A 55,553-nucleotide genomic window follows, 5' to 3' on the forward strand; every position below is an offset into this window, starting at 1 on the left:
AGGCCTCTATGATGTTGGCGAAGATGCCGAGCTGGAAATAGTTCGGGATGAAGATGGAGAACACCACCAGCACGAACAGCAGCATGAACCATACGAGGTTGTCGAGAACGAACTCCAGGGCGTGGCGGGTGCGGGGGTCCATGGGCTGATCCGGTTGGCGCATGACCCTCGAAAATCATCGATCTTCGGGGAAGGTCATCCGCTAAGTGGAATTGCTGAAAGATTACCCCGGGCCACGGCGGCCCGGAGCATTTCACGCGACGAGCCTACTCGACGGACTTGATGGTGTCCGTCGGCGGCTTCTGGTTGCCCCAGAAGGCCGGGTTGTCGACATTTTCCTTGGTGATCGCGGCACCCGGGATTTTGATATTCGGGCCCCAGGCTTCCTTGGTTACGGTCGATTTCAGGCCCAGAACGTCATATTCGCCGGGCTTGATCTCGTCCTTCTTGACGATCTTGTCCATGAACATGGCGACCGCCGCCGCCTGCGCGTAGAGCGGCTGCTCGACTTCGACGTTGAGCCATCCCTTGCGGATCAGGTCGAGGCCGACCGGAGCGCCGTTCGAACTCATCAACATGACGTCTCCCGGCTTCTTTCCGGCGGCCTCGAGCGAGGCAACGGCGGCGACCGAGAGGTGAGCGGCATGGCTGAAGATCAGGTCGATGTCGGGATTGGCCAGCATCTGGTCGGAGACGATCGTGCCGGCATTGCTCGCTTCCCACTGCATGGCGGGCAGAGAGATGATCTTGACGTCCGGGAAGTCCTTCATCTTCTCCTCGAAGCCCTTCTGGATATCGAGCGTGTACGGATCGCCGGGATCGCCCAGCACCTGCAGGACTTTGCCCTTGACCGAGCCGTTCTTGGCCTTGAGCAGCTTTTCGGCCTGCTCGGCGGCAACGTGGCCGATTTCGACCGTTCCGGCGACGGAGGTGAAGTCGGACGGGGTCGACGTGATCTGGCGGTCGAATTCGACCACCGGGATGCCGGCGGCGCGCGCTGCCTCGATCGACGGCTTTAAAGCGTTGAAGTCGACGGCGGCCAGGATGATGGCTGCTGGCTTCAGCGCGATGACGTCGTTCATCTGTGATTGCTGCGCGTCGGTCTTGTTGTCGGCGTTCAGCGTCTTCACCTCGTAACCGACCTGCTTCAGGAACAGCTCCAGCGCGCTCACCGAGCCGGTCTGGAATTCGTCGAGCAGTGTCGGCACCATGTAGTAGACGATACCCTTGGACTGCGCGAATGCCGGCGTGAGCGTGGCAAAGGCCAGTGCCAGGATACCGAAGACAGCAAGAAGTATTCGCTTCATGTCGTTCGCTCCTGTTAAAGCCGGACCCCTCTTTTGTCCCTCAGCCCGCCGGTCCGGCACCGGCAAGCGTCTCGCCGGTGATCATGTTGATCACCGCGTCGGGACTTGTTTTGTTGCGCGCAACATCGCCCGCCACGACGCCTTGCCGGATCACCACGATCCGGTCGGCAACCTGAAAAGCCTGTTGCATGATATGGGTGATGATGACCACGCCGATGCCCTGGTTGGCAACTTGGCGGATCATGTCTAGTCCGCGCCGCGTCTGCTCGACCCCGAGCGCGGCGAATGGCTCGTCGAGCAGAACGAGTTTGCCGCCCCAATGCACGAAGCGGTTGAGTTCGATGGCTTGCCGCTGGCCGCCCGAAAGGTGCTCGACATTGGCGCGCAGCGATGGGATGCGCGTGCCGGCGCTGGCCAGCGCCTTTTCAACGACAGTTTCCATGGCGCGCTCGTCGAGCACCGGGATGCCAAGAACTTTCCGGGTGATTTCGCGGCCCATGAAAAAATTGGCGACCACGTCGACATTCGTGCACAGCGACAGGTCCTGGTAAACGGTTTCAATGCCGGCCGCCTTGGCCTCGGCGGGCGATTTGGCGAGAAATTCCTTACCCTCGAACAGCATCCGGCCCGAGGTCGGCTCCAGTCCGCCGGCGATGATCTTCACCAGCGTCGACTTGCCGGCGCCATTGTCGCCTAGTAGTGCCACGACCTCGCCGCGGCTGATCGAAAAGCTGATCCCCTTCAGGGCTTCGATCGCGCCATAGTTCTTGGTCACGTTGTCGAGAACCAGCAGCGGTTCGCTCATGCCGCTATCTCCCTTGCCGCTAGAAGATCGCGCCCGCGTTCGCGCTCGGCGGCGAACATTTGACCGAAGCGGGGCGACAGCACTCCGGAAACCGCAAGGGCGGCGGCGCCGCGCAACACCGAATGCCGCCCGCCACGCGCGACCATGACGCGCGGCGTCGCCCGATCCTTGCGCGCCGAGACGGAATTGTGGAGGCCCTTGGCGGAACCGGCAAGCCGTTCGAGCAGGTCCGTCGAGGCCAGACCGCCGAGGATGATCGTTTCAGGGTCGAACAGATTCTCGATGATGGCGACCGCATTATGGAAAATCGGGCTGACTTGCTCGACCCAATCGGACTCGCTGCCGTTCCAGCGCCGCAATGCCTCAAGGGAGAGATATCTTTCGAGGCAGCCCCTGTTGCCGCAGGGGCACGGCTCTCCGTCGGGGACGACGGGTATGTGCCCGACTTCGCCGGCGTTGCCCCACGCTCCGCGCAAGACGCCGCCGTCATGAACCATGACGCCGCCAAGTCCCACGCCGAAATAGAGATAATAGTATTCCGGGAACTGGGCTCCCAACCCGTAGAGCCGTTCGCCCATGGCGGCCGCAGCCATGTCTGTCTCGAAAAACGCCGGCAGTCCGGTGGCCTCCGCCAGCCGCTCACGCAGCGCCACGTCTTTCCATCCGGTCATGGTGGTCGGGCCGACAAAACTCATCGACTCGACGCCGAACGGTCCGGGCAGGGCGAGGCCGACCCCGAGCACCCGCCCTCCGGCCCGCAATCCGGTGAGTTCCATCACCATCGCCCGGATGAGTTCGAAGGCGTGGTCCGGGGTTGCGCTTGGCGCCTCGCGGTATGTGCTCTCGATCACGTCGCCGCTGAGATTGATCAAGGCTGCGTTGATGCCAAGCGGGGTGATGTGCACGCCGACGGCATAGCCGCCGTCCGGATTGATCCGTAATGTAGCGGGCGGCAGGCCGCGCCCCTTGGGCTCTTCGCGCACGGACAGTATGTAGCCCTGCTCTTCCAGTTCGCGCACGATAGTCGAGACGGTCTGGACGGTGAGGCCGACACGGGCGGCGATCTCGCCCCGGGCAATCGGCCCATGCAGGCGGATGGACTCAAGCACGATGCGCCGGTTGTACGGCCGTCCGAACTCCTGATTTGTCCCCCGCAATGCCATGCTTTGCGCCCCTTGGAGCCACAGCTTTGCATTGCTCATTTATTCAGTCAAATGGAATTCAAAAATATCACCAGCGTGTTCACAGCGCGGCGTTGTTGCCGGGAGATCCGGTTAGGACCTGTTCACTTGCGCTCCTTGGCCGATTGCCGCGATGTTGAAAGCGAGGCAATGGGAGACGAGGCCGTGACGGCATCGAACAAAGCATGGAGCGAAAATGATCGAATTGCCGTTTGCCCGCGAAGAATATCAGCAACGGCTTCGAAAGATCCGGGCAGAGATGGCGAGACGCGGCCTCGAATTGCTGGTCGTCAATGACGTTGCCAACCAGCATTACATCACCGGTTACGATGGCTGGTCGTTCTACACGCCACAGGTCGTGCTGGTTCCGGTGGAAGATGTCGAACCGGTTTGGATAGGGCGCGCGATGGACGCCGCCGGCGGTCTTCTGACGGTCTGGATGAAGGCGGAGAACGTGGTTGGCTTCCCGGAAGATCATGTTCAGCGTGACGATCGCCATCCCATGGATTGGATCGCGAACTGGATCGTTGCCAAGGGCTTGGGCAGCCGCCACATCGGCATCGAGCTCGAAGCCTATTATTTCTCTCCCAAGGCGCATGCCCGGCTCACCGCCGGGCTACCCAATGCCAAATGGCATGATGCCGACCTGCTGGTGAACTGGATCCGCGCGGTCAAGTCGGCGCCCGAGATTGCCTATCTGCGCAAGGCGTCGACGCTGGCGGAAGCGGCTGTCGCGCGGGCCTTCGAGATTATCGCGCCCGGCGTGCGCGAATGCGATGCGATTGCCGCCATCCAGGCGGCGCAGATCGCCGGCAGCCCTGACTTCGCGGGAGACATCACGGCACTTCCGCCGACCATCCTCGGCGGCGAGAACGCCTCGGCCCCGCACATCATGTGGAGCGACAGGCGCTTCGGTGACAATGAGACCATTGCCCTTGAACTTGCCGGTGTCTGCCGCCGTTACGCGGCGGGGCTGGCAAGAACGATGCAGGTCGGCAGGACGCCGGCGCGTGTGTCGGACACGGCAAAGGCGGTTATCGAGGGCATGGATGCGGTGCTCGACGCGGTCAAGCCGGGAACGACCGCGGAAGCGGTCGAGGCCGCATGGCGCAAGGTGATCCAGCGTTACGGGCTTAAGAAGGAATCGCGCATCGGCTATTCCATCGGCGTTGCCTATCCGCCGGATTGGGGCGAACACACGATTAGCCTGCGCCAGGGCGACAAGACGGTGCTGAGGCCCGGCAACGTCCTTCACTCGATCCTGGGAATGTGGATGGACGGTTGGGGCATAGAGGTGAGCGAGACTATCCTGGTCACTGAAACCGGCAACGAAACCCTGACCAGGTTTCCGCGAGAGATCCATGTCAAAGGGTGAGGATCCGGCCGCGGCCGGCCATGTTGCGGCCCCTGATATCGATGCCGGGATTCTTGATGGGATGATCGAAATCCGCCGGCACCTGCATCGCAATCCCGAGCTGTCGAACAAGGAAGCCAACACGCAGGCATATCTCAGGCAGATGCTGGCTTCACAAGGCATTGCCGATATTCGCGACGTTGCCGGCTTTGGTCTGGCCGTCGACATCATCGGCACCGGCGGGCCCTCAAACCGCAAGGTGGCCATTCGGGCCGACATCGATGCCTTGCCGATCGACGAGGCGTCCGGTGTCGACTTCTCCTCGATCAATCCAGGCGTCATGCATGCGTGCGGTCACGACGCGCATGCCGCAATGGCCTTCGCGGTGGCCGCCCATCTTCATCGCTCGAGAGCCGATTTCGGCGGCACGGTGCGCCTCATCTTCCAGCCCGCCGAGGAAGACGAGCCGTCGGGCGGACGGCGGGTGGTGGAAGAGGGATTGCTCGACGATGTCGACGCGGCCATCTGTCTCCATGTCGATCCCTACACGCCGTCCGGTAAGATCGCCGTCGGTGCCGGATCTTACACCCTGGCATGCGATACGTTCGATGCGGTGGTGACGGGGTCGCCAGCACACGCGGCAAAGCCGTATGAAGGCGTCGATGCCATCACCGTGGCCTGCTCCATGGTGAGCGAGCTGCAGAAGATCGTCTCCCGCGAAACCGACCCTTACGATCCCCTGGTCATATCCGTCACCGGCATCAATGGCGGCGGCGCCTATAATGTGGTCGCCGGCAAGGTCGCCTTGAAGGGCACCATCCGCAGCGGCAGCGATGCCACCCGTGAGCGGGCCTGGCGGCGTGTCCGCGAAATTCTGGCGGGAGTAGCCACGACCCATGGCGCCACAGTCCAAGTCGACATCCATAAGGGCGAACCGGGAGTCGTCAACGATGGCGAGATGGCCGGCCTGATTGTTGCCGCTGCCGGCGGCTGTATCGGCGCCGACAACGTGCTCAACACGCCTGGGTGGACGATCGCCGACGACTTTGGCTATTACAGCGAGAAACGCCCATCGGTCTATTTTCGGCTGGGAATCCGCAACGAGGACGCCGGATCGGTGTTCCCGCTGCACCATCCTCGCTTTCGCGTCGACGAGGCCGCCTTGAAGATCGGCGCGGCGACACTGGTTTCCGCCGCGACCTTATTCTTGTCCATGCGATCGGACAGCACGGATTAGGATCAGCGAAGAACGCGCCTAAAGGTACTGCTCGACCTTCTTGCCGATCGTTAGGAAGCGCAGGGGATCGATCGCCTCGCCATTGTGGCGCACTTCGTAGTGGAGATGCGGACCGGTCGACCGGCCGCTGCTGCCGGTCTTCCCGACGACAGCCCCGGCGTCGAGCTTCTCGCCGACCGTCACGTCGATCTCGCTGAGATGCCCGTAACGCGTCGAGAAACCGTTGCCATGGTCGACTTCGACCATCCGGCCGTAGCCGCCGTTCCAGCCGGCCTTCGTGACGACGCCGGGCGCCGTCACCTTGGCGGCCATGCCGATCGGTGCCCGGAAGTCCATGCCCGAATGAAGCGCGGCGCTGCCGAGGATCGGGTCGGTGCGCACGCCGAACGGGCTGGTGACGGTGTGGCCAGGGGCGGGGTTGGCCAGCGGCAACCGGCGCGCCTCCTTCTTCAGATGGTCGAGCGCGTCGAGCGCCTCGTCCAGTTCCTTGACCTTGCTGTCGAAGATCATCGAACTGTCGAGCGGGATCAGCGGTCCGCCGACATCGCTGTTGTCCTTGCCGAAATTGCTGTCGACCGGCAGTCCGGCCGCCTCGAGAGCCTGGGTGATCGCGTCGGCGCTCTTATAGGCATTGTCTGCCAGGGTCGTGATGCGGGTCAGCTGCTCGTTCTCGATGGATTTCAGAGACTTGTTGATCGACACGAACAATTTGTCGGCACGATCGGCGGCAGAATCATTGGGCAGGGAATCGGACCGTGTCGACCACAATGAAAACGGCCTTGTGTCGCCGGTGCCGATGCTTGCGACCTGGTAAGCCTGCCCGGCCGGATTGGCATTGCCGATCAGCTCGGCACGTTTGTCCGCTGCGCCGGCCGCGGCAGGGTCCGCCGCCGGCGGCGCTTCGTTCTCGGCGCGTTCCAAGAGCGGCCCGAGGCGGCCATGGCGCTGGCTCAGCTGGCTCTGTCGTTGCAGCAATTCGCTGACCTTGGACTCCATAAGCTGCTGGTCGAGCAACTGGCGGCTGGTGATGCGATCGACCTGTGACCGAAGCGCCGAGATGCGGTCTTCGTAAGCCTGCTGCATGCGCGCCTGGCGCGACGTCGTCGCGCCGATAAGGTCGTCGCGCAGAACCAGATAAGAGGTCGCCAGGAGATAGCCGACGGCGATCGCGGCCAACGCTGAGCCGAGGAATGCCGCAACCCAAGGCCGGATTGTGAAATGCCGGATTTCGTTGCCCCGGGCGATGATGACCGTATGGGGCTCCCTGCGTCTGCCGAAGACTGCCGACTGACCGTTTGCGTTCACGGGACCAAGCTTTCGTTTACGATACCACGACAGCTCGATTACATATTATTAGGGTTAACAAAGCTTTGCGCCGCGGGCGGCGACTTTGCCGGCCCCGAATCTCACAGGCTGCGGGTGGCCTCCAGCACATCTTCGGCATGGCCCTTCACCCGAACCTTGCGCCAGATTCTTGCGATCCGTCCGTCGCGACCGATCAGAAAGGTCGCACGCTCGACACCCATGTACTTGCGGCCATACATCGATTTCTCAACCCACAGATGGTAGGCGTCGATGGCCTTGCGCTCTTCGTCCGCAGCGAGGTTGATGGTGAGATCATATTTCGATTTGAACTTGTCGTGCTTCCTGACGTTGTCGGGAGACAGGCCGATCACCACGGCGCCAGCCCGTTCGAATTCCGGTTTCAGTCGCGAAAAATCGATAGCTTCCTGGGTGCAGCTCGTTGTGTCGTCCTGGGGGTAGAAATAAAGCACTATGGGTTTGCCGGCGAACGCGGCAAGGCTCAGCAATCCGCCACCGTCCCGAGGAAGCTCGAACTGCGGCGCAAGGTCGCCCACGACGAGGTCAGTCATACCGATGCCCTTGTTTGAGGTTACGCGCGAAGTAACACCGATATAGTGTGGGACGGGCGCGGATTCGTCCACGACCGAGTTTGTACAACGGAAAATTGCGTGGATCAGGAGCAACCGCCGCACGAAAAGATCCGGTTCAGGCGTGACGAGATCACCGACCTGGGGAGTTTTCCGTCCGCGTGTCGTGTGCCTCCGCTCGGTCAGGCGTCGATCGGACGCGGGTTCCGCATCCTGGCAAGGCTGTTCGCAGGGTTCGCCAGCGTCGTCCTGTTGGCGGCGATGACCGTCTATCTGATCGGCGTGTCCGGCATTGGGTCGGAGCGGCTCAGGGCGGAAGCGGAAGCAGCGATCGAGAAATTCGCCGGCGTCGACGTCGATGTTTCGGTGGGTCCGGCGCGAATCACGCTCGACGGATCCAGCTTCGTTGCCTTGCAGGTCAGCGACGTCAGCCTGAAAACATCCGATGGCAAGCCGATGGTCGACGCGGGCCGCGTGCGCTTCGGTGTGCGCCTGATCCCGCTGCTGTGGGGCGACGTGCGCCTGACAAGCGCGAGGGTATCCGACGCGCGTATCGTCGTGGCTGCGATGCCGTCCGGCGGTGACTGGACCGCCACCTTGCGCAATCGCGACGGCCTTGTCGACCCCGATAAACTGACCGAAGCCGTGTTCGCAAGCATCCACCATGTGCTTGATGCCGTGCGTGAAGATTCGATGCGCCGGATCGATCTACGCAATGTCGAGTTCGCGCTGCCCGACACCGCGACGATCAAACTGGTCAAGATCGCCGATGCCACGGTCGCGCAGTCGGGGTCGGGCGGTATGACCTTGTCTTCCCGAGTGGATATCGACGGCAGGACGCTCGCCATTGCCGCTTCCGCGACCCGGGATGTCGCGGCACACCGTGTCACGGCTTTCGATGCGAGCGTCGATCTGGCGGATGCCGCCGACGCCAGGGATGTCGCAGGCAAGTTGGGCGCGGTTTCGCTGAAGCTTGCGGGATCGGAAGGGTCCGATACCACAGCGTCGCGGCTCACAGTCGCCCTGTCGTCGACGGGATCGGTGCTCGATCTCCAAACGCGCGGGCTGCTGCCGGCCGATGTCGATCTCAATGCGGCGCTGGTCGCCGGCAGCAACAAGATCGAGATCGACAAGCTGCTGTTGAAGACCGGGCGGTCAACATTCGATTTTGCTGGTTCGATCGGGCCAAGGCCGGCGAGCGGGGCGGCGGACGAGGAGCCGTCCTACCGGTATGACCTGACCACCGACGGGTCGTCGTTGGCGCCGTCGGACTCGCCGGAACCGGCGCTGCGTTTTCTCGCCCGGATAGCGGGTACATACGGCACGGTGAGCCACAAGCTGGAAGCCGAACAGATCGCGATCCGCTCCGGTGCCAGCGGAGAGGTGCTCGGCACAGCCGCTGTCAAGTTCGTCGAGGGCCAGGCGCCAGGGATCACCGTCGCCTTCAACGTCCATGACATGCCGGTGTCGCACATCAAGCAGCTCTGGCCCTGGTTTTCGGCCCGTAGCGCGCGGGTCTGGGTGCTCAACAATCTGTTTGGCGGCCGCGTCGTCGACGCCAATATTCAATTCCAGGTCGTGCCGGGCCGCCTCGGCAATGGCGTCCCGATCGCCGGCAATGAGGTCTTCGGCCGCTTCCAGGTCGAAGGGTCGCGTTTCGACACAGCCGGCCGCATTCCCCCGATACGCGACGCTGTCGGGGTCGTCGGATTCCACGGCAACGATGTCGACATATCGCTGTCGTCCGGCACGGTCTTCATGCCCAGCGGCCGCACCGTGGCGGCCAGCAATGGAACCCTGACGATCAAGGCGGCCAACCATCCGCCCGTCATCGGCGCTCTCGATATCGATGTTGACGGCGAAGCGCCGGCAATTGCCGAACTCGCTTCCTATGAGCCGATCAATGCCATGCGCCATGTCGGCTTCCTGCCGGAGGACGTGTCCGGCAGCGTCACGGGCCACGTGAGAGCCGAGATCCCATTGCAATCGGGCATCGACACCTCGAAGCTAGATTGGCTGGTGTCGCTCGACTACAGCGGTCTGTCATTGGCCAAGCCGTTCGAGGGCCAGACCGTCACCGACGCCGACGGCTCGATCACCGTTGATCCTGAAAAGGCAGTGATCTCCGCCAAGGCGGCGCTCAATGGTATTCCGGCGGAACTCGACCTGATCGAACCGCTGAAGGATTCCGGCCCGGCACGCAGCCGCAAGGTGGCTCTTGTGCTCGACGACAAGATCCGGGCCGCTGCGATGCCCGGCTTGACGCCGCTGCTTGCAGGGACCGTGAAAGTCGCGATCGACAAGAGCGGCAGCGGCGACCAGAACGTGTCCGCCGACCTGACCAATGCCAGGCTCGACCTTCCGTGGGCGGGCTGGAGCAAGGGCGCAGGGGTGCCCGCCACCGCCACCTTTGTCATGACCAGGTCCGGCGACGCTACCACCCTGTCCGATTTCGAACTGGACGGTAAGACGTTCTCCGTCGACGGCAACATCGTGCTGGTCAACGGCGCCTTGTCGTCGGCCCGGTTCAGCAAGGTGACCTTGAACAGGGGCGACGATGTCGCCGTCTCCGTGAAGCGATCGGGCAAGGGCTATGCGGTCGACGTATCTGGCAGCGCGCTGGACGCGCGTTCTCTCATCAAGCAGTTCACCTCTGATGTCGACACCGCGACCAAGACAACCGGCTCAAACTCAATTTCCGTCAGCGCCGATATCGCTCGACTGAACGGATTCCATGACGAGCAATTGTCCAATCTGAAGCTCGACTATAGCGCGACCGGCTCCAGGGTAAACGGGCTGAGGGTCAGCGCCACGGCCAGTTCGGGCGCGGCGATAACCATCAGCAACACGACAGGGGGAGGCCAGCGTTCGCTGAACGTGCAGTCCGCCGACGCCGGCGCCATACTGCGCTTTCTCAACGTCTATGAACATATGGAAGGCGGCTCGATCACCTTGGCGCTGTCGGGTTCGAGCGAGGGGCCGATGACCGGCAAGGTGGATACGACGAACTTCTTCGTCGTCAACGAACCGAAACTCGCCTCCATCGTGTCGACGACACCGGCCGGCGACAACCGCAGCCTCAACCAGGCGGTCAAGGGCAACCTCGACACCTCGCGCGTGAAGTTCGAACGGGGCTATGCCGAGATCAACAAGGGCAGCGGGTATCTGAGGTTGGCCAATGGGGTGCTGCGCGGTCCCCGCATCGGCACAACCTTCCAGGGCACGCTCTATGACCAGAACAACAACATGGACATGACCGGCACGTTCATGCCGGTCTATGGCCTCAACCGCATCTTCGGGGAACTGCCGCTGGTAGGCGTGCTTCTCGGCAATGGCCGGGACCGTGGCCTGATCGGCGTCACCTATCGGCTCAAGGGAAACGCCAACAAGCCGCTTCTCGACATCAATCCGCTATCGGTTATTGCGCCCGGAATATTCAGGTCGATCTTCGAGTTTCGGTGAGCGGCCTCAGACCGGCCGCACCAGAATGTGCTTTTTCCTGCCGAGCGACAGTTTCACGACGTTTTCCGGACCGAGATCAGCAAACGTCACCACGCGACGATCATCGGACACGGGCTGGTCGTTCAAGCGCACGGCGCCGCCCTGGACATGCCTCCGTGCCTCGCCGTTGGAGCCCGCGAGCCCGGCGGCGACGAACAGCGACAGGATACCGATGCCGGCTTCCAGATCGGATCTGGAGATTTCCACGGTTGGCAGCGTTTCAGCGGTGACACCCTCCTCGAATGTCTTGCGCGCGGTCTCGCTGGCCTTTTCCGCCGTTTCCCGGCCGTGCAGCATGGCGGTGATCTCCGTTGCCAGGACCTTCTTGGCGTCGTTGATCTCGGAACCGGCGAGGGCCCCCAGGCGCGCGACCTCGTCGAGGGGCAGCGTGGTGTAGAGTTTGAGGAAGCGGCCGACATCGGCGTCCTCGGTGTTGCGCCAATACTGCCAGAATTCGTAGGGGCTCAGCATCTCCGCGTCGAGCCAGACCGCGCCGGAGGCGGACTTGCCCATCTTGGCGCCCGAAGAGGTGGTGAGCAGCGGCGTGGTCAGCGCGTAAAGCTGCGCATTTTCCATGCGGTGGCCGAGATCGATGCCGTTGACGATGTTGCCCCATTGGTCGGAGCCGCCCATCTGCAGGCGACAGCCCAGGCGCTTGTAAAGCTCGACGAAGTCATAGGCTTGCAGGATCATGTAGTTGAATTCCAGGAACGACAGCGATTGCTCACGGTCGAGCCTGAGCTTGACAGAATCGAACGCAAGCATGCGGTTGACCGAAAAGTGCCGACCGACGTCGCGCAGGAAGTTGACGTAGTTGATCCCCATCAGCCAGTCGGCATTGTTGACCATGACCGCGTCGTTCGGGCCGCTACCGAATTTCAGATAGGGCATGAAGTTGCGGCGGATTCCTGCAAGGTTCTCTTCAATGTCCTGCGGGGTCAGCATCTTGCGCGCCTCGTCCTTGAAGGACGGGTCGCCGATCATCGAGGTGCCGCCGCCCATTAGCGCGATCGGCCGATGGCCGGTCTGCTGCAGCCAGTGCAGCATCATGATCTGGATCAGCGAGCCGGCATGCAGGCTTCTGGCCGTCGCGTCGAAGCCGATATAGGCCGTCACCGTTTCCCTGGCGAAGAGAGCGTCGAGGCCGGCATCATCCGAAGTCTGGTGGATGAAACCACGCTCGCTCATGGTGCGCAGGAAATCAGATTTGAAGGCAGGCATCTTGTTCTTTCCCGGAAGCGTCCGGCCGGTTTGGCGGGCATATGTGAACGCGCGCGTTTAGCATCCAAGCGCGATCAGCAAAAGTGGAATCCGGTCTTGCGTCCGATCGCACTTCAACCGGCAAGTCGCGATCAGCAAAAGTGGAATTCGGTTTTGCGCCTATCGCATGCCGCAGCGGCTATCGGCCATGCTTGCTTCATCGTTTAGGCTGGCGTAATGAGGCGCCGCGCCAACGGGTTCTTGCAGCCTTCGATCCGCTGGAACGGCACCGCACGGCACTCAGATGCCTTATCCTGTGACAGAGCCCGACGCGACATATGCCGGACGCATTGATATCCATCGTCATTCCTTGCCGCAACGAAGCGGCGAACCTGCCGCTGCTGATCGACGAGATCGAGGCGGCCATGGCCGGCCGCGACTTTGAACTGATCATCGTCAATGACGGCTCGACGGACGAGACCACCGCCGTGCTTGCCGAACAGGCGGCGCGTCGGCCGTTTCCGGTGCGGGAACTGCGCCACCTTAAATCGGCGGGTCAAAGCCTTTCGGTGCGCTCGGGCGCCTGGGCGGCGCGCGGCCGCATCGTCGCCACAATCGATGGCGATGGCCAGAACGATCCACAATACATTCCGGTGCTGATCGACGCGCTTGTGGAGGCAGGCCCTGATTTCGGCGCCGCCCAAGGGCAACGCCTCAAGCGCCGGGACAGCAAGGTCAAGCAATTGGCGTCCCGTTTCGCCAACTGGCTGCGAGGGGCCATTCTCCACGACGAGACACGCGATACCGGCTGCGGCCTTAAGGCGATCCACACGGATATACTGCGCAAGCTGCCCTTCTTCGACGGCACCCATCGCTTCGTACCGGCGCTGGTCATCCAGGAAGGGTATCGCGTCGTGCATTGCGACGTCGTCGACCGTTCCCGCCGGCACGGCAAGTCGAATTACGGCATCTTCGATCGCGGCCTGCAGGGCGCGCTCGATCTTGGCGGGGTCTGGTGGCTGCGCCGCCGCCGCCGCAGAATGCCAAAGGTAGAGGAAATCAGGCATGGGTAACGTGGCTCAGGAACTGATGACCTGGCTCCACCAGGTTTTCATCAAGCAGTTCGACGCCTGGATCCTGCTCGGCTTCATTGCCCAGTTCTTCTTCACCATGCGCTTCGTCGTACAGTGGGTCGCCTCGGAAAAGGCCAAGCGTAGCGTCGTCCCGGTCGCGTTCTGGTTTTTTTCCCTGTTCGGCGGCGGACTACTCCTGGTTTACGCCATCCAGCGCCAGGATCCGGTTTTCATAGCCGGCCAGGCCATGGGCATGTTCATCTACATCAGGAATCTCTGGCTGATCGCCAACGAGCGCAAGGCCGCGGCGATGACCAAGGTCGATTGAGCGCCTTGGTCCGCAGGAAAAACACAGTCGAAGAGGCCACGGCATGGCACTGAACAGGAACTACGTCCTTCTTTTCCTGTTCAGCCTGGTGATGACGGCATCGGGCCTTGCGTCCTTGCCCCCCATCGACCGCGACGAGCCACGCTTCGTCCAGGCCACCAAGCAGATGGTCGAGAGCGGCGACTATGTGGACATCCGCTTTCAGGACGCCTCCCGCTATCAGAAGCCGATCGGCATTTACTGGCTGCAATCGGCGGCCGTGACGCTGAGCGGTGAGGGCGCCGACGCACCGATCTGGATCTACCGAACGGTTTCCGCACTTGGCATTGCCATTGCGGTCCTGGCAATTGCCTGGACAGGGACCAATCTTTTCGGCGCCAGTGCCGGCATCGCCGCCGGCCTCGTCATGGCCGCGATCTTCGCCACGGCTTTCGAGGGCCGCGATGCCAAGACCGATGCGATGCTGCTGGCCTGCTGCGTGGCGGCGCAGGGCGCGCTGGCGCAGATCTACATGGCGTCGCGCCGCGACCAACCGGCCGCCGGCCATCTCTGGTGGATCTTCTGGATAGCCCAAGGTGCAGCGATCTTGATCAAGGGGCCGATCGGGCCGCTGCTGTCGGCGCTTACCATCGCGACTCTGTTTGCGTTCGAACGTGACGGGCGCTGGCTGTCGCGGCTCAAGGTCGGACGCGGCCTGGCGCTGGTCGTGCTGATCGCGCTGCCCTGGCTTGCCCTCATCACCTGGAAGAGCCATGGCGCGTTCCTGCAGCAAGCCGTCGGCAAGGATATGCTCGGCAAGGTCGCGTCGGGCGAGGAATCGCACGGTCAGCCGCCCGGCTTCTACATGCTGACCTATTCGCTGTTCATGTGGCCCTTCGGCCTGATCGCGGTCGGCGCGGGCCTCCAGGCGCTCAACCGCATGCGCGACGATGTCAGGCTGCGCTTCTGCCTCGCCTGGTACATTCCGTTCTGGCTGGTGTTCGAGCTGATCCCCACCAAATTGCCGCACTATGTCCTGCCTGCCTATCCCGGCATGGCGCTTTTGATCGGCTGGCTGCTGACACTGCAGCCGCAGGATGCCGGCGCCCCGCTGAAGCGCTGGCAGCAATGGTTGTGGTGGTCGACCGCGTTCGGGTTGGTGGTTGTCAGCCTCGGTCTGGCAGTGGTCTGCGTCGCCGCGCCGATCTACCTCACGCACACCTTCTCCTGGTGGAGCATCCCTGCTGCCGCGGCCGCGCTCGGCGCGGGCTACCTTGCCTTTTCGCGGCAACTGCAAGTCCCGTTGCCTCGCATCGGCGCTACCGCTGCCTGTGCGGGCATCACCTACGCCTTGCTTTTCGGCGTGATAGCACCGTCCTTGAAGCCGATCTGGCTGAGCCCGGCGATCAAGCAGGCGGTGCTTGCCAACAAGCCTTGCGACACGACGGTGCTGGCCTCATCGCAATATCATGAACCGAGCCTCGTATTCCTGGTCGGCACGAAAACGGTGCTGACCAGTATCGGCGGCGTGGCGGAACATCTGCTTGCCGATCCGGCCTGCGCCTTGGGGCTGGCGCCGATCGGAGACGAGCAGAAACTGAACGGCATGCTCTCGGTACGAGGCAGATCGGCGGCCCGCATCGCAGAAGTCGACGGTCTCAACTTTTCGTCGGGAGACAAACTGTCGCTCGGGCTCTATCGTCTTGCTCCATGACGGCTCGTCTATGACAGGGTCGAGGGCCCCCATGCTGGTGAAGTCACGCCCTTCCATTGCAGACCGGCTCCTTGGTACAGGACGCCGATCCGTGGACAATCTTCACGATACGATGCGGATCATCCGGGGGCGCTTTGCCGCTCGCCCGGCCATCTATCAGAATATAGCGTGGCCAATATGGGGGCTGGCCTGGATCTTGCTGATATCGGCCGCCTTCGTGAGTCTCGACAGGCCGGTGGGCATGGTTCACGGCCAGTGGTCGGGAGCTGGCCTTGCGGAATTCCTGACCCAGTTCGGTCTCGGCGGCTGGTACCTGATCCCGTCAGCGCTTTTGCTCGTCGCGGCCAATCTGATCGACTGGAGAAGCCTTTCCCGGCGATCGCTGATACTTGTCTACAATTGGACCTGCCTGGCTTTCCTGATGCTGTGCTCAGTCGGCCTGTCGGGCGTGCTGGTCAACCTCCTGAAATATGCGATCGGCCGGGCCCGGCCGCTCTACTTCAACGACTTTGGCGTCCTGGCCTTCCATCCCTTTGCCTTCGATGCGCGCTTCGCCGGCTTTCCGTCCGGGCATGCCACGACGATGGGCGCTGTGTTCGGCGTGCTCCTGCTTCTCTTTCCGCGGCGCTGGTACGTTGCCTTGGCAGTCACCGCGTGCGTCGCGTCGACCCGCATCTTTGTGGGTGCGCACTATCCGAGCGACACCGTTGCCGGCTTCGGCCTCGGCTGCGCTTTCGCGCTGGCCTGCGGAGTGGTCTTTGCGCGGCTTGGCTTTATTTTTCGCCCGGCACGACCTGGCCTGCCCGTTCGCAAAGCGTCCTTCCGGCTCGTTTTTCCAAGAAATGGTCGCCGCTAGCTAATTGCCGTCGAGGCCGCCATAGGACCTGACCAGGCTGGCCATGTCGGAGGATGCAGCCGTCTCGCTTTCGAGCCCTCGTGCGACGCCCGCTCGATCGGCAACCGGCCGGTTCTGGCTAACCTTCCATTTGCCGTGAATTGCGCTGATCTCGATTTCCAGCCCAACGATGCCCTTGATCTGCGATTGAACAAAAGGCGTCGGCGCGTCGGTCACCGCCCATGGGGCGGCACGAACGCCTTCTTGTGACGCCGTCAGATCGGCGATCTGCCGCGCCAACCATTCAGGATCGTCCATCACTTTGACGGTGCCGCGCACCTGCACGATTGCATAGTTCCAGGTCGGCACTACCTTGCCGGTTTCGCGCTTGGTCTCATACCAGGACGGCGTCACATAGGCGTCACTGCCCTGGAAGACGATCAGCACCGGCGATGCCGGATTGGCCGCCAAAACCTGCCATTGCTGGTTGGCCTTTGCCAGATGAGCGCGCAGCCTGCCGTTCGGGGGCACGTCGGCGTCCAGGAGGAACGGGATCGGGTTGGCGACCGGACCCTCCGCTCCATTGCAGATCAGCAACCCGAGTGGATGCGCACGGATCAGGCCATGCAGGACTTCCGTGCGCGTTTCCCTGAAATGGGGAGGCTCGTACATCGCGCCCTCGCCCTTGCCGCTATCTCAGACGCTTCGGACGCGGATCGGACAATTCGCCGGCAAGGCGGCGGTCGAGGTAGTCGGAGCATTCCTCGATCAGAAGGTCAGCGTCATTGGCGAAGAAATGGTTGGCTCCGGGCAGGGTCTTCTGTGTGATGGTGATGCCCTTTTGCGTGTGCAGCTTGTCGACCAGGCCCTGCACGTCCTTCGGCGGCGCCACCTTGTCGGCATCGCCGTGGATGATCAGGCCCGAGGACGGGCAGGGCGCCAGGAACGAGAAATCATAGGTGTTGGGCTGCGGCGCGATCGAGATGAAGCCTTCAATCTCCGGCCGGCGCATCAGCAGCTGCATGCCGATCCACGATCCGAACGAATAGCCGGCAACCCAGCAGCTCTTGGAATCCGGATGCAGGGACTGCACCCAGTCGAGCGCCGCCGCCGCGTCGGACAACTCGCCCGTACCGTGGTCGAACTCGCCCTGGCTGCGGCCGATGCCGCGGAAGTTGAAGCGCAGCGTGGTGAAATCCCGCTTCTGGAACATGTAAAAGAGGTCGTAGACGATCTTGTTGTTCATCGTGCCGCCAAATTGCGGATGCGGGTGCAGAACGATGGCAATCGGCGCGCTCTTTTCCCGGGAGGGCTGGTAACGTCCCTCAAGGCGACCGGCCGGACCGGTGAAAATGACCTCAGGCATGAAATACTCCACTTGATATACGAATGCGCGGCGCCCGGAACGAGTCTTCCTCTGGCCTTGACGCAGGGCGAGCGTCTTCTTAGAAGCTAGTTTAGAATTGTTCAAAACTGAGTGGCCAGACAATGAGCCTGTCAACCCGCGCCGCAAGCCGGGTAAATAGGACGGCTCGCCTTGGAATTTCAAGGAAATAACGCCATACCTCAGCGGAATGGCTGCTGACAGGACCGAACGGACGGAAATGGCCGGAATGCGCGCCTATCTCGACTACAATGCCAGTGCTCCGCTGCTTGCAGCGGCGCGCGAGGCGATGGTCGGCGCGCTGGACGTGGCCGCCAATCCATCGTCGGTTCATGCAGAAGGGCGCGCCGCAAGACGCCTGATCGAAACCGCAAGGCGCGATGTGGCCGCACTCGTCAACGCCAAGGCCGAGCATGTCGTGTTCACCTCCGGCGCAACGGAGGCTGCCTCGACGCTGCTCTCCCCCGATTGGCGGATGGGCCGCGGCGATGTGCGCATGGGCCGGCTTTACGTGTCCGAGGCCGATCATCCCTGCCTCCTGAATGGGGGCCATTTTCAGCCGCCGCAGGTGACGCGGATCGGCGTCAATGCCAATGGTACAGCCGACCTCGACGCCCTGGCGGCGGCGCTCGGAAAGCATGACAAGGCCGAAGGCTTGGCGCTGGTGGCGATCCATGCCGCCAACAATGAGACCGGTGTCCTTCAGCCGATCGACAGGATTGCCTCGATCGTCAAGGCGGCGGGCGGCATTCTCGTCGTCGACGCGGTCCAGGCAGTAGGCCGAATTTCGATTGATATGTCAGCAGGTTATGCCGACTACCTGATTCTTTCTTCACACAAGATCGGCGGCCCCAAGGGCGTGGGCGCCATCGTGGCGGCCTCGGATCTGATGATGCCGAAACCGCTGGTCAATGGCGGCGGCCAGGAAAAGGGCCATCGCGGCGGCACGGAAAACCTCGCTGCCATTGCGGGCTTCGGCGCCGCGGCGCGCGAAGCATTGGCTGGATTGGACACGATTGGCGCGATCCGCCATCGCCGCGACGAGATCGAGGCGATCGTGAAAGCGCTGGCATCCGACGCCGAAATTTTTGCAGCCGGCGCGCCAAGGCTTGCCAACACGACATTCTTCGCTATTCCCGGCATCAAGGCGGAAACTGCGCAGATCGCTTTCGATCTGGCCGGGGTGGCGCTATCGGCCGGCTCCGCCTGTTCGTCGGGCAAGGTGGGGCCGAGCCACGTGCTGAAGGCCATGGGTTATGGCGACCGCCTGGGCGCGTTGCGTGTATCGATCGGCGCGGCAACTGGCGGCGGGGACATCGATTTGTTTCGCACCGCGTTGGCTGGGATAGCCTCCCGCAGAGCCGAGCGGGAAAAGGCCGCCTAGCGGTCGAACAATTTGGGCCTTTAGGCCTGGTAGAGCCGTGCGTTTCATGTTGGCCGGGTGAATTTCCGGCTGAAGCGCACTATATGGAACTTACGCTGCCGCGAATGCCCAGAGCGTTCATCGGCGGTGCCATAGTTTGAAAACTGTCGGGCCTTGAACCCGGCGTGGATGGAGAACGCTGATGCCTGCTGTGCAGGACACGATCGATCAGGTCCGAAAGATCGACGTCGACCAGTATAAATATGGATTCCAGACCGAAATCGCGATGGACAAGGCCCCCAAGGGCCTGAGCGAAGACATCATCCGTTTCATTTCGGCCAAGAAGGATGAGCCGTCCTGGATGTTGGAATGGCGTCTGGAAGCCTATCGGCGCTGGCTGACGCTTGACGAGCCGACCTGGGCGCGCGTCCATTATCCGAAGATCGATTTCCAGGACATCTACTTCTACGCGGCGCCCAAGAGCACGCCGGGCCCGACCTCGCTCGGTGAGGTCGATCCGGAACTCCTGAAGGTTTACGAGAAGCTCGGCATTCCGCTGCGTGAACAGGAAATCCTTGCCGGCGTGCAGAAGACCGACGCCTCGGAACTCGAGGAAGCAAGCGACAATGTCTATAAATCGGGCCGCGTCGCTGTCGACGCCGTGTTCGATTCCGTCTCGGTCGTCACCACCTTCAAGAAGGAGCTGGCACAGGCCGGCGTCATCTTCTGCTCGATCTCGGAGGCCATCCGCGAGCATCCCGAACTGGTAAAGAAATATCTCGGTTCGGTCGTGCCGACGTCGGACAACTACTACGCCACGCTCAATTCGGCTGTGTTCACAGACGGCTCCTTTGTCTTCGTGCCCAAGGGCGTACGCTGCCCGATGGAGCTGTCGACCTATTTCCGCATGAACGAGAAGAACACCGGCCAGTTCGAGCGCACGCTGATCATCGCCGAGGAGGGGGCTTACGTCTCCTATCTCGAAGGCTGCACGGCGCCCCAGCGCGACGAGAACCAGCTTCATGCCGCGGTCGTCGAACTGGTGGCGCTCGACGACGCCGAGATCAAATATTCGACGGTGCAGAACTGGTACCCAGGCGACGCCGAGGGCAAGGGCGGCATCTACAATTTCGTCACCAAGCGCGGCGACTGCCGCGGCCACCGCTCGAAGATCTCCTGGACGCAGGTCGAGACCGGGTCGGCGATCACCTGGAAGTACCCGAGCTGCATCCTGCGCGGCGACGAGTCCCAGGGCGAGTTCTATTCGATCGCCGTCTCGAACGGCTACCAGCAAGTCGACTCCGGCACCAAGATGATCCATCTCGGCAAGAACACGTCGAGCCGCATCATCTCCAAGGGCATCGCCGCGGGCTTCTCGCAGAACACCTATCGCGGCCAGGTGTCGGCGCATCGCAAGGCGACCAACGCCCGCAACTTCACCAACTGTGACTCGCTTTTGATCGGCGACCAGTGCGGCGCGCATACGGTGCCCTACATGGAAGCCAAGAACTCGACGGCGCAGTTCGAGCACGAGGCGACGACGTCGAAGATTTCCGAGGACCAGAAATTCTACGTCATGCAGCGCGGCATCCCCGAGGAAGAGGCGATCGCGCTGATCGTCAACGGCTTCGTCAAGGACGTCATCCAGCAGCTGCCGATGGAATTTGCCGTCGAGGCGCAGAAGCTGATCGGCATCTCGCTGGAAGGCAGCGTCGGATGAGCATCTTCGGCCGCAGATCGACGGCGCCGCAAAGCTTGGAAGAGGCTCAGCAGGACGCTGAATCTCCGATGGCGTCGTGGTTTTCGTCTCTGGCCGGAAGACCTGCCTCGGATTTCGGAGGCCGGGAGCGGATTTTTATAGAGATCTGGCGTCAATTCTGCGCTTTCCGGTCAGGCATGGACGCGTCCGAGCTAAGCTATTTTCACAGCACCTCATGGTGGGGGGAATGGTGGGAATGGCCCGACTACGTGAGCGACACATTGGGTAGTTTGCCTGGCGTGGCTGCCAAATCTGGCACGTGGCGGGAAGATGGATTTGACGTGGATAGGTTGCACCTGGTCAGCAACTATCTTCCTGCGAAGGGAACATGCCTTACCTGGTACCATAAATTGAAGTCGCTAGGTTTCGACTATGATCACGGACAAGCCTCGGAGCGGTTTGGCGGTGATTACACCGGCAAATTCAGGATGACGTTCTTCTACTTTGTCGGCGATTCAATCTTTCTAAATGGCCGTAGGCTTCCTACCCAAGTCGATCCCGTAGAGGCGAGCAAATCGGCGGACGTAAAGGTTCGTCTAAGCTATGTGGGCGAAGTGATCGATTTGGCCGTGGGGTCCGGTGAATGGATCCACTTGGACAATCAGGGGAAGTTCGCCCTCACCCCCTGGCGCCTTAACTAGAGAAAAGAAAAATGCTTGAAATCAGAAACCTCCACGCCCGCATCGTCGATGACGGCACCGAAATCATCCGCGGCCTGAATCTCACGGTGAAAGCCGGCGAGGTCGCCGCGATCATGGGCCCGAACGGCTCGGGCAAGTCGACCCTGTCCTACATCCTCGCCGGCCGCGAGGACTATGAGGTCACCGAGGGCGACATCCTCTACAATGGCCAGTCTATCCTTGAGATGGATCCGGCCGAGCGCGCCACGTCGGGCATTTTCCTGGCCTTCCAGTATCCGATGGAGATACCAGGCGTGGCGACCATGGAATTCCTGAAAGTGGCGATGAACGAGCAGCGCAAGGCGCGCGGCGAGGAGCCGCTGAAGATCCCGGAATTCCTGAAGCGGGTGAAAGAGGCCGCCGCCTCGCTCAGCATGGATATGAACATGCTGAAGCGGCCCCTCAATGTCGGCTTTTCCGGCGGCGAGAAGAAGCGCGCGGAAATCCTGCAAATGAAGCTCCTGGAGCCGAAGCTCTGCGTGCTCGACGAGACCGATTCCGGCCTCGACATCGACGCGCTGAAGATCGTCTCCGACGGAGTTAACGCGTTGCGCGCGCCCGATCGCGCGTTCCTGGTCATCACCCATTACCAGCGCCTGCTCGAACACATCGTGCCCGATAGCGTGCACGTGCTCTACAAGGGCCAAGTCATCAAATCCGGCGACAAGTCGCTGGCGCTCGAGCTCGAGTCCAACGGCTATGCCGGCGTTATCGGGCAAGCCGCGTGAGATGCCAGAAGGCAAGGTCAGACTGATGAACATCCATACACAACCCCTGCGGACAACGGCCGAGACGGCGTTGATCGATGCATTCGGTGACCGGCTGTCGCTGCTGCCGGGCGACGGCGCGGTGATGCTGAAGCGCGACGATGCCATAGAGTCGATCAAGCACGGCCTGCCGACGCGGCGCGTCGAATCCTGGCACTACACCGATTTGCGCCGGCTGTTGAACGCGATCCCGGACTTCGATCCGGCCGCGGCCGCGAATGCCATCGCGCCCATCGTCGAGGGGGCCGCCGTGTTTGCCGTGCAGAACGGCGTCTCGAGCATGAAGGTGCCGACTGTTGAAGGCATCACGGTCCAGCGCCTGACGGACAAGCTGATCGACGGCAGCATCGCACCCGGCCTCGACCCCTATGGCAGCGATGATGCCATCGGCGCCCTGAACACTGCCTTTGTCGCCGACGGGTATTTTGTGGATATCGCCGACGGGACCCAGCTGGAGAGGCCGATCGAACTGCAGAACCTGCAGGCCGGCGGCCAGACCCATGTGCGCCTGCCGGTGCGTGTCGGCGCCGGCGCCAGGGCGACCATTGTCGAGCGCCAGACGGGTGGCGGGGCGGCCCTGGTCAGCTCGGTCAGCCAGCTCGTGGTCGGCGAAGGCGCCGACGTGACGTGGCTGATCGTCCAGGAGCAGCCGGAAACGGCGACACATCTCGCCCAGTTCAAGGCCCATATCGGCAAGAACGCCAAACTGACGCTGTTCGTCATGAACGCCGGCGGCAAGCTCGTGCGCCAGGAGGTCATCGTCAAGACGATAGGCGAAGGCGCCGATTTCAAGCTGCGCGGCATCAATCTTCTGGCAGGCGACACCCACACGGACGTAACCATGGTGCTCGACCACGCCGTCCCGCACACGACCTCGACGGAGATCGTCCGCAACGTGGTGACGGGCAAAGCGCGCGGCGTCTTCCAGGGCCGCATCAACGTCCACCAATACGCGCAGAAGACCAACGCCAAGATGGCGTGCAACACGCTGCTCCTGTCGGATGATGGCGAGTTCTCGACCAAGCCCGAGCTCGAGATCTTCGCCGACGACGTCGTTTGCGGGCACGGCGCGACCGTCACAGAGATCGACCACAACCACCTCTTCTACCTGATGGCACGCGGCGTCGACGAGAAAAGCGCCCGTGGCCTGCTGGTCAAGGCGTTCGTCGCCGAGGTCATCGAGGAACTGGACAATGAGGCGATCGTCGAGGCGCTGGAAGCGAAGCTCGATGAATGGTTCGTGGCGCATGGGTGAGGAGCGTCGGCGTAGCCGGCAAAATGCCAACGATTTGGCTTTTTGAGCGACGAGCGCCCGGAGCCATAGCGAAGGGCCGGCGGACGCTAAAAACCGGGCATTGAAAGACAGGAAATGGACCAGAAACTCGAAACCACCCCCTACGACGTCGAGGCGATCCGCCGCGACTTCCCGATCCTGTCGCGGGAAGTCTATGGCAAGAAGCTGGTCTATCTCGACAATGGCGCCTCGGCGCAGAAGCCGCAGCTGGTGCTTGATGCAATCCAGCACGCTTACAGCCAGGAATATGCAAACGTTCATCGCGGCTTGCACTTCCTGTCCAATGCGGCGACGGACGCCTATGAGAATGCGCGGAAGTCAGTGCAGCGTTTCCTCAACGCGCCGAGCACCGACAACATCGTCTTCACGTCGAACACGACCTCGGCGATCAACACCGTCGCCTATGGCTACGGCATGCCCAATATCGGCGAGGGCGATGAGATTGTCCTGTCGATCATGGAGCACCATTCCAACATCGTGCCCTGGCATTTCATCCGCGAGCGGCAGGGCGCCAAGCTGGTCTGGGTGCCGGTCGATGATTTCGGGGTGTTCCACATCGAGGAATTCGAGAAGCGGCTGACCGACCGCACCAAGCTCGTCGCCATCACCCATATGTCGAACGCGCTGGGGACGGTGACGCCGATCAAGGAGATCGTTCGCATCGCGCATGCGCGCGGCATTCCAGTGCTGGTCGACGGCAGCCAGAGCGCCGTGCATATGCCGATCGACGTGCAGGATCTCGACTGCGATTTCTTCGTCTTCACCGGCCACAAGGTCTACGGCCCTTCGGGCATTGGCGTGCTCTACGGCAAGAAGGACATTTTGGCTGGCATGCGGCCCTTCATGGGCGGTGGCGAGATGATCGAGGAGGTGACGGAAGACATCGTCACCTACAATGATCCGCCGCACCGTTTCGAAGCCGGCACGCCGCCGATCGTGCAGGCCATAGGGCTCGGCGCGGCGCTCGATTACATGGAAAGCATCGGCCGCGAGCGCATTGCCGCGCATGAGGAAGACCTCAAGACTTACGCGCACGAACGGCTGCGCGCCATCAATTCGCTGCGCATCTTCGGCGATGCGCCCGGCAAGGGCGCCATCGTCTCCTTCGAACTGCAGGGCATTCATGCGCATGACGTATCGATGGTGATAGACAGGCAAGGTGTTGCAGTGCGCGCGGGAACCCATTGCGCCCAACCGCTGTTGAAACGCTTTGGCGTAACCTCCACATGCAGGGCTTCGTTCGGTATGTACAATACCAGGGCCGAAGTCGATGCCTTGGCCGAAGCGCTCGAAAAGGCGCGCAAATTTTTTGGGTGACCGACCATGGATGATGTGAGCAGCGCCGCGCAGACCGCTTCGGAAACACAGCCCAACGCGCTGGTTTCAGGGTCGGCCATACCAGCCGACGAACTGGCCCGACTTACCGATGACATCGTCTCGGCGTTGAAGACGGTCTACGATCCGGAAATCCCCGCCGACATCTACGAGCTCGGTCTGATCTACAAGATCGACATCGAGGATGACCGCTCGGTCAAGATCGACATGACGCTGACCGCGCCGGGCTGCCCCGTGGCCGGCGAAATGCCGGGCTGGGTCGAGAATGCCGTAGGCGCCGTCGAAGGCGTGTCCGGCGTCGAGGTCAATATGACCTTCGACCCGCCCTGGTCGGCCGACCGCATGTCGGAAGAGGCGCAGGTGGCGGTGGGCTGGTATTAGCGCCCATGCTCCTACACTTGCACCAAGCATAAAACTTCACCATTTTAGGTGAGGAATCATTCGGCAGGCCTTGAACCTGCATGGAATGGAAGGAAAACGAATGGGACGCTTTGCCGTCATCACGATGACCGATAAGGCCGCCGATCGGGTGCGCGAGATTGTGGCGACGCGGGAAAACGCGCACGGCATCCGCCTTGGCATCAAGAAGGGTGGCTGCGCGGGTATGGAATATACGGTCGATCTGGTGACCGAACCCAACACCAAGGACGATCATATCGAGCGCGATGGCGCGCATGTCTATGTCGCGCCGGAAGCAGCGCTTTTCCTGTTCGGCACCGAGATGGATTTCGAGCAGACGACGCTGCGCACCGGCTTCACCTTCCACAATCCCAACCAGAGTTCGGCCTGCGGCTGCGGCGAGTCGGTCGAATTGAAGCCGGCCGATCTAAAGGCATTGGCAGAGGCGCGCGCTTCGGCCTGAGGTCCAGCCTCAGTCCACCCACATTCCGGTCCGCTTGTGCCAGTCGGCGATCGATTCCTCTGGATAGACGTCGAAAGCCTGGTCCCCCTTGCCGATATTGGGCTCGACCCAGTTCGCCTTGTATTTCAGCATGAGATGAACCTTGCTCGGGGGCGCAGGCAGGTCGCTGTCGATCACCGAGGCGAAGGGATGCACCAGTTCCGGCCAGGTTGGATCGTAGAGCCAGAGCGCCGATCCGCATTTGCGGCAGAAATTTCTTTCGCCAGTCGAGATCTCGCATTGAGGATGCTGCTCGTCCTCGATCTTGGCCCGATAGACGCCGAGGCTTCCCTTGCCCCTGATGTTGAGCGTCTCATTGTTGGCCCCAAGATTGATGGCGAAGCCGCCGCCGCCCTGCTGCTTGCGGCAAATGGAGCAATAGCACAGCATGAAGGGCGAGGGCGTGTGGCTCTCGACCTCGAAGCGGACGGCATTGCAGCGGCAGGAACCCTTGAGCAGAATCGGCATGGCGAATAACTCCGGCGGTTTTCATCAACCCGTCAGCATGTCTTTGGTTGCGGCGATGACAAACCAGTGCGGCGATGACATCATCGCGACATGGACAATGAACGCATCACCGAACTGTTCGAGGGTCTAGGCCCCGTCAGCATCCGAAAACTGTTCGGCGGCAAGGGCATCTATTTTGACGGCGTCATCGTCGCCATCGTGCTGCGCGGCGAATTGCTGCTCAAGGCCGACGAGCACAGCGCGCCGGACTTCGAGGCCGCCGGCTGCCGCCAGTGGACCTATACCGGCACGCGTCACGGCAAGCTGGTGGCCATGCCCTATTGGAGCATCCCGGACGATGCATTCGATGATCCCGAAGAGATGACGGTGTGGGCGCGGCGTGCTTATGGGGCAGGGCGGCGGGCGGGGAAGTGACGCGACGCATATTCGGAATGTCGGTGGACAGCACCCCCTCTGACCTGCCGGCCATCTCCCCCGCAAGGAGGGAGATGGCAGCTTGGCCGCCGGCACTCACATTCAACGTTGGTGATTGGCGAAAGCCGATGTGACATCTGATCTCCCCCCTTGCGGGGGAGATGTCCGGTAGGACAGAGGGGGGTGCTGTCCCGCCGAGGTTGGCTGTCTTACAGCGCCTTGGCGATCTTCGCGGCCAGCCGCGCATTGTTTTCGACCAGGGCGATGTTGGTTTTAAGGCTCCTGCCACCGGTCAGTTCGAGGATCTTCGACAGCAGGAATGGCGTCACCGCCTTGCCGGTCACGTTGAGCGCCTCGGCTGCTCTCTGCGCGGCTTCGATATAGCCAGCCATTTCTTCGGCCGGGATTTCGTGGCCCTCCGGCACGGGATTGGCGATCAGCATACCGCCACTTAGACCCAGCGCAGCCCGCGTCCGGTAGAAATGCGCGATCTCTTCCGCACTGTTCAGGGTCAGTGGCGCGCGGAATGGGGAATGCCGGGACCAGAAGGCCGGCATTGTCTCGGAGCCATGGCCGATCACGGGCACGCCGCGAGTCTCCAGAACCTCCAGCGTCTTTTCGATGTCGAGGATGGCCTTGGCACCGGCCGATACGACGATGACCGGCGTGCGCGCCAGTTCGTCGAGATCGGCAGAGATGTCGAAGCTTTTTTCAGCGCCCTTGTGCACGCCGCCGATGCCGCCGGTGGCGAAAACTCTGATTCCGACCATATGTGCCGCGATCATCGTGGCTGCGACCGTGGTGCCGCCGGTGCGCCCCTGCGCCACGGCGAAGCCGAGGTCGGCGCGAGACAGCTTCATGGCATCGCCGGTCATGGCAAGCGATTCCCGCTCGCCGTCGGACAGACCGATCTTGATGCGGCCGCCAATAATGGCGATCGTCGCCGGCACCGCGCCGCCATCGGTGATGATCTTCTCGACATCGGCGGCCATGGCGCCATTGTCGGGGTAGGGCATGCCGTGAGTGATGATCGTGCTTTCCAGCGCGACAACCGGCCGCCCCGCCGCCAGGGCCTGTGCCACCGGCGCGTGGATATCGATGAAGGGCTGTGCGGTTTCCGGGGTCATCCTGCTCTCCAGCCTCGAGCGCCGCACTTCATGCGGATGCGGCCGTGCTCGGGTTCCATGAATGTGCCGGTCTCATGCCATTTCCCGAGCGTCCGACACAAGAGCCAGCGCGTCGGCGAAGCTCGCCGGGGTGAAATCGGGCACGGCTGTGGCGCTTTCAATGGCCATTGTCGCCGCCGCTATGCCTTCGCGGAGCGCTCCGCGCAGCGAGATCCCGCGCAGCAACGCCGCCACCGTGGTTCCAGCCAACGCATCGCCGGCCCCGGTGACATCGACCACCTTCCTTGGAACTGGCGGCATGATGGAAAAAATGCCGTTCGGGTCGAATCCCAGCACGCCGCCGCCGCCGGCCGTAACCACGGCGCTGCCGAGGCCCGCGCGTTTCAAGCCGGCGAGAATATCGCGCTCCGAAGCGGCATCATCCAGGCCCGCCAGGACCAGACCCTCGCGTCGATTCATGAAGGCGACGGCCAGGCTGCGGAGAACCGGCTTGAGGCGCACGATCTTGGCCGGCGAAATCGCAATGGCGAAGACGGGCTTGCCGGCTGCAAGCAAGGCCAGCCGTTCCAACGCCGCCGACGGCAGATTGGCGTCGCACAAGATGGCATCGACGCCGGCGACTGCCTCCCTGACCTTGGAGCGGCGTATCTGCTTGGGGAACGCCAGGTCGTAGAGCGCCATGTCGGCAAAGCCGACGATCAGTTCGCCGTCACGGTCGATCAACGCCGTGTAGCTGGGCGTGGTCCGGTCGAGGAAAACCGCCGACAGGTCGGCGATGCCGGCGTCAGCAATTGCCCGCGACACAGTTTCGGCAGCCGCGTCGCCGCCGCGCACCGAGAGCAGCGACCCCGCCACGCCGCGACGGACCGCGCTGCGCAGAGCGTTGAACACCCCGCCGCCGACATCCTCGCGCATGGTGCCGGGGTTCGAGGCAGCAGCCACGTAGGCGCCGGACACCTGGCCACGCCGGTCAATATGGGCACCGCCGACGGCGAGCAATTTGGGGGACTTCACCATGCGGGCGATATGAGCTTTGTTAGTCCCGCCGCACAAGCTCTAGACTGTGACACCGAGCTTCGCAGGCGGGTCGCGATTCGGGCCGACCGATGCAATCGATTCGCCCGGACAACTCACAAAGAACGCTTGGTAAAGCGTGGGACAAAAATAGAACAGATACGAATACCACTTATTTTACAGCAGTTTAGACCCTCTTGCCAAATGAGAACAAAAAAGGTACAAAACGGCAGGGATTACGGATTGTCCGGCCTTCATTTACGACCACGGGGTAATGTATCATGGCTCAGAATTCTTTGCGGCTTGTAGAGGACAAAGCGGTGGACAAATCAAAGGCTCTTGACGCGGCTCTGTCGCAAATCGAGCGGGCTTTCGGCAAGGGCTCGATCATGCGGCTCGGCGCGAACGAGCAGGTCGTTGAAATCGAAACCGTTCCGACCGGCTCGCTGGGCCTCGACATCGCGCTTGGCGTCGGCGGCCTGCCCCGTGGCCGCATCGTCGAGATCTACGGGCCGGAAAGCTCGGGCAAGACGACGTTGGCCTTGCACACCGTGGCGGAAGCCCAGAAGAAGGGCGGCATCTGCGCCTTCGTCGATGCCGAACATGCGCTGGATCCTGTCTATGCCCGCAAGCTTGGCGTCGATCTCGAGAACCTGCTGATCTCGCAGCCCGACACCGGTGAGCAGGCGCTGGAGATCTGCGACACGCTGGTGCGTTCCGGGGCGATCGACGTGCTGGTGGTCGATTCGGTCGCGGCTCTGACGCCACGTGCCGAAATCGAAGGCGAGATGGGCGATTCGCTGCCCGGCCTCCAGGCTCGCCTGATGAGCCAGGCGCTGCGCAAGCTGACCGCTTCGATCTCACGCTCCAACACCATGGTCATCTTCATCAACCAGATCCGCATGAAGATCGGCGTCATGTTCGGTTCGCCCGAGACGACGACCGGCGGCAACGCGCTGAAATTTTACGCTTCGGTGCGCCTCGACATCCGTCGCATCGGCTCGGTCAAGGATCGCGACGAGGTCGTCGGCAACCAGACCCGGGTCAAGGTGGTCAAGAACAAGCTGGCTCCGCCCTTCAAGGTGGTCGAGTTCGACATCATGTATGGCGAGGGCGTGTCGAAGACCGGCGAACTGGTCGACCTCGGCGTCAAGGCCGGCGTTGTCGAGAAGTCCGGCGCGTGGTTCTCCTACAATTCGCAGCGTCTCGGCCAGGGCCGCGAGAATGCGAAGCTGTTCCTGCGCGACAATCCCGACACGGCGCGCGAGATAGAGCTGGCGCTACGGCAGAATGCCGGACTGATCGCCGAGAAGTTCCTTGAGAATGGCGGTCCTGAGCGCGGCGAGGACGACGGTTTCGAGGAGGAATCCGGCGCTATGTAGAAGGCAAGGCTGGCGTCGATCGTCGTCAGTCTGCGTCTGACAGTTTGAGTACCTGGCGTCCCAAACCGCCGGCCCCTGGGGCCGGCGGTTTTGCTTTTTGACTTCGAAGCACTGAGGCGCGGATCGTCGGCAAAGGCAGCGATTTGGACCAATTCCGTGTTTCTGGACAGGGTGCGGTGCGACCGCTAAAAGGCCAGTCTATCTTCCAGACGCAGAGCCCATTTTCCGTTGGCTAGTCCCACGGTCTTCTCGAAAAGGCAGCATTCATGAGTGGCGTGAACGAGATCCGGTCGACATTCCTCGACTATTTCCGGAAGGAAGGTCACGAGATCGTCGCGTCGAGCCCGCTTGTGCCGCGCAACGACCCGACGCTGATGTTCACGAATGCCGGCATGGTGCAGTTCAAGAACGTCTTCACCGGCCTCGAGAAACGTCCCTATTCTCGGGCCTCGACTGCCCAGAAGAGCGTCCGCGCCGGCGGTAAGCACAATGATCTCGACAATGTAGGCTATACGGCTCGGCACCTGACCTTCTTTGAGATGCTCGGCAATTTCTCCTTCGGCGACTATTTCAAGGAGCGCGCAATCGAGCTTGCCTGGAACCTGATCACTAGGGAATTCGGTCTGGACAAGGACAAGCTGCTGGTCACCGTCTATCACACCGATGACGAGGCGGCCGGCTTCTGGAAGAAGATCGCCGGCTTTTCCGACGACCGCATCATTCGCATCGCGACCTCGGACAATTTCTGGGCGATGGGCGACACCGGTCCCTGCGGGCCGTGCTCCGAGATCTTCATCGACCGGGGCGACCACATCTGGGGTGGCCCTCCCGGCAGTCCTGAAGAGGACGGCGACCGGTTCCTCGAGTTCTGGAACCTGGTCTTCATGCAGTATGAACAGGTGACGAAGGAGGAGCGGATCGACCTGCCGCGGCCGTCCATCGACACCGGCATGGGCCTTGAGCGCATGGCTTCCATCCTGCAAGGCGTGGAGAGCGTGTTCGAGACCGATCTGTTCCGGCACCTCGTCGACGCGGCATCGTCCGCGCTGGGACAAGGTCCCGACAAGGAGACGGTCGCATCCTTTCGCGTCATTGCCGATCACCTGCGGTCGTCTTCCTTCCTGGTGGCCGACGGCGTGCTGCCCTCGAACGAAGGCCGTGGCTACGTGTTGCGCCGCATCATGCGCCGTGCCATGCGCCACGCGCAGCTGCTCGGGGCCCGGGAGCCGCTGATGTGGAAGCTGGTGCCGGCGCTGGTGCGCGAGATGGGGCAGGCCTATCCGGGGCTGGTGCGCGGCGAACAGCTGATCACCGAGACGCTCAAGCTGGAGGAGACACGCTTCCGCAAGACGCTGGTGCGCGGTCTCGGCCTGCTCTCGGAGGCGACGGAAACTCTACATGCGGGCGACATGCTGGATGGCGAGACGGCGTTCAAGCTCTACGACACCTACGGCTTCCCGCTCGATCTGACGCAGGACGCGCTGCGCCAGCGCGACATCTCCGTCAATCTTGCCGGCTTCAATGAGGCGATGGAGCGCCAGAGAACGGAAGCGCGCGCTCATTGGGCGGGCTCTGGCGACGCAGCCACCGAGACAATCTGGTTTGCGGTGCGCGAGAAGGTCGGCGCAACCGAATTTCTCGGCTACGAAACCGAGCAGGCTGAGGGCCTGATCCAGACGCTGGTCAAGGACGGCAAGAGCGTCGACAGCGCCGGCGAGGGCGATGCCGTGGTGATCGTCGTCAACCAGACGCCTTTTTATGCCGAGTCCGGCGGCCAGATGGGTGATACCGGCATCATCTCCGGCGAAGGGTTTTCGATCGAAATTAAGGATACGCAGAAGAAGGCCGACGGGCTGTTCGTCCACATCGGCAAGGTGGCGAGCGGCACGGTAAAGGTGGGCACGGCTGTCGAATTGAAGGTCGACCACGGGCGCCGGTCCAGGCTGCGCGCCAACCATTCGGCGACACATCTGATCCATGAGGCGTTGCGCGAGGTACTTGGCACCCATGTCGCGCAGAAGGGCTCCCTGGTGGCCCCGGAGCGCCTTCGCTTCGACATCTCGCACAACAAGCCGATCTCTTCCGAGGACCTCGAAGAGGTCGAGCGCATGGCCAATGAGATCGTCGTCCAGAACAGCCCGGTGAATACGCGCTTGATGTCGGTCGACGATGCCATCGCCGAGGGCGCGATGGCGCTGTTCGGCGAGAAGTATGGCGACGAGGTGCGCGTCGTGTCGATGGGCACCGGCCTGCAGGGCGCCAAGGCCAACCGGCCTTATTCCGTCGAGCTCTGCGGCGGGACGCATGTCAAGGCGACCGGCGATATCGGCCTGGTGCGCGTCGTCTCGGACAGCGCGGTCGCCGCCGGCGTGCGTCGCATCGAGGCGCTGACCGGCGAAGCCGCACGCAAATATCTCGATGAGCAGGACAGGCGGCTGAAGGCGGCGGCGGCCGTGCTGAAGATCTCGCCCGCCGACGTGCCGGCGCGGGTCGAGGCTCTGCTGGAAGAACGCAAGAAGCTCGAAAAGGACCTGAGCGAAGCGCGCAAGAAACTGGCGCTCGGTGGCGCCGCCGCCGCTGGCACCTCCTCGGAGAACGAGACGGTCGCCGGCGTCGGCTTCCTCGGCAAGGCGGTCTCCGGCGTCTCGCCGAAGGATCTGAAGCCGCTCGCCGATGCCGGCAAGACCTCGCTTGGCTCCGGGGTCGTCGTTTTCGTCGGCGCCGGCGAGGACAACAAGGCAAGCGTCGTGGTCGGCGTCACCGAAGATCTCGTTGGGCGCTTCAGCGCCGTCGACTTGGTGCGCGTCGCCTCCGCCGCGTTGGGCGGGCAGGGCGGTGGCGGGCGGCCTGATATGGCCCAGGCCGGCGGTCCCGATGCATCTAAGGCCAATGATGCGATTGCGGCGGTCAAGGCGGCACTCGAAGCCGCCTGAAAGCATGACATGAATGTTCTTGTCCTCGGTGGCTATGGTTTGATCGGGGACGCTGTCGTCGAACGTCTGCTTCGAGACGGTCATCATGTGGCCGGCCTTGGCCGCAATATCAGGGATGCCGGGCGGCGTCGGCCGGCGGTTCGCTGGATCGCGGCGGACATGTCGAAACTGCTCGCCACCGAAGACTGGCTGCCCGTGCTTGCGGGGATGGACGCGGTCGTCAATGCGGCAGGCGCCTTGCAGGACGGACCGCGTGACAGCCTCGACGCGATCCATCGCGGTTCGTTGGCAGCGCTGCTCGCGGCTTGTGAGCAGGCCGGTGTGTACCGCTTTGTGCAGATCTCGGCGGTCGGCGCCGATCTTGGCTCACTGGATCCCTTCTTCAGCACAAAGGCGCAAGGCGACATGGCCGTCACAAGCTCGTCGCTGGAGTGGACGATCCTGCGGCCGGGCCTGGTGATCGCGCCGGCCGCTTATGGCGGAACCGCACTTTTGCGGGCCCTCGCTGCCTTTCCGTTTTTTGTCCCCGCCGTCATGGCGCGCCAGCCGATCCAGACCGTGGCGGTGACGGACGTCGCCGAGGCGGTCTCGCGCGCGGTTGCCGGATCTCTACCGCCGCGCCTGGCGATCGATCTCGTTGAAACCGAGGCTCGATCGCTGGCTGATGTTCTCGCATCCTTCCGGGCATGGCTTGGCCTTCCGCCGGCCCGCATCGTGGCGATGCCGGCCATCGCCGGCACGCTTGCCGCCGTGATCGCCGACGGTCTAGGCGTGCTTGGCTGGCGATCGCCTTTGCGCAGCGCAGCCCTGGTCGCGCTGCAGCGCGGCGTAACCGGGGACGCCGGACCCTGGAGCGATGTGAGCGGCCACCCGCTTCAGCCTCTGGAAGCGACGCTGGCTGCCATGCCTGCCCACGTTCAGGAGCGATGGTTCGCCCGCCTATGGCTGCTGAAACCGGTCGTGTTCGGCGTGCTCTCCCTGTTCTGGCTGGTCTCCGGCATCATCGGCCTTGTCAGACAGGATACTGCGGCTGACATTCTGATCTCTCATGGCATATCGCCGGCCTTCGCGCTCATACTGGTCATTGCCGGAAGCATTGCGGACATCGTTGTTGGAGCCGCTGTTCTGGTGCGGTCCTACGCGCGTCTTGCCCTGGCTGGAATGATTGCAATCACCTTGGCCTATATCGGCGCCGCTACCGCATTTGCGCCCGATCTATGGGTCGATCCCCTTGGCGCAATGGTCAAGGCGATACCCGCGCTTTGCCTTGTCCTGGTGGCCCTGGCGATTCTGGACGAGCGATGAGCATTTGGGCCGACACTTTGCGCTGGCTGCACATCATCGGCGCCGCGGTTCTATTCGGCACCGGCGCCGGCATCGCCTTCTTCATGCTCATGGCGCAACGCAGCGGCCGCGCCGACATCGTCGCTCATGTCGCGGGAACGGTCGTCGTCGCCGACACCATTTTTACGGCCACCGCCGTCATCATGCAGCCAATCACCGGCGTGCTGCTGGCGCGGGCCATAGGCTGGCCGCTGTCCGAAGGCTGGATTATCCTGTCCCTCCTGCTCTATGTCGTCACCGGCCTGTTTTGGCTGCCGGTGGTCTGGATACAGATTCGCATCCGCAACCTGGCCCGGCAGGCGGCCATCGACAATCGCCCACTGCCGCCTGAGGAAAAGCGTCTGTTCCGCATCTGGTTTGTGTTTGGCTTTCCGGCTTTTGCCGCCGTGCTTGCCATTCTGTGGCTGATGGTCACCAGGCCGGAGATAGTGTTCTAGCCCTGGGCCTTTGGCTCGTCCGGCGCGCCGCTCAACCGGCTGTTTCGGACGTGTCAAAGCTCACTCCAGCGCCATCCGCGCAATGCGCACATAGACGCTGTGGTCCGCGCCGTAGAAGATCGGCTTGATCATCGGTAGGCCTTCTGGCGCCTGGCCCAAAAAGCGAAGGCTCTTTCGGAGCCTTCGTGCAATGCTGGCTCTTACGCCATCGCCTTCTGCAAATTCTCGTCGATCTTGTCGAGGAAGCCGGTGGTCGAGAGCCAGGGCTGGTCCGGGCCGATCAACAGCGACAAATCCTTGGTCATGAAGCCCGATTCGACCGTCTGGATGCACACTCTTTCCAGCGTCTCGGCAAAGCGTTTCAGCTCGGCATTGTCGTCGAGCTTGGCGCGGTGTGCGAGGCCGCGCGTCCAGGCGAAGATCGAGGCGATCGAATTGGTCGAGGTTTCCTCGCCCTTCTGGTGCTGGCGATAGTGGCGGGTGACGGTGCCATGCGCGGCTTCGGCTTCGACCGTCTTGCCATCCGGCGTCATCAGGACAGATGTCATCAGGCCGAGCGAGCCGAAACCCTGTGCCACCGTGTCGGACTGGACGTCGCCATCATAATTCTTGCAGGCCCAGACATAGCCGCCCGACCATTTCAGGCTCGACGCCACCATATCGTCGATCAGGCGGTGCTCGTACCACAGCTTCCGCGCCTTGAACTCTGCTTCGAACTCGGCCTCGTAGACCTCCTGGAAAATGTCCTTGAAGCGGCCGTCATAGGCCTTGAGAATGGTGTTCTTGGTCGACAGGTAGACCGGATAATTGCGCAGCAGGCCATAATTCAGTGAGGCGCGGGCGAATTCGCGGATAGACTCGTCGAGATTGTACATGGCCATGGCGACGCCGGAGCCGGGCGCGTCGAATACGTCATGCTCGATCACCTGGCCGTCCTCGCCTACGAACTTGATCGTCAGCTTGCCCTTGCCGGGGAAGCGGAAATCGGTGGCGCGGTATTGGTCGCCGAAGGCGTGACGACCGACGATGATCGGCTTGGTCCAGCCGGGGACCAGGCGTGGCACGTTCTTCATGATGATCGGTTCGCGGAAGATGGTGCCGCCGAGGATGTTGCGGATGGTGCCGTTCGGCGACTTCCACATTTTCTTCAGCTTGAACTCCTCGACGCGCTGCTCGTCGGGGGTGATGGTCGCGCATTTCACGCCGACGCCGTATTTCTTGATCGCGTTTGCCGAATCGATCGTCACCTGGTCGTTGGTTGCGTCGCGGTGTTCGATGCCGAGATCGTAATATTCAAGCTTGAGGTCGAGATAAGGGTGGATGAGCTTGTCCTTGATGAACTGCCAGATGATGCGGGTCATCTCGTCGCCGTCGAGTTCGACGACCGGGTTCGCCACCTTGATCTTCGCCATGAAAGAATGCCTCGTTGCTGGGATTGGGACGGCCTCGCCCGCTTGGCGTTGGGCCGGAGATGCCGCTCGTATATCAAAGCGCTTTTGACCGCGCAAACGGCGATCGGTCTGGAATATGAAGCCATTGTCGACATTTGCGAATGCTTCATTTTCACGGCCGAATATGGCAGGGGACGCTGAAATGCCGCAAACAGCAGTTCATTGACGATCATGCCAGCCACCGAAGACATTTCTCAACACTCCGCCGTAGGCCCGGCCATCATCCTCGTCGAGCCTCAGCTTGGGGAGAACATCGGCATGGTGGCTCGCGCCATGGCCAATTTCGGCTTGGCCGAGCTGCGCCTGGTCAACCCGCGCGATGGCTGGCCGAGCGAGAAGGCTCGCGCGGCTGCCAGTCGGGCCGATCACGTCATCGATGCCGTGAAGGTGTTCGACGACCTTGGCTCGGCACTTGCCGATTTGAACTTCGTCTTCGCCACGACGGCCAGGCAACGCGATGGGTTCAAGTCCGTGCGTGGACCGGTGGAAGCCGGCAGGATGCTGCGGGCTCGCCACGATATGGGGCAGCGCACAGGCATCCTGTTCGGCCGCGAGCGCTTCGGTCTCTACAATGACGAGGTCGGCCTTGCCGACGAGATCGTCACCTTTCCCGTCGATCCCGACTTCTCCTCGCTCAACATCGCCCAGGCCGCGCTGCTGATGTCCTATGAATGGATGAAGTCGGGCCTCCAGGACGAGACGAAGACCAACTTCACCGGTCCGGAGATGAAGCCGGCCAGCAAGGAAGAATTGCATGGCCTGTTCGCCTATCTGGAGGGCGCGCTCGAAGCGCGCGGCTATTTCCGGCCCGCGCCCAAGAAGCCGAAGATGGTGGACAATCTGCGCGCCGTTCTGACGCGCGCCGGCTTCGCCGAGCCGGAACTCAAAGTGCTGCGCGGCATCATCTCGTCGCTCGACAGGTTCTCGCCCGCCATGCCGCGTGGCGACGGTTCGCCGGGCGACGATCCACGGCGTTTGCCGGCGGCCGCCGCACGCGCGCGTAAGGCCGAGGCGGCTTCTCGGACGCACGGGGCCACAAGCGACGATGAGGATATGCCGCTCGGCGGCAAGGGGACCGATAATGGCTGAGCGGCCGATCCTGATGTTCGATTCCGGCATTGGCGGCCTCACCGTGCTGCGCGAAGCGCGGGTGCTGATGCCTGACCGTCGCTTTGTCTATGTGGCCGACGATGCGGCGTTTCCCTATGGCGCCTGGGAAGAACCGGCGCTCAACGCGCATATCCTTGGCCTGTTCGGTGAGTTGCTGGACAGGTTCCAGCCGGAGATTTCGGTCATTCCCTGCAATACGGCGTCGACACTTGTGATCGACGCATTGCGCGATAAATTTCCGGGCCACCCCTTTGTCGGCACCGTGCCGGCCATCAAGCCCGCCGCCGAGCGCACACGCTCCGGGCTCGTATCGGTGCTGGCGACGCCTGGCACGGTCAAACGCCAGTATACGCGCGACCTGATCGGCAAATGGGCGCAGAAATGCCACGTGCGGCTCGTCGGTTCGGACCGCCTGGCGCCGCTGGCTGAAATCTACATGCGGGAGGGGTTCATCGACGAGGAGATCGTGCGTGAAGAAATCGCGCCTTGCTTCGTCGAGATGGATGGTGCGCGCACCGACATCGTCGTGCTCGGCTGTACCCACTATCCCTTCCTGGCCAACCGCATGCGCAAGACCGCGCCGTGGCCCGTGGATTGGATCGACCCGGCGGAAGCGATTGCGCGGCGCGCCATGTCGCTGTTGGCGCCCGTCGACGGCCCGTTGCCGATGGGCGAGCCCGACATTGCCGTCTTCACCTCGGGCAAGGTGGACTTCGCCACCAGCCGGCTCATGCAAGGCTTTGGCCTGAGCACCCGTTAGGCCGGTTCGAAGACGATGCTGCGTTGCTCCGGATCGGCCGAAACGAGCCGGAGCGTCACCCCGTCGCCTTCTGTTGAGCCAGGCGCTTTTACATTCGCAACGATAGGCATGTCGCAAAGCTGGACGCGGAAACGCTGATCGGCGACATCGGTGACAACCGCCTTGAAGATGTCGCCCTCGCGTCCCTTCAGCATCACCGCCTCGGCAAGATCGATGGCAGCGTGCGTTATCCTGGAGGCGCGGGCATCTGCACGGCCCATGACCTTCGGCAATCTGGAAAACGCATCGTTCACGGCCGGTGGAACTGGCTGGCCGTTGGCGATCGCCAGCGCGCAACGCACGACATATCTGTCGGCCAGCCGCCTCAGCGGCGCGGTGGCGTGGGCATAGGTAGCGGCCATGGCCTCGTGCCAGGGGAGGACGCCTTCCTTGTAAGCTTGGTACGACGCGCCGGTGCCGGCATGGCGTATCTCGAGCATCAGCGCGGCCTGTTGCTTGTTGCCCGCGTCCAAGGTCCGTTGATAGTCACTCAGACTGGTCGAAGGGGGCCAGGACAGCCCAAGCGCGCGGGCCGCGTTGCGCAGTCTTTGCACCGCCGAGGCATCCGGCGGCGCCATTACGCGGAACAACCCAGTCCGGTGTGCTAGCATGGCGTCGGCGATCGCCATGTTGGCGGCCAGCGACAGCGCCGCATTGTCCTTTTCGGACTGCAGCTGCGGTCTGAAAGCAAGCTGGAATGTGCCATCGGCGAGCCTTTGCACCTCCTGCTCGGGCGGGTCGACGCGGGAAGCGCCGCGGCGCTCCTCGTTGATCGCCATGCGCCGCGCGATCTCGGCGAAGCCCGTCGGAACGTCGGCGACCCGCACGCTGTCATAGGCGAGCTTGGCGCGGCTGCGGATGACCGCTCGCTCAGCGCCGTCCAGTTTCACCCCTCCGTTCATGGCGACGCGAATTGTGAAAACGATCGCGGGTCGTGGTCCGTCCGGCAACAAGCTTGCGGCCCGCTCGGCGATCACAGGCGGATAGAGCCCGGCTCTCCCGTCGGGCAGGTACACCGTCTCACCTCTTGCCCAGGCTTCCAGATCGACGGCGTCGCCGTCCTCGACAAACCAGGCTACGTCGGCAATCGCATAGTGCAACAGAAGATCGCTGCCGCTCTCGACGATCGCAAACGCCTGGTCCAGATCGGTTGAACTCGCCGGATCGAGCGTCACGAAGGACACCGCCGTTCGATCGGCATGCTCGTTGGGGATTCGTTTGGCCGCAGCCTCTGCGGCCTCCATCACGGCTACCGGAAACCCATCGGGCACGTCGAATTCGGCGCGGATCTTTGCCAGTCCGTCGGCAAGTGCTCGTGAGGGATCAGACAGTGATTTCATGCTGCCGTCCTACACTGGCGGTCAGAACGCGGGAAGGTGCCAACCCGTATCGGACGATCGTATCGCTGGTAAGAAAAAGCCCGCGGCGACTACCGCGGGCTTTGCCGCCCTGTCAGGGCAGGCTTCGATTACCAGCAGCGCCGTACCTTGTAGCGGACGACGTGCCTGTGGCCGTGCCGCCAGACTACTTTCTTCTTGATCACGACACGGCAAGCATGGTGGTGCCGGTGTCCCTGCCAGTGCCTCGCCTCGGCCGGCGCAGGAGAAACGGCCATCGTGCCGGCCAAGACCGCTACGCCTGCCAACGAAAGAAAGAACTTCCTCATAATCTGACTCCTCTAGCTCCAGTCCCTTCCTGGTGCCGTAGGCGCTAAAGCTCCCGCCAAATCCGGCACGCATCAACGCCGAAAACGTGATATGGTTGCGGTTCGCCACGCCATGCGAAAGCTTGACACCGGTTAGATCTCGGTTTAACCAGCCGCCATCACCGGGCAGCGATGTCCGGTGTTTCTTTTGTATATGCAAGGTCGGTATCAGATTGGTACCCGTCTTGTTTGAAATGACGTGTCCCGTGGGTTTTCCGCCGCGTTGCGTGGGAAAACCCTGTCAGGTCTCGAAAACGGAGGCCAGAGGAGGGCGCGTTTCCTTCACCCGCACCATGAGGTTCCGGGTGTGTTTGTTTTGAAAGGGAATGCGATGAGCAAGCGCGAATCCGCGAAGTACAAGATCGACCGTCGTCTCGGCGAAAACATCTGGGGCCGGCCGAAGTCCCCGGTCAACAAGCGCGAATACGGTCCCGGCCAGCACGGCCAGCGCCGCAAGGGCAAGCTTTCCGATTTCGGTCTGCAGCTGCGCGCCAAGCAGAAGCTGAAGGGTCACTATGGCGACGTTTCGGAAAAGCAGTTCCGCAAGGTCTATGAAGAGGCCGACCGCCGCAAGGGCGACACCTCGGAGAACCTGATCGGCCTGCTCGAGTCGCGTCTGGACGCGGTCGTCTACCGCGCCAAGTTCGTGCCGACCATTTTCGCGGCCCGTCAGTTCGTCAACCACGGCCACGTCAACGTCAACGGCAAGCGCGTCAACATCGGCTCGTACCGCTGCAAGCCGGGTGACGTCATCGAAGTACGCGAGAAGTCGAAGCAGCTGGTCATCGTTTTGGAAGCCGTGGGCCTTGCGGAACGCGACGTGCCCGACTACATCGAAGCCGATCACAACAAGATGGTCGCGACCTTCTCGCGCATCCCCGGCCTGGCGGACGTTCCGTTCGCGGTGCAGATGGAACCGAACCTGGTCGTCGAATTCTATTCGCGCTGATCTGCTTCTCTCCGACACATCATCGAAGGCCGCCCGTCGAGGCGGCCTTTTCTTTGTCGGCCACGTCGGCTAATTCCAGGCGCGACGAAGTACCGACCGTCGTTGCTCCAGGATTTTGGAACTGACGCCATGAACATGATGAAAGCCATCGAGGCGTTGGAGCCTGCCGCCGACGGCGAGGGCGGCTTTCATCCGCTGTTTGCCGATGTGCCGTCTTCGGTCGAATTCAACAAGTTGCGCAAGCGGCTGCTTCGGCTTACCCGCCAGGCGATAGACGATTTCGCGATGGTGACTCCAGGACAGCGCTGGTTGGTTGCCCTGTCGGGTGGCAAGGATTCGTACGGCCTGCTCGCAATATTGCTGGATCTCAAATGGCGCGGGCTGCTGCCGGTCGACTTGCTGGCCTGCAATCTCGACCAGGGCCAGCCGGATTTCCCCAAGCACATCCTGCCCGACTATCTCGACAGGCATGCCATTCCACATCGCATCGAATACCAGGACACCTATTCGGTCGTGACCGACAAGCTGCCCCAGGGTAGCACCTATTGCTCGCTTTGTTCGCGGCTTAGGCGTGGCAATCTCTATCGCATCGCGCGCGAGGAGGGGTGCTCGGCCCTGGTGCTCGGCCACCATCGCGAGGATATCCTGGAAACCTTCTTTATGAACCTGTTTCATTGCGGCAAGCTGGCAGCCATGCCGCCGAAGCTACTCAATGACGAGGGCGACGTCATGGTGCTCAGGCCGCTGAGCTATTGCGCCGAAATCGACCTTGAGAAATTCGCGGCGGCGATGCGGTTCCCGATCATTCCCTGCGACCTCTGCGGGAGCCAGGAAGGCCTGCAGCGCAATGCCATGAAGGCCATGCTCGACGATATTGAAAAGCGCATGCCTGGCCGCAAGGAAACGATGCTGCGTGCGCTGTCCAACAGCCGCCCCTCACATCTGCTCGACAGAAAGCTGTTCGATTTTGCAACCCTCAACGAAACCCTTACCACCGGGCAACCCGATGACATTTGACGATACCGCGATCGACTGGCTCGCCGGGCTCCTGTCCGACGCAGCGCAGGCCGAGATCATGCCGCGCTTTCGCCGGCTGGGCGACGGCGACATCCGCCAGAAGACCTCCGCTGCCGATCTGGTGACCGAGGCCGATGTCAACGCCGAGCGGCTGATCACCGCGCGCCTGCTCGAGCGGTATCCCCGAGCGATGGTCGTCGGCGAGGAGGCTTGTTCGGACAATCCGGCGCTTCTTGATGGCCTGGGCGACGCCGATCTGGCTTTTGTTGTCGACCCGGTCGACGGCACATTCAATTTCGCGTCCGGAGTGCCGTTGTTCGGCGTCATGCTGGCGGTCGTGGTCAAGGGCGAGACCGTGGCCGGTATCATCCACGACCCGGTCGGCAAGGATTGGCTGATCGGCGTCAGGGGCGGCGGCAGCCATATCAGGCATGCTCATGGCACTCTCGAGAGAGTGCGGGTGGCGGCGGGCGCACCGATCTCGCAAATGACCGGCGCGGTCTCCTGGCAATATATGGCAGAGCCGGACCGCACGCGGCTCGCTTGCAACCAGACCAAGACGCTGTCGCAGTTCCATTACCGCTGCGCCGCCCATGAATACCGCCTGTTGGCCAGCGGCCATGGCCATTTCGTCGTCTACAACAAGCTGATGCCATGGGATCACCTGGCCGGTGTGCTGATCCATTCCGAGGCCGGCGGCCACGCCGCGCGCTTCGATGGTACGGCCTACCTGCCGTCGCATGTCGGCGGTGGTCTCCTGGTCGCTCCAGACAAGGAAAGCTGGCAGGAACTGCGACGCGAACTGTGGGCTGAGTAGGATGAAATAGCCGCGGCGGGCGCCTGAACCGTAGGCTTGTTCGGTCAAGGCTTAATGTCCTCAAGAGGGGTGTTTCGAGTGAAGCCTCGGTGCGCAATTTTTGCCTCGACTCTTGCCACAATCTTGTTCGCGAACGCCGATGCGGCAATCGCGCAGGAGCGCCCCTGTCGCAGTCGCGATCCCATCGACACGATCAAGGAGATGTCGGAGGCTATCTATGCTTGTTGGAAGCCGCCACCCGGCACCGCGGGCATGTCCGTGACCCTACAGTTCTCGCTTCGCCGTAACGGCACGTTGATCGGCAAGCCTCGCGCCACTTATTCCGACCTGGGAGACGATCAACAGCTCAGCCGGGCGTTCATGGCATCCATCCTGAAGGCACTCGACGAGGCCCTGCCGTTGCCCTTCTCGGACAGCATGGGTGGAGCAATCGCGGGACGGATGCTTGTTCCTCGCTTTACAGCGGCGCTAGAAGGTACATCCTAGGCAAGACGTATCGCATGACAAATGGCAGCGATACGCACAAACAGCAATCAATGCAGGTCGGTGACGTGCCCTGAAACAGGTGCATTTTGCGGCCGGAACATCTTGCCGCGCTCGGCGATGAGGATCATCAGCAGCGCTGCGACAGAGACACTGCAGAATCCGGCGGCAAGCGGCGTCACCGTGCCGTTGAAAGCCTGGCCGATCAGCGTGCCCAGAATACCGCCGAGAAACGTCTGCATGAAGCCCAGGATGGACGACGCCGTGCCGGCCAGCTGGCCGAGCGGCTCCATGGCAAGCGCATTGAAATTTGCACCGAGGGCGCCGAAGGGAAGCATGGCGCTGGCAAAGAAGGCAACGAATAGCCAGAGCGGCATCTTCATTTCCAGCGAGACGACCAGCCAGACCAGGCTGATGACCAGAAACAGCAGCAGCGCGCTCTGCGACAGGCGGCGCATGCCGATACGGCCGACGAGGCGCGAGTTCAGATAATTGGAGAAGGCGAGCACGCCCGCGACCGCCGCGAAGATGACCGGGAACATCTCGCCGACTTGGAAAATGTCGATATAGATCTGCTGTGCCGAGGCGATGAAGCCGAACATGGCGGCGAAGATAAAGGTGCTGGCGAACGCGTAGCAGATGGCTATGCGGTTGGTGAGCACGATGCGGAAACCGCCAAGGATGGATGACGCCGTCAGTGGCCGGCGATACTCTGGATGCAGCGTCTCAGGCAGGCGCAGCAGCGACCAGGCGGATACGAGGAGCGCCCCGACGGCCATGGTGACGAAAATCCAGTGCCAGGTGGCGAACAGCATGATGAACTGGCCGATGCCGGGCGCAATCACCGGTATCGCCATGAACACCATGAAGATCAGCGACATCACCTCCGCCATGCGCCGGCCGTCGAACGTGTCACGCACGATCGAGACGGCGATGACGCGGGTGGCGGCGGCGCCCAGGCCCTGAACGAACCGGCACAACAGAAGTGTTTCAAAGCTCGGTGCGATGGCAGCGGCTGCGGCAGCGGCGACGTAGATCACCAGCCCCGCCACCAGCGGCGCGCGACGACCGAAACGGTCCGACAGTGGGCCGAAGACCAACTGGCCGCCGCCAAAGCCCAAAATGTAGGCTGTCACCACATATTGCCGGTGGTTTTCATTCTCCACGCCGAGCGACGCGCCGATCTGCTGCAGCGCCGGAAGCATGATGTCGATGGCCAGCGAGTTCAGCGCCATCAAAGCCGCGCAGAGCGCGATGAACTCCCAGCGCGGAATGGGCAGCTTGCGTGCCGATCGCTGCGCTGTCGATTGCTGGTCCACGGCAAGTCCGATCTCTGAAAACGAAAATGCGCCGGCGGGCCGGCGCATTGCCTCGTTCTGGTCCCGATATCAGGGACATGAAAAATTGCCGGGAATGATTCCTCGGCGCCTGATGCAAGTCTCGATCGACATGCACCGATGAAGTTCAGGCGGTGGCTTTGACGCTGACGCCCTTCTCGACGAGGAACGTCTGCAGTTCGCCCGCCTGGAACATCTCGCGGATGATGTCGCAGCCGCCCACGAACTCGCCTTTGACATAGAGCTGAGGAATCGTCGGCCAGTTGGAATATTCCTTGATCCCCTGGCGCAGCTCGGCCGAGTCAAGGACGTTCACGCCTTTGTAGTCGGCGCCGATGTAGTCGAGTATTTGGACGACCTGGCCGGAGAATCCGCATTGCGGGAAGCCGGGCGTGCCCTTCATGAAAAGCACAACCTCGTTCGTCTTCACTTCATTGTCGATGTAGTCGTTGATACCGCTCATGGAATATCCTTTCACGCCTGTGGGAGTCAGGCTCGAAGCATTCCTTTCAAATAAACCCATAGAGTGCCCGAAACAAGACATTAGCCGCGCAGCCCGAGAAATGGCGCAAAGGATGGGCCGCCTTGGGCCAAGAGCTTGTCGGCGGACCTCTCAGTCCGGTACGCTGGTCTGCAGGGCGAGCGCATGCAGCACACCGCCCATATTCCCCTTCAGCGCGTCATAAACCATCTGGTGTTGCTGCACGCGGCTCTTGCCGCGAAAGCTCTCGGCAACCACCTCCGCCGCGTAATGGTCGCCGTCGCCTGCAAGATCGCGGATGGTTACCTGGGCGTCGGGAATGCCGTCCTTGATCAGTTTTTCGATGTCGTGGGCGTCCATTGCCATGGCGAAATTCCTGTTTCGGGCGGGCAGCTAGGCGGCAGCCCGTGCGAGGAGAATGAGAGTCGGGCTGAGACTAAAGCGTTTCCGGTTCGGATTGAAGCGCTTCCGTCCTGCCGGATTGATCGAGGGATTAAATGGTCTCCTCCGGCCGAACCGCATCGTCCGTGGGGCCATCTTCGCGCATCGAGAAGATACGGCCAAGGCTGAAGACCAACACATAGAGCGGCACGTTGACCAGAATGTTGGCGATCGGCAGGTAACTGGTCGCCTGCCAGAGGGGTGAAAAAAAGGGCTGGCCGTAGCCATCGCAGACCAGCGAAGACCCATATTCCCACAGAGCTCCAATCGCAGCCGCGGCTGCGAAAAGCTTGATGCAGGTGCTGATCTGTCGTGTCCGCCCGAGTTCCGGCAGAAGCCGGTCCCAAAGCACCAGGCAGACGATGGGAACCGCGTAGACCAGATTCTGCAGAACCAGCATCGGCAGCGTTCCATTGGCCGATACGAGGAACTGGTCACGCCTTTCCAGCAGCGGGCAAAGCTCGCTCGAGGTCGTCGAAAGCAGGAAGAAGACGAACGGCCCCAGCAGCCAGAAGAAGAACAGCGAGGGCCAGAATACGACCGCAAGCAGGGCGCGGACAGCCAGTTTGTTCAACTGGCTAGATCCATGAAGCGGGGGAACCAGCCATCGTGGGCTGCGCTCAGCTCAGTGACCGGAATCGCCCGCGCTTCACCAAGTTTCAGGGCGTTGCCGCCGGTCGAGCCGATCCAGGGCGCGAAGATGCCGAGCTCGCCCTGCTGCTTGCGGATCGTGTCCCATTCATCGCCATGCGGATCGATCGACAGCGTCAGGAGGTAGCGGCCTTGATCTTCGCCGAACCAGACCGGGATCGGGTCGGTGCCAAGAAGCCCGGGGATAGTCGCGCCGATACCGGAGGCCATTGCCATCTCCGCCAGTGCCACCGCGATGCCGCCGTCGGAGACGTCGTGAGCGGCGGTGACGATGCCGGACGCGATCAGTGAGCGTACATGATCGCCGACGCGCTTTTCGTGGGTGAGGTCAACGGGCGGAGGCGGACCATCCGTGCGGCCATGGATATCGCGCATATAGACCGACTGGCCAAGGTGTGTGCCCCAGGAGGGGGGCGCGCCCACCAGCAGGATCATCTGGTCCTCGGCCGCGAAACCGATCCGCGTCATCTTCGACCAATCGTCGATCAGCCCGACACCGCCGATGGTCGGCGTTGGCAGGATGCCCTGGCCGTTGGTCTCGTTGTAAAGCGAGACATTGCCGGACACGATCGGGAAGCCGAGCGCCCGGCAGGCGTCCCCGATGCCCTTCACCGCGCCGACCAGCTGGCCCATGATTTCCGGCCGCTCGGGATTGCCGAAATTGAGGTTGTCGGTGGCCGCGAGCGGCAATGCGCCAGTGGCGGTCAGGTTACGCCAGCACTCCGCCACGGCCTGCTTGCCGCCCTCATATGGGTCGGCCTCGCAATAGCGGGGCGTGACGTCGGATGAGAAGGCCAGCGCCTTGGTGGCATGCCCTTCCACCCTCACCACCCCGGCGTCGCCGCCCGGCAACTGGAGGGAATTGCCCTGGATCAGCGTGTCATATTGTTCCCACACCCAACGCCGCGACGACAAGTCCGGTCCGCCGAGCAGCTTCAGCAGCGCCTCCGCGACATCAGCGCGGGGAGCGTCATCGGCCGCAAGCGGCGCCGGTTTCTTCGATTCGACCCAGGGCCGGTCATATTCGGGCGCCTTGTCGCCAAGATCCTTGATCGGCAGATTGGCGACCTCGTCGCCCTGATGCAGGACGCGGAAGCGCAGATCATCCGTGGTCCTGCCGACAATGGCGAAGTCCAGGCCCCATTTGTGGAAGATGGCCTCGGCTTCCTTCTCCTTCTCGGGGCGCAGCACCATCAGCATGCGCTCCTGGCTCTCCGACAGCATCATCTCATAGGCGCTCATGCGCTCCTCGCGCACAGGCACCTTGTCGAGGTCGAGCTCGATGCCGAGATCGCCCTTGGCGCCCATCTCGACCGCCGAGCAGGTGAGACCGGCGGCCCCCATGTCCTGGATGGCGATGACGGCGCCCGAGGCCATGAGTTCGAGGCATGCCTCCAGCAGGCACTTTTCGGTGAACGGGTCGCCGACCTGCACGGTGGGACGCTTCTCGTCGATCTTGTCGTCGAATTCGGCCGAGGCCATGGTGGCGCCGCCCACGCCGTCCCGGCCGGTCTTGGCGCCGAGATAGACGACCGGCAGGCCGACGCCCTTGGCTTCAGACAGGAAGATCCCGTCGGTCTTGGCCAGGCCTGCTGCGAAGGCATTGACCAGGATGTTGCCATTGTAGCGCGCATCGAAATTGACTTCTCCGCCGACCGTGGGCACCCCGAAGGCATTGCCGTAGCCGCCGACGCCGGACACCACGCCAGAGACGAGATGCCGGGTCTTAGGGTGGTCCGGAGCGCCGAAGCGCAGCGCGTTCATCGCCGCTATCGGCCGCGCGCCCATGGTGAACACATCCCGCAAAATGCCGCCGACGCCGGTCGCCGCGCCCTGATAGGGCTCGATGTAGGATGGGTGGTTGTGGCTCTCCATTTTGAACACGACGCAGTCGCCGTCGCCTATGTCGACGACACCCGCATTCTCGCCTGGGCCCTGGATGACCCTCGGCCCTGTTGTCGGCAATGTCCGCAGCCACTTCTTCGAGGATTTGTAGGAGCAATGCTCATTCCACATCGCCGAAAAGATGCCGAGTTCGGTGAAGCTCGGCTCGCGGCCTACAAGATCGAGGATGCGCTGATACTCGTCGGACTTTAGCCCGTGCGAGGCGATGAGTTCGGGGGTGATCGGCACTGAATTGGAAATGGTCATGTCGGCAGTTGTGTCCTGGGGATCGAGTCCCGTCTTATCGCAAGCTTTGAGGCCAATACACCCGTCAGCGGGCGAAAAAAGACAGAAAGCTTCAACGGCGGCGGCCGCGCCGTCAGGCTACCTTGGGCGGGGCGGTGCCGATCGCGGAACGCTATGGCATTCCGGTCGTTAGGTCTTGAACCAATCAGGAGATCCCGACCATGGCCGAAAAGCAAGACAAGAAGGAAAGCCCGCTCTCGGACAAGGAGGCGCTGCATATCGCGGAGACCACCGACGTTTCGCCCGGGCAGGCCAAGGAACTGGCCAAGAAGCACGGTAAGGAAAATGCCGAAAAGGAAGCCAAGAATTTCAAAGCCGAAGGTTGATCTCAGCCTCCGTCTGCCCGCACTAGGGTGAAGGAACGACCTGTCTCAACTTTAAGAGAAGCTGTCATAGCCGGCGCGGCCTTCGTCGAGAAGCCGGCGGATCACGGCAACGCCCTCGGCGACATCGCGGTGATGTCTCGGCTGTGAGATTCCAAAGCGTACGCCGTGGAAAACCTGCTCCGAACGCCCGGCCTTGAACTCATCCTCGTCATCGATCAGGACGCCATGCTCGAGGCAGGCGTTCTTGAAAGTGCCCGACAGCCAGGGATCGGGCAGGGTGAGCCAGACAAAGGGCACGTTGTCGTGTGACTTGAACGAAAAGCCGGCCAGGGTGTCGCGGACGATCGCGATGCGAGCCTGGATTTCGGCGATGGCGCTCATGCGTATTTGCGCGGCTTGGCCTGACAGCACCAAACGGCTGTTCACCTCGGCCAGCAGGAATGGCATGCCGCCGGTGATCATTTTGTGGGCGACACGGATGCGATGGCGATAGGCGGGCGGGCAGGCAAGCCAACCGCCACGAATGCCTGCCGCTACCGATTTCGAGAGACCACCCGCCACGATGGTCCGCTCGGGCGCGTATTCGGCCAGCAATGGCGTCGGATCATCGGTCAGATGGCCATAGAGATCGTCTTCGATAAGAACGACATTGTATTCGCGCGCGATCCGGGCGACCGCCTCGCGACGTGAGGCTGACAGCGTCACCAAGGTGGGATTCTGCGCCGTCGGCATCAGAAAAATCATCCTCGGGTGCTTTTGCGCGCAGACACGCTCGAAATCGGCGGGGTCGATCCCTTCATCATCCGAGGCCACGAGTGCGACTCTCCGCCCGATAAGGCCTGCGCTGCGTGAAATCTGCGAATAGGTCAGGTGCTCGAAGGCAACATAGTCGCCCGGTGTGGTCAAGGCGGCGATCGCGGCCATCACAGCGGCATGGGTGCCGAGCGTTGGAACGACGGCATCGGCAGTCGGGGCGAAGGCATTTCGCGACAACCACCGGGCACCGGCTTCGTGCCAGCGGTCCGGAAAATCCCGCGTGTAGCTAGAAATCTCATGCGGATAATCCTGCGCCGCACGCGACAGGACATCGGCGACAATGGCTCCCTGGCCGACATCCGGTGCCGCCGTGCTGTCGAAGCGCAGCTTGCCGCGAGGCACATCCACGCCGCGCGTCCCCTCCATGCCGATGTCGGGAGCGTGGAGCTCGGGCTTGCCCTCCGCGTGCTGGGCCAGCACAAAGGTTCCCCGGCCGACTTCTCCGCTCACCAGCCCACGCTCGCGCAGCAATTGGTAGGCACGACCCACCGTGCCGACAGTGGCGCCGATGTCATAGGCCAGATCGCGTTGCGGAGGCAGCTTCGCACCGGCGCCGATGATGCCCCGGTCGATATCCGCTTCAATGGAATCCGCCAGCCTTTGATAGAGCGGGCCGGAGCCGGTTAGGTCTGGACGCCAATTTGTCATGGTGACAAGTTTTAGATTGCACCGATACATTAGTCAATCCATATCGACGATGGCGCTAAGACGGCGCCGACGAATAATATCGGTAGAGTGAAATGAACACAATAGACACAATCCGCCCCTCGCAAACCAAGTCATTGATTCAGATCAGGCGCCCATGGAGCGTCCGAGACTTCGTCGGCCGCACAGTTCACGTCGCCGCATCGTTCGCCAAATGGGTTGGAACCATGATGGATCGTCGGAGGAGCCGGCTGGCATTGCTTGAAATGACGGATGATCAGCTCAAGGACATTGGCCTCTCGCGCGGCGATGCCTATCGCGAAGGAATCAGGGCCTTCTGGGATTGAGCCTAGCGGAGCCTCGATTCTTTGGTGCGTGCAATGCGATGGTCCGCCAGAACCGCGATTATGCAGAGGAATAGAAAAAGTCCTGTGATGGCCATTGCGGAAATGGCGACGCTGCCGGCGCCATTACGGGCGACATCCAAAAAGGGGTAGGGCACTTCGCCGGCTATCGGCGCGCGCGCCAGCGCGTAGACGAGGTAGCCCACGGGGTAAAGCAGGCAGCAGGATATATCGCTCCAGCGAGTCTTACCGTCGGCACCCGATACCAGCCACCAGAGCACGAACAGCACCGGCGTCACATAATGCAGGAGGATGTCGCAGAGCAGGAAAAGGCCTTGTGGATGCCAGAGCCTTGCCAGCACCGCGGCATAGACGATGAAGACAAGCACGATCGAAACTGCAACGCCGGCTCGCATCCGCGGTCCCGCGAAAGCCGGCAACCATGAGTAGCCGGTGGACGAGATCAGCGAGATATGGACCAGCACCGCGCCGATATTCGTCAAGATGGTGAAAAAGCTGAAATAGAATACGATCGATGCAGGCAGGCTGCGCCCGGCTTCGACCGAGGCCGGAATGGTAATGCACAACTGCAGGACAAGTCCGACCAGACCCAAGGCCAAACCTGATACCTGCAGAAATCTACCCACCGCTAGGCGGTCGCAGCGCAGGCCGGGTTGCCGGCTTGCCAGCGAGCGATGTCCGAACCAATACGCGCGCCAAGCGGATCGGTCATCAGCGGCCCGAATGCTTCGACGCGGCTAGAATTGCCTCGCGCCTGCACGACCAGCAATGGTTTGCCGCCATAGTGCTTGGCCGGCACCAGCAGGAACCGCGGTGTGCCACTAAAGGAATTCAGTTCGTTGGCCATCTGATATTGCTTGAACGCCGGGTCCTTGCTCGCGATCCAGCATTTGTGAGCCGCGATAGCCACCTGTTCCATGGCGAGCAATGAAGCACTCTTGCCCGAGGGGACCGACACACTGTTCTTCGGCGCCGACTGGCACGATGTCAGCGCGAGCCCCGCCGCCGCGACGAGAACGACCATCCTCTTCCTGATCAAGCGGCACCCATTTCAAGCTCAGACAGAAACAGCTTCAGGCCATCGGTCATCTCGCCCCACACACGCGACAATGCCGGATGCTGGGAAGCGATCTGTTCATAGGCGTCGAATTTGGGATAGGCGTCGAGCAACTCATGGCGACCGGTCATGACGCGGAAATTGTTGAAGATGAACCGCGTCGGCGTAAGCCAGGCATCGGCAAAGCTGATGTCGTCACCCAGCGCGAAGGGTCCCTGCGCCATGCGTGCCTCGATCCCTGCCAGTCCATGGTGCAGTCGGGCGAACTGGGCGTCGATCTCGGCATTGTTTTTCTTCGGCACGGAATGCAGCTCGAAAAGCTTCATTGTCGGCGTCAGCACGTCGAGGTCGGTGATGCGTGCAAACATGCGCACCAGCGCGCGGTCCTTGGAATCGGCCGGCAGCAGCGCGGGCTCAGGAAAGCGTTCCTCGAGATATTCGGCGATAACGACCGATTCGACGATGGTCTCGCCGGAGCCGGTGATCAGCACCGGGATCCGGTTCATCGGCGAGATCGCGCGAAACTCCTCCGGAATGGGAAAACCCGCGGGCGGGGCGATGATCTTGAGCGGCACGTCCTTGATATAGGCCAGTGCCCGCACAATGGACGAGTAAGGCGACAACGGCCGCGAATAGAGTTTCATGACCGTCTCTCTCCCAAGAGCTGTGGACTTGATGTCCCTGTGAATCTTGCCGCGTCGGCGGCCGAAATCGTCAAGCGGCTATGCCCAGGGCACTCTCGAACAGTGCCCTTCCATCATTGCCGCCATGCGCCGCTTCGATCAGGTTTTCGGGATGCGGCATCAGGCCCAGCACATTGCCCTTTTCGTTGATGATGCCGGCGATGTCATTGATCGAGCCGTTCGGGTTGGTGCCTTCGGCATAGCGAAACACCACCTGGCCTTCGCCTTCGAGACGGGCGAGCGTGTCGGCGTCGGCGAAATAATTGCCGTCATGATGGGCGACCGGCGTCCGGATGATCTGGCCGGGCTGATAACGACGGGTGAACATCGTGTTGGCATTAGCGACCTGAAGCTTTACCTGTCGGCAGACGAACTTCAGCGAAGTGTTGCGCATCAAGGCGCCCGGTAACAGGCCGGCCTCGACCAGGATCTGGAACCCGTTGCAGACGCCGATGACCGTTACGCCCCTGGCAGCCTGTTCGGCGACCGCCCGCATCACCGGCATGCGCGCCGCGATCGCGCCGCAGCGCAAATAGTCACCGAACGAAAAGCCACCCGGAATGGCGATTAGGTCGACATCGGGGATTTCGGTATCGGTCTGCCAGACGGTGACCGGTGGTGTCCCGGAGATCTTCGTCAGCGCGGCGATCATGTCGCGGTCGCGGTTGAGGCCCGGCAGGAGAACGACGGCGGATTTCATGACATGTCCAACTGATTCAAGAGGCATATCCGGAAATTGCGTATCGGGAGCGTATTTACGGGTCAAGCGCCAGTTAAGGCTTTTAAGCTATTTTGCGGTTGCAAACTGGGCAGGCAAATTTGAAGAGCGGCTGGGAACTCAAATTCGAAGACCGACATTGGGCATCTGGTGTTTCGGGTGCGACGGTGATACTGTTGTCGGCATTCATTTATGCATTTTTCTCTCAGGCCGACGCCAATTTCGCTACGGCGTTCTCGAGAGTTTTTTCGCTTAAAGTCGATCTTGGACTTTGCTCTCCAGCCTTCGCCAGTTTAATCATGGCCCAGATTGCCTATGCACTGGCGATTTGCCTCGTCCTGCTAGGATTATTATTTGCCCTTGGCGTTGCCGCCATTGCTGATGCTGCCGGCAGGATGCGGTATCTCAAGCTTGCGCTAGGAACACTAGTAGTGCTTCTCATCTTTTTGGCATTGGCCATGAAAGACAACGGCCTTTGGCTTAGCTCTGCCGGTCGCAGATCTGTTGCGACGTATTTGAGTATAACGGATGCGTGTACAAAAAGTCTAAGAACCGACTTCCTACGTATCTATGTCATGAGCGCTTGGCTTTTCATCGGATCGTGGATAGCCATCACGATGAATATCGTATCGTTTAGGATTATATACTTTAGGAGAAACTACAACGACCTGCCGAAGGATCCAGAGTTTCGCGCCGAAATATTAGCGATCCGCGTCAAGTACGGTGCCGTTCACCGGCCGATTCAGAAGCCGCCGTGGACATTTTCCCTGATAGCTTTTGTAGGGTTCTTGCTATGCATAGCGCTGCACAGCCTGTACAAGTTGGCGGTCGTTTTAGGCGCCGTGTAGGCGCAATCCGATACGCTCAAGCGGGGCATAGACGAGCTAGCACGTTTCAGGTATCCACGCCTCCGGCACAACCTCAGATCAGCGTCACGCTGTAATTCTCAATCACCGTGTTCGCCAGCAGCTTGTCGCACATGGCCTTGAGATCCGCCTCGGCCTTGGCCCTGTCGCCCTCGGCGAGTTCGACGTCGAAGACTTTGCCCTGGCGCACAGCGCCGACGCCACCGAAACCCAGGCCGGACAAGGCGTGCTCGATCGCTTTGCCTTGCGGGTCGAGAACGCCGTTCTTGAGGGTGACGGTAATGCGGGCTTTGATCACGCTGGACATGCTCCTGTTTGCTCTTAGTGAGGCTTGCCTTTGATGCCCTCGGTCGAGGCGACAAGAACCGGGCCGGTCGGGCGCGGCGGCTCGTTTTCGTTCATGATGCCGAGGCGGCGGGCGACTTCCTGATAGGCCTCGACAAGACCGCCCATATCGCGGCGGAAACGGTCCTTGTCGAGCTTGTCCTGTGTCGCAACGTCCCAAAGACGGCAGGAATCTGGCGAAATCTCGTCGGCGACGACGATGCGCATCATGTCGCCTTCGAACAGCCGGCCGCACTCGATCTTAAAGTCGACCAGCTGGATGCCGACACCCATGAACAGGCCGGAGAGGAAGTCGTTGACGCGGATGGCCAGCGCCATGACATCGTCGATCTCCTGGGGGCTCGCCCAGCCGAAGGCGGTGATGTGTTCTTCCGATACCATCGGGTCGTCGAGCGCGTCGGCCTTGTAATAGAACTCGATAATCGAGCGCGGCAGGACGGTGCCTTCCTCGATGCCGAGGCGCTTCGACAGCGAACCGGCGGCGACATTGCGCACAACCACTTCGAGCGGAATGATCTCGACTTCCTTGATCAGCTGCTCGCGCATGTTGAGCCGGCGAATGAAATGGGTCGGAATGCCCATGCGGTTCAAATGATTGAAGATGTACTCGGAAATGCGGTTGTTGAGCACACCCTTGCCGTCGATGACCTCGTGCTTTTTCTTGTTGAACGCTGTGGCATCATCCTTGAAGAACTGGATAAGCGTGCCTGGTTCGGGTCCCTCATAGAGGATCTTGGCCTTGCCTTCATAAATGCGGCGGCGATTTTTCATCTGATTTTTCTCTGGATTTCCGGCAGGCGGCAAGCGACCATTTCCTGTCCGTTCGCCTGAAATGGTGTGGCGAGTGCAGGGTTCAATGCCGGGTCTATCCCAATCACACGATTTGCTCAATCGACAAATCCTTTCAATCAACCTCTTTAGGGACCGAAATGCCGCAGTGCAGCAAGGTGCGAACCGTATTGACCGCCCAAGGACCTTTTGATTTGTGCTTTGTCAGCACATATACACCGTCACCAGCGAATCGATTTCCATCGGAGGGATGCCATGAGCAGCATGAAGGATCGCGAAGAGGGCTTTGAGCGCAAATTCGCATTCGACGAGGAGCTTCGCTTCAAGGCAGCGGCGCGCCGCAACAAGGCGCTTGGCCTCTGGGCCGCCGAAAAGCTTGGCAAGTCGGGGGCCGATGCCGACGCCTATGCCAGGGAAGTGGTTGTGTCGGATATCGAGGAGGCCGGGGACCACGACGTCTTTCGCAAGATCCGCAAGGACTTCGATGCCGCCGGCATCGACCAG

General features: G+C 62.0%; 56 protein-coding genes (2 of these 56 cut by a window edge). 30 read left to right on the top strand and 26 right to left on the bottom strand.

Features of this window, described 5'->3' with window-relative positions:
- The 4 genes from LB513_RS13555 to LB513_RS13570 all read right to left on the bottom strand — a co-directional run.
- Positions 1–142: the beginning of an ABC transporter permease gene (locus LB513_RS13555; protein ID WP_224664021.1), read on the bottom strand. The gene continues 854 nt to the left of window position 1, outside the view; 142 of the gene's 996 nt are visible here — the first part of the coding sequence; the start codon lies at positions 140–142; the stop codon falls past the left edge of the window.
- A gap of 124 nt (positions 143–266) precedes the next feature.
- Entirely contained in the window at positions 267–1,307 is a 1,041-nt protein-coding gene (locus LB513_RS13560) for a sugar ABC transporter substrate-binding protein (RefSeq protein ID WP_224664022.1), read from the bottom strand.
- A 40-nt stretch (positions 1,308–1,347) separates the two neighbouring features.
- The gene (locus LB513_RS13565; RefSeq protein ID WP_224664023.1) at positions 1,348–2,112 is read right to left on the bottom strand and encodes an ATP-binding cassette domain-containing protein; all 765 of its coding nucleotides are present in this window, start codon (positions 2,110–2,112) and stop codon (positions 1,348–1,350) included.
- On the bottom strand, positions 2,109–3,275 hold the full coding sequence (locus LB513_RS13570) for an ROK family transcriptional regulator (RefSeq protein WP_224664024.1): 1,167 nt from the start codon (positions 3,273–3,275) through the stop codon (positions 2,109–2,111). Before LB513_RS13570 ends, LB513_RS13565 begins: the two co-directional genes overlap by 4 nt.
- A 214-nt stretch (positions 3,276–3,489) precedes the next feature.
- On the opposite strand from LB513_RS13570, the gene LB513_RS13575 reads away from it, so the two are divergent.
- Entirely contained in the window at positions 3,490–4,668 is a 1,179-nt protein-coding gene (locus tag LB513_RS13575; protein WP_224664025.1) for a M24 family metallopeptidase, read from the top strand.
- The gene (locus tag LB513_RS13580) at positions 4,655–5,884 is read left to right on the top strand and encodes a M20 family metallopeptidase (protein ID WP_224664026.1); all 1,230 of its coding nucleotides are present in this window, start codon (positions 4,655–4,657) and stop codon (positions 5,882–5,884) included. Before LB513_RS13575 ends, LB513_RS13580 begins: the two co-directional genes overlap by 14 nt.
- A gap of 18 nt (positions 5,885–5,902) precedes the next feature.
- Here the strand turns inward: LB513_RS13580 and LB513_RS13585 are convergent, their stop codons facing one another.
- Both LB513_RS13585 and LB513_RS13590 read right to left on the bottom strand, forming a co-directional pair.
- Entirely contained in the window at positions 5,903–7,189 is a 1,287-nt protein-coding gene (locus tag LB513_RS13585) for a peptidoglycan DD-metalloendopeptidase family protein (RefSeq protein WP_224664027.1), read from the bottom strand.
- Between the two features lie 101 nt (positions 7,190–7,290).
- Positions 7,291–7,758 (bottom strand): peroxiredoxin, encoded by a 468-nt coding sequence (locus LB513_RS13590; protein ID WP_224664028.1) that lies wholly within the window; start codon positions 7,756–7,758, stop codon positions 7,291–7,293.
- A 99-nt stretch (positions 7,759–7,857) separates the two neighbouring features.
- Between LB513_RS13590 and LB513_RS13595 the strand changes: the two genes are divergently transcribed.
- Positions 7,858–11,238, top strand: a complete 3,381-nt coding sequence (locus LB513_RS13595; RefSeq protein ID WP_224664029.1) for a DUF3971 domain-containing protein — start codon at positions 7,858–7,860, stop codon at positions 11,236–11,238.
- A gap of 6 nt (positions 11,239–11,244) precedes the next feature.
- On the opposite strand, the gene tyrS is transcribed toward LB513_RS13595, so the two are convergent.
- Positions 11,245–12,498, bottom strand: a complete 1,254-nt coding sequence (tyrS, locus tag LB513_RS13600) for a tyrosine--tRNA ligase (protein ID WP_224664030.1) — start codon at positions 12,496–12,498, stop codon at positions 11,245–11,247.
- 317 nt (positions 12,499–12,815) lie between these two features.
- Between tyrS and LB513_RS13605 the strand changes: the two genes are divergently transcribed.
- From LB513_RS13605 to LB513_RS13620, 4 genes are all read left to right on the top strand, one after another.
- On the top strand, positions 12,816–13,550 hold the full coding sequence (locus tag LB513_RS13605) for a glycosyltransferase family 2 protein (RefSeq protein WP_224664031.1): 735 nt from the start codon (positions 12,816–12,818) through the stop codon (positions 13,548–13,550).
- Positions 13,543–13,878 (top strand): lipid-A-disaccharide synthase N-terminal domain-containing protein, encoded by a 336-nt coding sequence (locus tag LB513_RS13610; protein ID WP_224664032.1) that lies wholly within the window; start codon positions 13,543–13,545, stop codon positions 13,876–13,878. Before LB513_RS13605 ends, LB513_RS13610 begins: the two co-directional genes overlap by 8 nt.
- A gap of 43 nt (positions 13,879–13,921) precedes the next feature.
- Positions 13,922–15,571, top strand: coding sequence for an ArnT family glycosyltransferase (locus LB513_RS13615; RefSeq protein ID WP_224664033.1), 1,650 nt, complete (start codon positions 13,922–13,924; stop codon positions 15,569–15,571).
- A 91-nt stretch (positions 15,572–15,662) separates the two neighbouring features.
- Positions 15,663–16,427: a phosphatase PAP2 family protein gene (locus LB513_RS13620; protein ID WP_224664034.1), complete on the top strand. Its 765-nt coding sequence runs from the start codon at positions 15,663–15,665 to the stop codon at positions 16,425–16,427.
- Here the strand turns inward: LB513_RS13620 and LB513_RS13625 are convergent, their stop codons facing one another.
- Entirely contained in the window at positions 16,428–17,078 is a 651-nt protein-coding gene (locus LB513_RS13625; RefSeq protein ID WP_224664035.1) for an FMN-binding negative transcriptional regulator, read from the bottom strand. It abuts the gene before it with no gap.
- 19 nt (positions 17,079–17,097) lie between these two features.
- On the bottom strand, positions 17,098–17,772 hold the full coding sequence (locus tag LB513_RS13630; RefSeq protein WP_015318172.1) for an alpha/beta hydrolase: 675 nt from the start codon (positions 17,770–17,772) through the stop codon (positions 17,098–17,100).
- Positions 17,773–18,010: 238 nt separating this feature from the next.
- Here LB513_RS13630 and LB513_RS13635 point away from each other — a divergent pair, with 238 nt between their 5' ends.
- From LB513_RS13635 to sufA, 8 genes are all read left to right on the top strand, one after another.
- Positions 18,011–19,174, top strand: a complete 1,164-nt coding sequence (locus LB513_RS13635; RefSeq protein ID WP_224664036.1) for a cysteine desulfurase family protein — start codon at positions 18,011–18,013, stop codon at positions 19,172–19,174.
- Between the two features lie 181 nt (positions 19,175–19,355).
- Complete coding sequence (gene sufB / locus LB513_RS13640) at positions 19,356–20,873, top strand: Fe-S cluster assembly protein SufB (RefSeq protein WP_224664037.1); 1,518 nt, start codon at positions 19,356–19,358, stop codon at positions 20,871–20,873.
- Entirely contained in the window at positions 20,870–21,553 is a 684-nt protein-coding gene (locus LB513_RS13645) for a hypothetical protein (RefSeq protein ID WP_224664038.1), read from the top strand. The genes sufB and LB513_RS13645 overlap by 4 nt, the downstream gene beginning before the upstream one ends.
- An 11-nt stretch (positions 21,554–21,564) precedes the next feature.
- A complete protein-coding gene (gene sufC, locus LB513_RS13650) occupies positions 21,565–22,320 on the top strand; it encodes a Fe-S cluster assembly ATPase SufC (RefSeq protein WP_224664039.1) in 756 nt (251 codons plus the stop codon).
- 25 nt (positions 22,321–22,345) lie between these two features.
- Entirely contained in the window at positions 22,346–23,614 is a 1,269-nt protein-coding gene (sufD, locus tag LB513_RS13655; protein WP_224664040.1) for a Fe-S cluster assembly protein SufD, read from the top strand.
- A gap of 114 nt (positions 23,615–23,728) precedes the next feature.
- The gene (locus LB513_RS13660) at positions 23,729–24,970 is read left to right on the top strand and encodes a cysteine desulfurase (protein WP_224664041.1); all 1,242 of its coding nucleotides are present in this window, start codon (positions 23,729–23,731) and stop codon (positions 24,968–24,970) included.
- A gap of 6 nt (positions 24,971–24,976) precedes the next feature.
- A complete protein-coding gene (locus LB513_RS13665) occupies positions 24,977–25,369 on the top strand; it encodes an SUF system Fe-S cluster assembly protein (protein WP_224664042.1) in 393 nt (130 codons plus the stop codon).
- A 100-nt stretch (positions 25,370–25,469) separates the two neighbouring features.
- Positions 25,470–25,850: a Fe-S cluster assembly scaffold SufA gene (gene sufA / locus LB513_RS13670; protein ID WP_140874124.1), complete on the top strand. Its 381-nt coding sequence runs from the start codon at positions 25,470–25,472 to the stop codon at positions 25,848–25,850.
- A 9-nt stretch (positions 25,851–25,859) separates the two neighbouring features.
- On the opposite strand, the gene LB513_RS13675 is transcribed toward sufA, so the two are convergent.
- On the bottom strand, positions 25,860–26,357 hold the full coding sequence (locus LB513_RS13675; protein WP_224664043.1) for a GFA family protein: 498 nt from the start codon (positions 26,355–26,357) through the stop codon (positions 25,860–25,862).
- Positions 26,358–26,447: 90 nt separating this feature from the next.
- On the opposite strand from LB513_RS13675, the gene LB513_RS13680 reads away from it, so the two are divergent.
- A complete protein-coding gene (locus tag LB513_RS13680; RefSeq protein WP_224664044.1) occupies positions 26,448–26,771 on the top strand; it encodes a TfoX/Sxy family protein in 324 nt (107 codons plus the stop codon).
- A 209-nt stretch (positions 26,772–26,980) separates the two neighbouring features.
- Here LB513_RS13680 and LB513_RS13685 read toward each other — a convergent pair whose 3' ends face one another.
- Together LB513_RS13685 and LB513_RS13690 are read right to left on the bottom strand one after the other, a co-directional pair.
- Positions 26,981–27,898 (bottom strand): pseudouridine-5'-phosphate glycosidase, encoded by a 918-nt coding sequence (locus LB513_RS13685; protein ID WP_224664045.1) that lies wholly within the window; start codon positions 27,896–27,898, stop codon positions 26,981–26,983.
- Between the two features lie 72 nt (positions 27,899–27,970).
- Positions 27,971–28,915 carry a carbohydrate kinase family protein gene (locus LB513_RS13690; RefSeq protein WP_224664046.1) on the bottom strand — a complete coding sequence of 315 codons (945 nt, stop codon included), beginning with the start codon at positions 28,913–28,915 and terminating at the stop codon, positions 27,971–27,973.
- A 278-nt stretch (positions 28,916–29,193) separates the two neighbouring features.
- Between LB513_RS13690 and recA the strand changes: the two genes are divergently transcribed.
- The 4 genes from recA to LB513_RS13710 all read left to right on the top strand — a co-directional run bounded on the left by recA (position 29,194) and on the right by LB513_RS13710 (position 35,008).
- A complete protein-coding gene (gene recA, locus LB513_RS13695) occupies positions 29,194–30,294 on the top strand; it encodes a recombinase RecA (RefSeq protein ID WP_112561417.1) in 1,101 nt (366 codons plus the stop codon).
- A gap of 266 nt (positions 30,295–30,560) precedes the next feature.
- Positions 30,561–33,227: an alanine--tRNA ligase gene (gene alaS, locus LB513_RS13700; protein ID WP_224664047.1), complete on the top strand. Its 2,667-nt coding sequence runs from the start codon at positions 30,561–30,563 to the stop codon at positions 33,225–33,227.
- Between the two features lie 9 nt (positions 33,228–33,236).
- Entirely contained in the window at positions 33,237–34,532 is a 1,296-nt protein-coding gene (locus LB513_RS13705; RefSeq protein WP_224664048.1) for an SDR family oxidoreductase, read from the top strand.
- Entirely contained in the window at positions 34,529–35,008 is a 480-nt protein-coding gene (locus LB513_RS13710) for a DUF2269 family protein (protein WP_224664049.1), read from the top strand. The genes LB513_RS13705 and LB513_RS13710 overlap by 4 nt, the downstream gene beginning before the upstream one ends.
- Before the next feature lie 200 nt (positions 35,009–35,208).
- On the opposite strand, the gene LB513_RS13715 is transcribed toward LB513_RS13710, so the two are convergent.
- Positions 35,209–36,420: an NADP-dependent isocitrate dehydrogenase gene (locus LB513_RS13715; RefSeq protein ID WP_224664050.1), complete on the bottom strand. Its 1,212-nt coding sequence runs from the start codon at positions 36,418–36,420 to the stop codon at positions 35,209–35,211.
- Between the two features lie 210 nt (positions 36,421–36,630).
- On the opposite strand from LB513_RS13715, the gene LB513_RS13720 reads away from it, so the two are divergent.
- Both LB513_RS13720 and murI read left to right on the top strand, forming a co-directional pair.
- Positions 36,631–37,548 (top strand): RNA methyltransferase, encoded by a 918-nt coding sequence (locus LB513_RS13720; RefSeq protein WP_224664051.1) that lies wholly within the window; start codon positions 36,631–36,633, stop codon positions 37,546–37,548.
- Positions 37,541–38,329, top strand: a complete 789-nt coding sequence (gene murI, locus LB513_RS13725; RefSeq protein WP_224664052.1) for a glutamate racemase — start codon at positions 37,541–37,543, stop codon at positions 38,327–38,329. Before LB513_RS13720 ends, murI begins: the two co-directional genes overlap by 8 nt.
- On the opposite strand, the gene LB513_RS13730 is transcribed toward murI, so the two are convergent.
- The gene (locus tag LB513_RS13730) at positions 38,326–39,708 is read right to left on the bottom strand and encodes an RNB domain-containing ribonuclease (protein ID WP_224664053.1); all 1,383 of its coding nucleotides are present in this window, start codon (positions 39,706–39,708) and stop codon (positions 38,326–38,328) included. The two genes, murI and LB513_RS13730, sit on opposite strands and share 4 nt — an antisense overlap.
- 696 nt (positions 39,709–40,404) lie before the next feature.
- Between LB513_RS13730 and rpsD the strand changes: the two genes are divergently transcribed.
- The 4 genes from rpsD (at position 40,405) to LB513_RS13750 (ending at position 43,342) form a co-directional block, all read left to right on the top strand.
- A complete protein-coding gene (gene rpsD, locus LB513_RS13735) occupies positions 40,405–41,022 on the top strand; it encodes a 30S ribosomal protein S4 (protein ID WP_224664054.1) in 618 nt (205 codons plus the stop codon).
- A 129-nt stretch (positions 41,023–41,151) separates the two neighbouring features.
- Complete coding sequence (ttcA, locus tag LB513_RS13740; protein WP_224664055.1) at positions 41,152–42,039, top strand: tRNA 2-thiocytidine(32) synthetase TtcA; 888 nt, start codon at positions 41,152–41,154, stop codon at positions 42,037–42,039.
- Positions 42,029–42,856: an inositol monophosphatase family protein gene (locus LB513_RS13745; RefSeq protein ID WP_224664056.1), complete on the top strand. Its 828-nt coding sequence runs from the start codon at positions 42,029–42,031 to the stop codon at positions 42,854–42,856. Before ttcA ends, LB513_RS13745 begins: the two co-directional genes overlap by 11 nt.
- Positions 42,857–43,108: 252 nt before the next feature.
- Positions 43,109–43,342, top strand: a complete 234-nt coding sequence (locus LB513_RS13750; protein ID WP_224664057.1) for a hypothetical protein — start codon at positions 43,109–43,111, stop codon at positions 43,340–43,342.
- A 47-nt stretch (positions 43,343–43,389) separates the two neighbouring features.
- Here the strand turns inward: LB513_RS13750 and LB513_RS13755 are convergent, their stop codons facing one another.
- The 5 genes from LB513_RS13755 to purL form a co-directional block, all read right to left on the bottom strand.
- Positions 43,390–44,706: a multidrug effflux MFS transporter gene (locus LB513_RS13755; RefSeq protein ID WP_263482115.1), complete on the bottom strand. Its 1,317-nt coding sequence runs from the start codon at positions 44,704–44,706 to the stop codon at positions 43,390–43,392.
- Between the two features lie 97 nt (positions 44,707–44,803).
- The gene (gene grxD, locus LB513_RS13760) at positions 44,804–45,139 is read right to left on the bottom strand and encodes a Grx4 family monothiol glutaredoxin (RefSeq protein ID WP_224664058.1); all 336 of its coding nucleotides are present in this window, start codon (positions 45,137–45,139) and stop codon (positions 44,804–44,806) included.
- Between the two features lie 150 nt (positions 45,140–45,289).
- Positions 45,290–45,523, bottom strand: coding sequence for a BolA/IbaG family iron-sulfur metabolism protein (locus LB513_RS13765; protein ID WP_224664059.1), 234 nt, complete (start codon positions 45,521–45,523; stop codon positions 45,290–45,292).
- Between the two features lie 127 nt (positions 45,524–45,650).
- Complete coding sequence (locus LB513_RS13770; protein WP_224664060.1) at positions 45,651–46,172, bottom strand: hypothetical protein; 522 nt, start codon at positions 46,170–46,172, stop codon at positions 45,651–45,653.
- Positions 46,169–48,400, bottom strand: a complete 2,232-nt coding sequence (gene purL, locus LB513_RS13775) for a phosphoribosylformylglycinamidine synthase subunit PurL (protein WP_224664061.1) — start codon at positions 48,398–48,400, stop codon at positions 46,169–46,171. The genes LB513_RS13770 and purL overlap by 4 nt, the downstream gene beginning before the upstream one ends.
- Positions 48,401–48,600: 200 nt before the next feature.
- Here purL and LB513_RS13780 point away from each other — a divergent pair, with 200 nt between their 5' ends.
- Positions 48,601–48,765: a hypothetical protein gene (locus LB513_RS13780; protein ID WP_224664062.1), complete on the top strand. Its 165-nt coding sequence runs from the start codon at positions 48,601–48,603 to the stop codon at positions 48,763–48,765.
- 51 nt (positions 48,766–48,816) lie between these two features.
- On the opposite strand, the gene LB513_RS13785 is transcribed toward LB513_RS13780, so the two are convergent.
- Complete coding sequence (locus LB513_RS13785; RefSeq protein WP_224664063.1) at positions 48,817–50,229, bottom strand: PLP-dependent aminotransferase family protein; 1,413 nt, start codon at positions 50,227–50,229, stop codon at positions 48,817–48,819.
- A gap of 227 nt (positions 50,230–50,456) precedes the next feature.
- On the opposite strand from LB513_RS13785, the gene LB513_RS25250 reads away from it, so the two are divergent.
- Complete coding sequence (locus tag LB513_RS25250; RefSeq protein WP_318011190.1) at positions 50,457–50,573, top strand: DUF1127 domain-containing protein; 117 nt, start codon at positions 50,457–50,459, stop codon at positions 50,571–50,573.
- Between the two features lie 2 nt (positions 50,574–50,575).
- Here LB513_RS25250 and LB513_RS13795 read toward each other — a convergent pair whose 3' ends face one another.
- From LB513_RS13795 to purQ, 4 genes are all read right to left on the bottom strand, one after another.
- Positions 50,576–51,217 carry a Pr6Pr family membrane protein gene (locus tag LB513_RS13795; RefSeq protein ID WP_224664065.1) on the bottom strand — a complete coding sequence of 214 codons (642 nt, stop codon included), beginning with the start codon at positions 51,215–51,217 and terminating at the stop codon, positions 50,576–50,578.
- A 2-nt stretch (positions 51,218–51,219) separates the two neighbouring features.
- Positions 51,220–51,615, bottom strand: coding sequence for a hypothetical protein (locus tag LB513_RS13800; RefSeq protein ID WP_224664066.1), 396 nt, complete (start codon positions 51,613–51,615; stop codon positions 51,220–51,222).
- Positions 51,616–51,626: 11 nt separating this feature from the next.
- The gene (locus LB513_RS13805; RefSeq protein ID WP_224664067.1) at positions 51,627–52,292 is read right to left on the bottom strand and encodes a glutathione S-transferase family protein; all 666 of its coding nucleotides are present in this window, start codon (positions 52,290–52,292) and stop codon (positions 51,627–51,629) included.
- 70 nt (positions 52,293–52,362) lie between these two features.
- Positions 52,363–53,031 (bottom strand): phosphoribosylformylglycinamidine synthase subunit PurQ, encoded by a 669-nt coding sequence (gene purQ, locus LB513_RS13810; protein ID WP_224664068.1) that lies wholly within the window; start codon positions 53,029–53,031, stop codon positions 52,363–52,365.
- Positions 53,032–53,225: 194 nt separating this feature from the next.
- Here purQ and LB513_RS13815 point away from each other — a divergent pair, with 194 nt between their 5' ends.
- Positions 53,226–53,897 (top strand): hypothetical protein, encoded by a 672-nt coding sequence (locus LB513_RS13815; RefSeq protein ID WP_224664069.1) that lies wholly within the window; start codon positions 53,226–53,228, stop codon positions 53,895–53,897.
- 73 nt (positions 53,898–53,970) lie between these two features.
- Here LB513_RS13815 and purS read toward each other — a convergent pair whose 3' ends face one another.
- Positions 53,971–54,213, bottom strand: coding sequence for a phosphoribosylformylglycinamidine synthase subunit PurS (gene purS, locus LB513_RS13820; RefSeq protein WP_224664247.1), 243 nt, complete (start codon positions 54,211–54,213; stop codon positions 53,971–53,973).
- A gap of 23 nt (positions 54,214–54,236) precedes the next feature.
- Positions 54,237–55,031, bottom strand: a complete 795-nt coding sequence (gene purC, locus LB513_RS13825; RefSeq protein WP_056594372.1) for a phosphoribosylaminoimidazolesuccinocarboxamide synthase — start codon at positions 55,029–55,031, stop codon at positions 54,237–54,239.
- Positions 55,032–55,304: 273 nt separating this feature from the next.
- Here purC and LB513_RS13830 point away from each other — a divergent pair, with 273 nt between their 5' ends.
- Positions 55,305–55,553: the 5' portion of a DUF1476 domain-containing protein gene (locus LB513_RS13830; RefSeq protein WP_224664070.1), read on the top strand. It continues 72 nt past the right edge of the window; 249 of the gene's 321 nt are visible here — the first part of the coding sequence; the start codon lies at positions 55,305–55,307; its stop codon lies beyond the right edge, outside the window.

The organism is Mesorhizobium sp. ES1-1, from assembly GCF_020164785.1.
Taxonomy (GTDB): Bacteria; Pseudomonadota; Alphaproteobacteria; order Rhizobiales; family Rhizobiaceae; genus Mesorhizobium.

Excerpts from the sequence above, each read along its gene's own strand:
- LB513_RS13560 (WP_224664022.1), bottom strand. The coding sequence starts at position 1,307 with ATGAAGCGAATACTTCTTGCTGTCTTCGGTATCCTGGCACTGGCCTTT.
- LB513_RS13565 (WP_224664023.1), bottom strand. The coding sequence starts at position 2,112 with ATGAGCGAACCGCTGCTGGTTCTCGACAACGTGACCAAGAACTATGGC.
- LB513_RS13570 (WP_224664024.1), bottom strand. The coding sequence starts at position 3,275 with ATGGCATTGCGGGGGACAAATCAGGAGTTCGGACGGCCGTACAACCGG.
- LB513_RS13575 (WP_224664025.1), top strand. The coding sequence starts at position 3,490 with ATGATCGAATTGCCGTTTGCCCGCGAAGAATATCAGCAACGGCTTCGA.
- LB513_RS13580 (WP_224664026.1), top strand. The coding sequence starts at position 4,655 with ATGTCAAAGGGTGAGGATCCGGCCGCGGCCGGCCATGTTGCGGCCCCT.
- LB513_RS13590 (WP_224664028.1), bottom strand. The coding sequence starts at position 7,758 with ATGACTGACCTCGTCGTGGGCGACCTTGCGCCGCAGTTCGAGCTTCCT.
- tyrS (WP_224664030.1), bottom strand. The coding sequence starts at position 12,498 with ATGCCTGCCTTCAAATCTGATTTCCTGCGCACCATGAGCGAGCGTGGT.
- LB513_RS13605 (WP_224664031.1), top strand. The coding sequence starts at position 12,816 with ATGCCGGACGCATTGATATCCATCGTCATTCCTTGCCGCAACGAAGCG.
- LB513_RS13610 (WP_224664032.1), top strand. The coding sequence starts at position 13,543 with ATGGGTAACGTGGCTCAGGAACTGATGACCTGGCTCCACCAGGTTTTC.
- LB513_RS13615 (WP_224664033.1), top strand. The coding sequence starts at position 13,922 with ATGGCACTGAACAGGAACTACGTCCTTCTTTTCCTGTTCAGCCTGGTG.
- LB513_RS13625 (WP_224664035.1), bottom strand. The coding sequence starts at position 17,078 with ATGTACGAGCCTCCCCATTTCAGGGAAACGCGCACGGAAGTCCTGCAT.
- LB513_RS13630 (WP_015318172.1), bottom strand. The coding sequence starts at position 17,772 with ATGCCTGAGGTCATTTTCACCGGTCCGGCCGGTCGCCTTGAGGGACGT.
- LB513_RS13635 (WP_224664036.1), top strand. The coding sequence starts at position 18,011 with ATGGCCGGAATGCGCGCCTATCTCGACTACAATGCCAGTGCTCCGCTG.
- sufB (WP_224664037.1), top strand. The coding sequence starts at position 19,356 with ATGCCTGCTGTGCAGGACACGATCGATCAGGTCCGAAAGATCGACGTC.
- LB513_RS13645 (WP_224664038.1), top strand. The coding sequence starts at position 20,870 with ATGAGCATCTTCGGCCGCAGATCGACGGCGCCGCAAAGCTTGGAAGAG.
- sufC (WP_224664039.1), top strand. The coding sequence starts at position 21,565 with ATGCTTGAAATCAGAAACCTCCACGCCCGCATCGTCGATGACGGCACC.
- sufD (WP_224664040.1), top strand. The coding sequence starts at position 22,346 with ATGAACATCCATACACAACCCCTGCGGACAACGGCCGAGACGGCGTTG.
- LB513_RS13660 (WP_224664041.1), top strand. The coding sequence starts at position 23,729 with ATGGACCAGAAACTCGAAACCACCCCCTACGACGTCGAGGCGATCCGC.
- LB513_RS13665 (WP_224664042.1), top strand. The coding sequence starts at position 24,977 with ATGGATGATGTGAGCAGCGCCGCGCAGACCGCTTCGGAAACACAGCCC.
- sufA (WP_140874124.1), top strand. The coding sequence starts at position 25,470 with ATGGGACGCTTTGCCGTCATCACGATGACCGATAAGGCCGCCGATCGG.
- LB513_RS13675 (WP_224664043.1), bottom strand. The coding sequence starts at position 26,357 with ATGCCGATTCTGCTCAAGGGTTCCTGCCGCTGCAATGCCGTCCGCTTC.
- LB513_RS13680 (WP_224664044.1), top strand. The coding sequence starts at position 26,448 with ATGGACAATGAACGCATCACCGAACTGTTCGAGGGTCTAGGCCCCGTC.
- LB513_RS13685 (WP_224664045.1), bottom strand. The coding sequence starts at position 27,898 with ATGACCCCGGAAACCGCACAGCCCTTCATCGATATCCACGCGCCGGTG.
- LB513_RS13690 (WP_224664046.1), bottom strand. The coding sequence starts at position 28,915 with ATGGTGAAGTCCCCCAAATTGCTCGCCGTCGGCGGTGCCCATATTGAC.
- recA (WP_112561417.1), top strand. The coding sequence starts at position 29,194 with ATGGCTCAGAATTCTTTGCGGCTTGTAGAGGACAAAGCGGTGGACAAA.
- alaS (WP_224664047.1), top strand. The coding sequence starts at position 30,561 with ATGAGTGGCGTGAACGAGATCCGGTCGACATTCCTCGACTATTTCCGG.
- LB513_RS13705 (WP_224664048.1), top strand. The coding sequence starts at position 33,237 with ATGAATGTTCTTGTCCTCGGTGGCTATGGTTTGATCGGGGACGCTGTC.
- LB513_RS13710 (WP_224664049.1), top strand. The coding sequence starts at position 34,529 with ATGAGCATTTGGGCCGACACTTTGCGCTGGCTGCACATCATCGGCGCC.
- LB513_RS13715 (WP_224664050.1), bottom strand. The coding sequence starts at position 36,420 with ATGGCGAAGATCAAGGTGGCGAACCCGGTCGTCGAACTCGACGGCGAC.
- LB513_RS13720 (WP_224664051.1), top strand. The coding sequence starts at position 36,631 with ATGCCAGCCACCGAAGACATTTCTCAACACTCCGCCGTAGGCCCGGCC.
- murI (WP_224664052.1), top strand. The coding sequence starts at position 37,541 with ATGGCTGAGCGGCCGATCCTGATGTTCGATTCCGGCATTGGCGGCCTC.
- LB513_RS13730 (WP_224664053.1), bottom strand. The coding sequence starts at position 39,708 with ATGAAATCACTGTCTGATCCCTCACGAGCACTTGCCGACGGACTGGCA.
- rpsD (WP_224664054.1), top strand. The coding sequence starts at position 40,405 with ATGAGCAAGCGCGAATCCGCGAAGTACAAGATCGACCGTCGTCTCGGC.
- ttcA (WP_224664055.1), top strand. The coding sequence starts at position 41,152 with ATGAACATGATGAAAGCCATCGAGGCGTTGGAGCCTGCCGCCGACGGC.
- LB513_RS13745 (WP_224664056.1), top strand. The coding sequence starts at position 42,029 with ATGACATTTGACGATACCGCGATCGACTGGCTCGCCGGGCTCCTGTCC.
- LB513_RS13750 (WP_224664057.1), top strand. The coding sequence starts at position 43,109 with ATGTCCGTGACCCTACAGTTCTCGCTTCGCCGTAACGGCACGTTGATC.
- LB513_RS13755 (WP_263482115.1), bottom strand. The coding sequence starts at position 44,706 with ATGCGCCGGCCCGCCGGCGCATTTTCGTTTTCAGAGATCGGACTTGCC.
- grxD (WP_224664058.1), bottom strand. The coding sequence starts at position 45,139 with ATGAGCGGTATCAACGACTACATCGACAATGAAGTGAAGACGAACGAG.
- LB513_RS13765 (WP_224664059.1), bottom strand. The coding sequence starts at position 45,523 with ATGGCAATGGACGCCCACGACATCGAAAAACTGATCAAGGACGGCATT.
- purL (WP_224664061.1), bottom strand. The coding sequence starts at position 48,400 with ATGACCATTTCCAATTCAGTGCCGATCACCCCCGAACTCATCGCCTCG.
- LB513_RS13780 (WP_224664062.1), top strand. The coding sequence starts at position 48,601 with ATGGCCGAAAAGCAAGACAAGAAGGAAAGCCCGCTCTCGGACAAGGAG.
- LB513_RS13785 (WP_224664063.1), bottom strand. The coding sequence starts at position 50,229 with ATGACAAATTGGCGTCCAGACCTAACCGGCTCCGGCCCGCTCTATCAA.
- LB513_RS25250 (WP_318011190.1), top strand. The coding sequence starts at position 50,457 with ATGGATCGTCGGAGGAGCCGGCTGGCATTGCTTGAAATGACGGATGAT.
- LB513_RS13800 (WP_224664066.1), bottom strand. The coding sequence starts at position 51,615 with ATGGTCGTTCTCGTCGCGGCGGCGGGGCTCGCGCTGACATCGTGCCAG.
- LB513_RS13805 (WP_224664067.1), bottom strand. The coding sequence starts at position 52,292 with ATGAAACTCTATTCGCGGCCGTTGTCGCCTTACTCGTCCATTGTGCGG.
- purQ (WP_224664068.1), bottom strand. The coding sequence starts at position 53,031 with ATGAAATCCGCCGTCGTTCTCCTGCCGGGCCTCAACCGCGACCGCGAC.
- purC (WP_056594372.1), bottom strand. The coding sequence starts at position 55,031 with ATGAAAAATCGCCGCCGCATTTATGAAGGCAAGGCCAAGATCCTCTAT.